Annotated in this window: 57 protein-coding genes, 2 tRNA genes and 3 rRNA genes (2 of these 62 cut by a window edge); 30 read left to right on the top strand and 32 right to left on the bottom strand. The window is 59.4% G+C overall.

The window, feature by feature from the left end:
* The 3 genes in view from cysK to SynPROS71_RS11970 are tightly spaced (at most 5 nt apart) and all read left to right on the top strand, a layout consistent with a single transcriptional unit that may run on beyond the window.
* On the top strand, positions 1-759 hold the 3' portion of the coding sequence (cysK, locus tag SynPROS71_RS11980; protein WP_186595331.1) for a cysteine synthase A. Its footprint begins 210 nt before the window's first position; only the last 759 of its 969 coding nucleotides appear in the window; its start codon lies beyond the left edge, outside the window; the stop codon is at positions 757-759.
* 5 nt (positions 760-764) lie between these two features.
* A complete protein-coding gene (locus SynPROS71_RS11975) occupies positions 765-1,466 on the top strand; it encodes a J domain-containing protein (RefSeq protein WP_186595329.1) in 702 nt (233 codons plus the stop codon).
* Entirely contained in the window at positions 1,466-3,562 is a 2,097-nt protein-coding gene (locus SynPROS71_RS11970) for a phospholipid carrier-dependent glycosyltransferase (protein ID WP_186595328.1), read from the top strand. Before SynPROS71_RS11975 ends, SynPROS71_RS11970 begins: the two co-directional genes overlap by 1 nt.
* Here SynPROS71_RS11970 and SynPROS71_RS11965 read toward each other — a convergent pair.
* Positions 3,541-3,798: an NAD(P)H-quinone oxidoreductase subunit O gene (locus SynPROS71_RS11965; protein WP_186595327.1), complete on the bottom strand. Its 258-nt coding sequence runs from the start codon at positions 3,796-3,798 to the stop codon at positions 3,541-3,543. The two genes, SynPROS71_RS11970 and SynPROS71_RS11965, sit on opposite strands and share 22 nt — an antisense overlap.
* 34 nt (positions 3,799-3,832) lie before the next feature.
* Here SynPROS71_RS11965 and SynPROS71_RS11960 point away from each other — a divergent pair, with 34 nt between their 5' ends.
* A complete protein-coding gene (locus tag SynPROS71_RS11960) occupies positions 3,833-5,110 on the top strand; it encodes a cation:proton antiporter (protein ID WP_370586825.1) in 1,278 nt (425 codons plus the stop codon).
* 32 nt (positions 5,111-5,142) lie between these two features.
* Positions 5,143-6,090 (top strand): TIGR01777 family oxidoreductase, encoded by a 948-nt coding sequence (locus SynPROS71_RS11955; RefSeq protein ID WP_186595326.1) that lies wholly within the window; start codon positions 5,143-5,145, stop codon positions 6,088-6,090.
* On the opposite strand, the gene SynPROS71_RS11950 is transcribed toward SynPROS71_RS11955, so the two are convergent.
* The 4 genes from SynPROS71_RS11950 to SynPROS71_RS11935 all read right to left on the bottom strand — a co-directional run bounded on the left by SynPROS71_RS11950 (position 6,026) and on the right by SynPROS71_RS11935 (position 8,380).
* The gene (locus tag SynPROS71_RS11950) at positions 6,026-6,301 is read right to left on the bottom strand and encodes a hypothetical protein (protein ID WP_186595325.1); all 276 of its coding nucleotides are present in this window, start codon (positions 6,299-6,301) and stop codon (positions 6,026-6,028) included. The genes SynPROS71_RS11955 and SynPROS71_RS11950 overlap by 65 nt on opposite strands.
* The gene (locus SynPROS71_RS11945; RefSeq protein WP_186595324.1) at positions 6,298-7,503 is read right to left on the bottom strand and encodes a lipid-A-disaccharide synthase-related protein; all 1,206 of its coding nucleotides are present in this window, start codon (positions 7,501-7,503) and stop codon (positions 6,298-6,300) included. The genes SynPROS71_RS11950 and SynPROS71_RS11945 overlap by 4 nt, the downstream gene beginning before the upstream one ends.
* A 1-nt stretch (position 7,504) precedes the next feature.
* Positions 7,505-7,924: a hypothetical protein gene (locus SynPROS71_RS11940; RefSeq protein WP_186595323.1), complete on the bottom strand. Its 420-nt coding sequence runs from the start codon at positions 7,922-7,924 to the stop codon at positions 7,505-7,507.
* 63 nt (positions 7,925-7,987) lie between these two features.
* The gene (locus SynPROS71_RS11935; protein ID WP_011934113.1) at positions 7,988-8,380 is read right to left on the bottom strand and encodes an iron-sulfur cluster assembly accessory protein; all 393 of its coding nucleotides are present in this window, start codon (positions 8,378-8,380) and stop codon (positions 7,988-7,990) included.
* Positions 8,381-8,450: 70 nt separating this feature from the next.
* Here SynPROS71_RS11935 and zds point away from each other — a divergent pair, with 70 nt between their 5' ends.
* The 3 genes from zds to SynPROS71_RS11920 are packed head-to-tail and all read left to right on the top strand — an operon-like array spanning position 8,451 to position 10,933.
* On the top strand, positions 8,451-9,917 hold the full coding sequence (gene zds / locus SynPROS71_RS11930) for a 9,9'-di-cis-zeta-carotene desaturase (RefSeq protein WP_186595322.1): 1,467 nt from the start codon (positions 8,451-8,453) through the stop codon (positions 9,915-9,917).
* A gap of 4 nt (positions 9,918-9,921) precedes the next feature.
* On the top strand, positions 9,922-10,371 hold the full coding sequence (locus SynPROS71_RS11925; RefSeq protein WP_186595321.1) for an SRPBCC family protein: 450 nt from the start codon (positions 9,922-9,924) through the stop codon (positions 10,369-10,371).
* A gap of 49 nt (positions 10,372-10,420) precedes the next feature.
* Positions 10,421-10,933 (top strand): hypothetical protein, encoded by a 513-nt coding sequence (locus tag SynPROS71_RS11920; protein WP_186595320.1) that lies wholly within the window; start codon positions 10,421-10,423, stop codon positions 10,931-10,933.
* Here SynPROS71_RS11920 and SynPROS71_RS11915 read toward each other — a convergent pair.
* Genes SynPROS71_RS11915 through SynPROS71_RS11895 form a run of 5 tightly spaced genes read right to left on the bottom strand, consistent with a single transcriptional unit; the run spans position 10,903 to position 15,208 of the window.
* A complete protein-coding gene (locus SynPROS71_RS11915) occupies positions 10,903-11,721 on the bottom strand; it encodes a uroporphyrinogen-III synthase (protein ID WP_186595318.1) in 819 nt (272 codons plus the stop codon). The genes SynPROS71_RS11920 and SynPROS71_RS11915 overlap by 31 nt on opposite strands.
* The gene (locus tag SynPROS71_RS11910) at positions 11,718-12,926 is read right to left on the bottom strand and encodes a glycosyltransferase family 2 protein (RefSeq protein ID WP_186595316.1); all 1,209 of its coding nucleotides are present in this window, start codon (positions 12,924-12,926) and stop codon (positions 11,718-11,720) included. The genes SynPROS71_RS11915 and SynPROS71_RS11910 overlap by 4 nt, the downstream gene beginning before the upstream one ends.
* A 36-nt stretch (positions 12,927-12,962) precedes the next feature.
* Positions 12,963-14,591, bottom strand: a complete 1,629-nt coding sequence (locus SynPROS71_RS11905; RefSeq protein ID WP_186595314.1) for a glycoside hydrolase family 3 N-terminal domain-containing protein — start codon at positions 14,589-14,591, stop codon at positions 12,963-12,965.
* Positions 14,578-15,000, bottom strand: a complete 423-nt coding sequence (gene rbfA, locus SynPROS71_RS11900) for a 30S ribosome-binding factor RbfA (protein WP_186595312.1) — start codon at positions 14,998-15,000, stop codon at positions 14,578-14,580. The genes SynPROS71_RS11905 and rbfA overlap by 14 nt, the downstream gene beginning before the upstream one ends.
* A 1-nt stretch (position 15,001) precedes the next feature.
* On the bottom strand, positions 15,002-15,208 hold the full coding sequence (locus SynPROS71_RS11895; RefSeq protein ID WP_006043059.1) for a DUF751 family protein: 207 nt from the start codon (positions 15,206-15,208) through the stop codon (positions 15,002-15,004).
* A gap of 59 nt (positions 15,209-15,267) precedes the next feature.
* Here SynPROS71_RS11895 and SynPROS71_RS11890 point away from each other — a divergent pair, with 59 nt between their 5' ends.
* Complete coding sequence (locus SynPROS71_RS11890; RefSeq protein WP_186595310.1) at positions 15,268-15,996, top strand: glutathione S-transferase family protein; 729 nt, start codon at positions 15,268-15,270, stop codon at positions 15,994-15,996.
* Here SynPROS71_RS11890 and SynPROS71_RS11885 read toward each other — a convergent pair.
* Positions 15,965-16,654 carry a DUF6816 family protein gene (locus SynPROS71_RS11885; RefSeq protein WP_186598073.1) on the bottom strand — a complete coding sequence of 230 codons (690 nt, stop codon included), beginning with the start codon at positions 16,652-16,654 and terminating at the stop codon, positions 15,965-15,967. The genes SynPROS71_RS11890 and SynPROS71_RS11885 overlap by 32 nt on opposite strands.
* 31 nt (positions 16,655-16,685) lie before the next feature.
* Between SynPROS71_RS11885 and SynPROS71_RS11880 the strand changes: the two genes are divergently transcribed.
* Complete coding sequence (locus SynPROS71_RS11880) at positions 16,686-16,949, top strand: chlororespiratory reduction protein 7 (RefSeq protein WP_186595308.1); 264 nt, start codon at positions 16,686-16,688, stop codon at positions 16,947-16,949.
* A 3-nt stretch (positions 16,950-16,952) separates the two neighbouring features.
* On the opposite strand, the gene SynPROS71_RS11875 is transcribed toward SynPROS71_RS11880, so the two are convergent.
* Entirely contained in the window at positions 16,953-17,528 is a 576-nt protein-coding gene (locus tag SynPROS71_RS11875; RefSeq protein ID WP_186595306.1) for a shikimate kinase, read from the bottom strand.
* A 51-nt stretch (positions 17,529-17,579) separates the two neighbouring features.
* On the opposite strand from SynPROS71_RS11875, the gene SynPROS71_RS11870 reads away from it, so the two are divergent.
* Both SynPROS71_RS11870 and SynPROS71_RS11865 read left to right on the top strand, forming a co-directional pair.
* Positions 17,580-18,500, top strand: a complete 921-nt coding sequence (locus SynPROS71_RS11870) for a 6-carboxytetrahydropterin synthase (RefSeq protein WP_186595304.1) — start codon at positions 17,580-17,582, stop codon at positions 18,498-18,500.
* A 12-nt stretch (positions 18,501-18,512) separates the two neighbouring features.
* A complete protein-coding gene (locus SynPROS71_RS11865; protein WP_186595302.1) occupies positions 18,513-19,199 on the top strand; it encodes a RibD family protein in 687 nt (228 codons plus the stop codon).
* On the opposite strand, the gene SynPROS71_RS11860 is transcribed toward SynPROS71_RS11865, so the two are convergent.
* Entirely contained in the window at positions 19,154-19,597 is a 444-nt protein-coding gene (locus SynPROS71_RS11860) for a hypothetical protein (protein WP_255442165.1), read from the bottom strand. The genes SynPROS71_RS11865 and SynPROS71_RS11860 overlap by 46 nt on opposite strands.
* Before the next feature lie 101 nt (positions 19,598-19,698).
* Here SynPROS71_RS11860 and SynPROS71_RS11855 point away from each other — a divergent pair, with 101 nt between their 5' ends.
* Together SynPROS71_RS11855 and SynPROS71_RS11850 are read left to right on the top strand one after the other, a co-directional pair.
* The gene (locus SynPROS71_RS11855) at positions 19,699-20,880 is read left to right on the top strand and encodes a GNAT family N-acetyltransferase (protein ID WP_186595300.1); all 1,182 of its coding nucleotides are present in this window, start codon (positions 19,699-19,701) and stop codon (positions 20,878-20,880) included.
* Positions 20,881-20,904: 24 nt separating this feature from the next.
* Entirely contained in the window at positions 20,905-21,279 is a 375-nt protein-coding gene (locus SynPROS71_RS11850; RefSeq protein WP_186595298.1) for a DUF4346 domain-containing protein, read from the top strand.
* Between the two features lie 8 nt (positions 21,280-21,287).
* Here SynPROS71_RS11850 and SynPROS71_RS11845 read toward each other — a convergent pair whose 3' ends face one another.
* Positions 21,288-22,862 (bottom strand): B12-binding domain-containing radical SAM protein, encoded by a 1,575-nt coding sequence (locus tag SynPROS71_RS11845; RefSeq protein WP_186595296.1) that lies wholly within the window; start codon positions 22,860-22,862, stop codon positions 21,288-21,290.
* A 48-nt stretch (positions 22,863-22,910) separates the two neighbouring features.
* On the opposite strand from SynPROS71_RS11845, the gene SynPROS71_RS13945 reads away from it, so the two are divergent.
* Positions 22,911-23,111, top strand: a complete 201-nt coding sequence (locus tag SynPROS71_RS13945) for a hypothetical protein (protein WP_255442163.1) — start codon at positions 22,911-22,913, stop codon at positions 23,109-23,111.
* Here the strand turns inward: SynPROS71_RS13945 and SynPROS71_RS11835 are convergent.
* Both SynPROS71_RS11835 and rimO read right to left on the bottom strand, forming a co-directional pair.
* Entirely contained in the window at positions 23,098-24,324 is a 1,227-nt protein-coding gene (locus SynPROS71_RS11835; RefSeq protein ID WP_186595294.1) for an MFS transporter, read from the bottom strand. The two genes, SynPROS71_RS13945 and SynPROS71_RS11835, sit on opposite strands and share 14 nt — an antisense overlap.
* Positions 24,321-25,721: a 30S ribosomal protein S12 methylthiotransferase RimO gene (rimO, locus tag SynPROS71_RS11830; RefSeq protein WP_186595292.1), complete on the bottom strand. Its 1,401-nt coding sequence runs from the start codon at positions 25,719-25,721 to the stop codon at positions 24,321-24,323. Before rimO ends, SynPROS71_RS11835 begins: the two co-directional genes overlap by 4 nt.
* Positions 25,722-25,796: 75 nt before the next feature.
* Between rimO and SynPROS71_RS11825 the strand changes: the two genes are divergently transcribed.
* A complete protein-coding gene (locus SynPROS71_RS11825; protein WP_186595290.1) occupies positions 25,797-26,738 on the top strand; it encodes a vitamin K epoxide reductase family protein in 942 nt (313 codons plus the stop codon).
* Positions 26,739-26,759: 21 nt separating this feature from the next.
* Here SynPROS71_RS11825 and nadB read toward each other — a convergent pair whose 3' ends face one another.
* The 3 genes from nadB to SynPROS71_RS11810 all read right to left on the bottom strand — a co-directional run bounded on the left by nadB (position 26,760) and on the right by SynPROS71_RS11810 (position 29,693).
* Complete coding sequence (nadB, locus tag SynPROS71_RS11820) at positions 26,760-28,430, bottom strand: L-aspartate oxidase (protein WP_186595288.1); 1,671 nt, start codon at positions 28,428-28,430, stop codon at positions 26,760-26,762.
* Between the two features lie 53 nt (positions 28,431-28,483).
* Positions 28,484-28,861, bottom strand: a complete 378-nt coding sequence (psbU, locus tag SynPROS71_RS11815) for a photosystem II complex extrinsic protein PsbU (protein ID WP_186583456.1) — start codon at positions 28,859-28,861, stop codon at positions 28,484-28,486.
* A gap of 112 nt (positions 28,862-28,973) precedes the next feature.
* Positions 28,974-29,693, bottom strand: a complete 720-nt coding sequence (locus SynPROS71_RS11810; protein ID WP_186598070.1) for a DUF3120 domain-containing protein — start codon at positions 29,691-29,693, stop codon at positions 28,974-28,976.
* 147 nt (positions 29,694-29,840) lie between these two features.
* Here SynPROS71_RS11810 and SynPROS71_RS11805 point away from each other — a divergent pair, with 147 nt between their 5' ends.
* From SynPROS71_RS11805 to SynPROS71_RS11755, 11 genes are all read left to right on the top strand, one after another.
* Positions 29,841-30,701, top strand: coding sequence for an undecaprenyl-diphosphate phosphatase (locus SynPROS71_RS11805; protein WP_186595287.1), 861 nt, complete (start codon positions 29,841-29,843; stop codon positions 30,699-30,701).
* 19 nt (positions 30,702-30,720) lie between these two features.
* Positions 30,721-32,118 (top strand): TIGR03279 family radical SAM protein, encoded by a 1,398-nt coding sequence (locus SynPROS71_RS11800; RefSeq protein WP_186595286.1) that lies wholly within the window; start codon positions 30,721-30,723, stop codon positions 32,116-32,118.
* A gap of 24 nt (positions 32,119-32,142) precedes the next feature.
* Entirely contained in the window at positions 32,143-33,864 is a 1,722-nt protein-coding gene (locus SynPROS71_RS11795) for a TolC family protein (protein ID WP_186595285.1), read from the top strand.
* 13 nt (positions 33,865-33,877) lie between these two features.
* Entirely contained in the window at positions 33,878-34,681 is an 804-nt protein-coding gene (locus SynPROS71_RS11790) for an inositol monophosphatase family protein (RefSeq protein ID WP_186595284.1), read from the top strand.
* A gap of 598 nt (positions 34,682-35,279) precedes the next feature.
* Positions 35,280-36,764, top strand: a 16S ribosomal RNA gene (locus SynPROS71_RS11785).
* Positions 36,765-36,948: 184 nt separating this feature from the next.
* Positions 36,949-37,022, top strand: a tRNA-Ile gene (locus tag SynPROS71_RS11780).
* 9 nt (positions 37,023-37,031) lie between these two features.
* Positions 37,032-37,104, top strand: a tRNA-Ala gene (locus SynPROS71_RS11775).
* A gap of 448 nt (positions 37,105-37,552) precedes the next feature.
* Positions 37,553-40,418 (top strand): 23S ribosomal RNA (locus SynPROS71_RS11770).
* 115 nt (positions 40,419-40,533) lie between these two features.
* Positions 40,534-40,650 (top strand): 5S ribosomal RNA (rrf, locus tag SynPROS71_RS11765).
* The 16S, 23S and 5S rRNA genes sit together here with 2 tRNA genes alongside, the layout of an rRNA operon.
* Before the next feature lie 97 nt (positions 40,651-40,747).
* Positions 40,748-41,680, top strand: coding sequence for a YihY/virulence factor BrkB family protein (locus SynPROS71_RS11760; protein WP_186598069.1), 933 nt, complete (start codon positions 40,748-40,750; stop codon positions 41,678-41,680).
* Positions 41,681-41,730: 50 nt separating this feature from the next.
* On the top strand, positions 41,731-42,078 hold the full coding sequence (locus SynPROS71_RS11755; protein ID WP_186595283.1) for a hypothetical protein: 348 nt from the start codon (positions 41,731-41,733) through the stop codon (positions 42,076-42,078).
* A gap of 18 nt (positions 42,079-42,096) precedes the next feature.
* Here the strand turns inward: SynPROS71_RS11755 and SynPROS71_RS11750 are convergent, their stop codons facing one another.
* The 8 genes from SynPROS71_RS11750 to SynPROS71_RS11715 all read right to left on the bottom strand — a co-directional run bounded on the left by SynPROS71_RS11750 (position 42,097) and on the right by SynPROS71_RS11715 (position 47,883).
* Positions 42,097-42,474 carry a DUF2834 domain-containing protein gene (locus tag SynPROS71_RS11750; protein WP_186595282.1) on the bottom strand — a complete coding sequence of 126 codons (378 nt, stop codon included), beginning with the start codon at positions 42,472-42,474 and terminating at the stop codon, positions 42,097-42,099.
* Positions 42,467-42,748 carry an exodeoxyribonuclease VII small subunit gene (gene xseB / locus SynPROS71_RS11745; RefSeq protein WP_186595280.1) on the bottom strand — a complete coding sequence of 94 codons (282 nt, stop codon included), beginning with the start codon at positions 42,746-42,748 and terminating at the stop codon, positions 42,467-42,469. Before xseB ends, SynPROS71_RS11750 begins: the two co-directional genes overlap by 8 nt.
* 47 nt (positions 42,749-42,795) lie before the next feature.
* Positions 42,796-43,944, bottom strand: a complete 1,149-nt coding sequence (gene xseA / locus SynPROS71_RS11740; RefSeq protein ID WP_186595278.1) for an exodeoxyribonuclease VII large subunit — start codon at positions 43,942-43,944, stop codon at positions 42,796-42,798.
* Positions 43,934-44,119 carry a hypothetical protein gene (locus SynPROS71_RS11735; protein WP_186598112.1) on the bottom strand — a complete coding sequence of 62 codons (186 nt, stop codon included), beginning with the start codon at positions 44,117-44,119 and terminating at the stop codon, positions 43,934-43,936. The genes xseA and SynPROS71_RS11735 overlap by 11 nt, the downstream gene beginning before the upstream one ends.
* Positions 44,120-44,213: 94 nt before the next feature.
* On the bottom strand, positions 44,214-44,360 hold the full coding sequence (locus SynPROS71_RS11730) for a high light inducible protein (protein WP_011934079.1): 147 nt from the start codon (positions 44,358-44,360) through the stop codon (positions 44,214-44,216).
* Between the two features lie 68 nt (positions 44,361-44,428).
* Complete coding sequence (gene hrpB, locus SynPROS71_RS11725; protein WP_255442523.1) at positions 44,429-46,951, bottom strand: ATP-dependent helicase HrpB; 2,523 nt, start codon at positions 46,949-46,951, stop codon at positions 44,429-44,431.
* 230 nt (positions 46,952-47,181) lie between these two features.
* Complete coding sequence (locus SynPROS71_RS11720) at positions 47,182-47,565, bottom strand: hypothetical protein (protein ID WP_186585983.1); 384 nt, start codon at positions 47,563-47,565, stop codon at positions 47,182-47,184.
* 57 nt (positions 47,566-47,622) lie between these two features.
* Positions 47,623-47,883 carry a DUF2973 domain-containing protein gene (locus tag SynPROS71_RS11715; RefSeq protein ID WP_186595276.1) on the bottom strand — a complete coding sequence of 87 codons (261 nt, stop codon included), beginning with the start codon at positions 47,881-47,883 and terminating at the stop codon, positions 47,623-47,625.
* Between the two features lie 181 nt (positions 47,884-48,064).
* Here SynPROS71_RS11715 and SynPROS71_RS11710 point away from each other — a divergent pair, with 181 nt between their 5' ends.
* Positions 48,065-49,240: a trypsin-like peptidase domain-containing protein gene (locus SynPROS71_RS11710; RefSeq protein ID WP_186595274.1), complete on the top strand. Its 1,176-nt coding sequence runs from the start codon at positions 48,065-48,067 to the stop codon at positions 49,238-49,240.
* Here the strand turns inward: SynPROS71_RS11710 and SynPROS71_RS11705 are convergent, their stop codons facing one another.
* Both SynPROS71_RS11705 and SynPROS71_RS11700 read right to left on the bottom strand, forming a co-directional pair.
* Positions 49,241-49,420, bottom strand: coding sequence for a hypothetical protein (locus SynPROS71_RS11705; RefSeq protein ID WP_186595272.1), 180 nt, complete (start codon positions 49,418-49,420; stop codon positions 49,241-49,243).
* A 115-nt stretch (positions 49,421-49,535) separates the two neighbouring features.
* The gene (locus tag SynPROS71_RS11700) at positions 49,536-51,287 is read right to left on the bottom strand and encodes an ATP-binding cassette domain-containing protein (protein WP_255442160.1); all 1,752 of its coding nucleotides are present in this window, start codon (positions 51,285-51,287) and stop codon (positions 49,536-49,538) included.
* Positions 51,288-51,333: 46 nt separating this feature from the next.
* Between SynPROS71_RS11700 and SynPROS71_RS11695 the strand changes: the two genes are divergently transcribed.
* A complete protein-coding gene (locus tag SynPROS71_RS11695; protein ID WP_186595270.1) occupies positions 51,334-51,504 on the top strand; it encodes a hypothetical protein in 171 nt (56 codons plus the stop codon).
* On the opposite strand, the gene SynPROS71_RS11690 is transcribed toward SynPROS71_RS11695, so the two are convergent.
* Positions 51,482-51,709 carry a hypothetical protein gene (locus SynPROS71_RS11690; protein ID WP_186595268.1) on the bottom strand — a complete coding sequence of 76 codons (228 nt, stop codon included), beginning with the start codon at positions 51,707-51,709 and terminating at the stop codon, positions 51,482-51,484. The two genes, SynPROS71_RS11695 and SynPROS71_RS11690, sit on opposite strands and share 23 nt — an antisense overlap.
* Before the next feature lie 66 nt (positions 51,710-51,775).
* The gene (locus SynPROS71_RS11685; protein WP_186595266.1) at positions 51,776-52,090 is read right to left on the bottom strand and encodes a hypothetical protein; all 315 of its coding nucleotides are present in this window, start codon (positions 52,088-52,090) and stop codon (positions 51,776-51,778) included.
* 178 nt (positions 52,091-52,268) lie between these two features.
* Between SynPROS71_RS11685 and SynPROS71_RS11680 the strand changes: the two genes are divergently transcribed.
* Positions 52,269-52,589: a hypothetical protein gene (locus SynPROS71_RS11680; protein WP_186595264.1), complete on the top strand. Its 321-nt coding sequence runs from the start codon at positions 52,269-52,271 to the stop codon at positions 52,587-52,589.
* On the opposite strand, the gene SynPROS71_RS11675 is transcribed toward SynPROS71_RS11680, so the two are convergent.
* Positions 52,590-53,657: the 3' portion of an anhydro-N-acetylmuramic acid kinase gene (locus SynPROS71_RS11675; RefSeq protein ID WP_186595262.1), read on the bottom strand. Its footprint extends 96 nt past the window's final position; only the last 1,068 of its 1,164 coding nucleotides appear in the window; its start codon lies off the right edge, out of view; it ends in the stop codon at positions 52,590-52,592.

The raw sequence follows: 53,657 nt of genomic DNA, 5'->3' as shown, positions 1-53,657 counted from the left end.
GTGGAACCCACCAGTGGAAACACCGGAATCGCCTTGGCAATGGTGGCAGCGGCCCGTGGTTATCGGCTGATTCTCACGATGCCCGACACGATGAGTACCGAACGCAGGGCGATGCTCAGGGCCTATGGGGCTGAGCTGCAGCTCACACCAGGTATGGAGGGCATGCAGGGGGCCATTGAGCGGGCGCGGGAGTTGGTGAAGGAGATCCCTGGTGCCTATCTCCTCCAGCAGTTCGATAACCCCGCGAACCCTGCGGTGCACGCAGCATCCACAGCCGAAGAGATCTGGGCTGATACGGAGGGTGTCCTGGATGCTCTGGTGGCCGGGGTGGGGACCGGGGGAACCATCACCGGTTGCGCCCGAGTGCTGAAAGAGCGTCAGCCCAAGCTTTCGGTGGTCGCCGTGGAGCCAGCTGCCAGTCCGGTGTTGGCTGGTGGCGTTGCTGGACCCCATCGTCTGCAGGGAATCGGCGCTGGCTTTATTCCGCCCGTTCTGGAGATGGATCTGATCGATGAGATCATCGCGGTCAGCGACGATGAGGCCATGGATGTCGGTCGGCGTCTTGCTCGGGAAGAGGGGTTGCTTTGCGGGGTGAGTAGTGGTGCCGCGGTGGCCGCTGCGCTGCGACTGGGGCAACGCCCGGTCATGGAGGGATGCCGGATCGTGGTGATCTTGGCCAGTTTTGGAGAGCGCTATCTCTCTACACCGATGTTCAGCACTGCGGCGCCTCTTCCAGCACGCCGGGACGCTCAGCTGTGACTCTGATGCCCAACACGCTCGATCCCTACGCCGTTCTCGAGGTGTGCTCCACGGCGACTCAGGCTGAACTCAAGGCCTCTTACAGGCGCCTGGTGAAGCAGCACCACCCCGATGCCGGTGGGTCAGAGGAACGAATCCTGGCGCTGAATGCCGCCTGGGAACAACTGGGGGATCCCGAGAGTCGCCGCGCCTTCGACACGAGCAGGAGACCTGCGGAGGTGGCCAGAGACGAGGCAAGGGCTCGTGGGGCACGCAATGCTCGCGCCAGTCAGGTGGCACGGCAGGCCAGCGGGCGAGCGAGTCACGCTGACGAAGATCTGGCCACCTGGTTGAGGAAGGTCTACTCCCCGATCGATCGCCTGCTCGGCCAGGTGATCAATCCCTTCGCCGCTGAACTCCGGGCCTTGTCGGCTGATCCCTATGACGATGCCTTGATGGAGGCGTTCTGTACTTATCTCGAACAGAGCCGGAGCCGGCTTAATAAGGTGAAGACCTTGTTTCAATCCATCCCAACCCCGGCTTCGGCGCGTGGATTTGGTCTGAGCGTCTACCACTGTTTCTCGCAGGTGGAGGATGCGGTGACGGAGTTCGAGCGCTACACGATGGGCTACGTGGACAGTTACCTCCACGACGGTCGCGAGATGATTCGCGAAGCCAGGCAGCGTCGCAAGCGTCTCCAAGACGAACGTCGACGCTTGGAGATCTGATGGGAGCGGGAGCGTTTCGGGCGCTGCTGCTGCTGCTCTGGGTACTGTCCACGGCCGCGGATCGGCTGTGGTGGTCGCGCCACGGCGGCTTGCCCGCCTGGGATCAGGCCGACTATCTCAACAGTGCCCTGGATCACGGTCGGGCCCTTGGCCTGCTCCCGGGAGGTGGCTGGCAGGGCTGGCAGGCCCTTCTCGATCTCTCTCCAAAAATTCCGCCTCTCGGTTCTCTGGTGAATGGTGCTGTCATCGCCGTGAGCGGTGATGCCCCGGCTCAAGCTGCCTGGAGCCTCAGCCTTTGGAACGGTTTGTTGCTGTTGGCCACTGCGGGTTGGGCTCTCTCGCTTCGCTCCCCGCAGCGTTTGGCCAGGGAGTTTGCGTTGCTGGTCGCTGCGGCTGTCGCGCTGACGCCAATGCTGCTGGAATTGCGGACGGACTATCTGCTGGAGCTGCCTCTCACTGCTTGCGTGACCCTGGCGCTGTGGCGCTTGGGCTGCTGGTTGGATCCAACGCGGCCGTCATCCTGGTGGCAGGCTTTCGTTGCAGCCCTGGCGGTTTCGGCGGCGTTGCTGGTGAAGCAGAGTGCTTTGCTCGTGTTAATCCCTGCCTGCGCCTGGGTTTTGGTTGTTGCCCTGCGCTCAGGCGTGCGTCGCCAAGCGCAACTGGCGTTGGGGCTGGCTGTGGTGACCCTCAGTCTCCTGCCTTGGCTGCGCCACAACTGGATCACGACCCTGGGGGGCACCAACCGTGCGGTGATCGAGTCGGCGGCTCGGGAGGGTGACCCCGGTGTGCTGACCTTGGCCGGCTGGTTCTGGTACCCCCGTCTGATTCCTGATCAGATCGGCTGGGTGTTGCTGGTGATCGGTCTATCGGGTTTGCTGCTCTTGCTGCAGCAACGACGCTCAGGGCTTGTGGCTCCGCCCCGGGACGGTTCTGATCGCCTCCAGGCTTGGATTTGGCTGGTGGGGATATTGGTGCTGGGCTGGCTGTTCACGAACCTCAGCCCGAACAAAGATTCGCGATACATCGCACCATTGCTGCCACCCCTGCTGTTGCTGCTGAGTCGGGGCTGGTTGCAGTGGGGGCTCTGGCTTCGGCGTCGCTGGCCAGTGCAGGCGCGCTGGTTGCCGGGTTTGGCCCTGGCGGCAGGAGGCCTGGCCGCATCCACCCCTGCCTGGATCCAGCAGTCGGCACGGTTGCAGAACCGTCATCAAGGCCCCTTGGAAGCGATTGTGCTGCGTGCGGGAGGTGGCGTGCCTGGCGCTGAGCCGAGCACCTTGATCGTGGTGCCGAGCACCCCTGACCTGAATCAGCACAACGTCAGCTACTACGGGCGCCGCAATGGAGGCCAGTTGGTGGGGCGTCAGCTCGGCGGCAGCCTCGATCACGTGCAACCGGTGTTGGATCATGCCGAGCTAGTGCTGCTGGCGGAGGGCGATCAGGGATCGGTTCGCAAGGCCGCCCGCCGGCTCGATCGCGCCGTTCGCAAGGCCGGGGTCTTTGACCGTGTAGACACTTTCTCCCGTCCAGGAGGAGGGAGCTATTCCCTGTGGCGTCGGCGTGCTGATGCCCCTGTCTCGCCTGGGTTCGATCAACGCTTCCCCGCGTTGGCATCTGCCCTGGAACGAGGGCCATCTGGGCTGGATTCGATCTTCAGCAGCGTGGCGATCGAACACATGCTCGATGGCCATTTCCTCTACAGGGGCCCTACGCGCGAGGCAGCCTTCGCCCGGCTCAGGGCTGATCCTGAGGATCGTCAGGCCAGGTGGACATTGGCGTTGTTGGCTGTGCTGGCCAACCGCCCGATGGAGGCTTCCAGAGAGTTCGCCGCTTTGGAGCAGGCTCTTCCGGATAACCCCTGGCCCAGTGCGTTTCGTGCTGTGGTGTTGCTGGCCGGGTGGGACCCAGGCAAGGCGGCGTCTGTGGCTGCTGCTGCTAGGGAGCTGCATAGCAACCAGCCGGTTCTGATGGTGCTGGATGCTGCAGGGTCGGCGCTGTCAGGAGCGATCTGGCGGATTCCGGAGGCTTTTCGAAGTCTTCCCGAGGCCATTCGTGTGATCGAGCAATCGCTCGACCCTCAGGAGAACGCCTCGAGCTGATCCATCCGCAGCCATACGTCGGGCACGGGTCTGCGCCAACGCACCTGGCCATAGGTCCCTTTCACCACAAGAAGTTCTCCGGGCCCTTCGAAGATGTAGGCCGGTGGATGCGGGTCACTGGCACCCGCTTCCGTGCTGCCCTCATAAGCCGCTCTGTTCACGCGCACTAGAGCACCTTTTTTTAATGCAGGGGTGGCTTTCGCGGCTGGAGCGGGGCTCGACGGTGTCTCGGCCATCACGGGTCGGTCGTTGTTCGCCAGGCTAGAACCCTTGCACGCATCGCCAGCCCTCCTGTTGGACAACGGCCTTTCGCTTTATCTGGTGGCTTTTGGTGGTCTCCTGCTCGTGTCGGTGCTCCTCGATGACCTGGCGGCGAGGGTGCGGGTGCCGGGAATCCTCATGGTGCTTCTGCTCGGTCTGCTGATCGATAACCAGGTGGAGGTGTCCAACACGCGCGAGCTCACGCTGCTGAGCCTGGACCATGCCCAGCAGATCACCCAGGCGGCGCTCGTGCTGGTGTTGTTTTTTGGCGGGCTGACCACCAATTGGAGTGAGGTGCGGGGGGTGATCAAGCCAGCTGCGCGCCTCGCCACCATCGGGGTGTTGATCACAGCCGCGTTGATCACCGCCGTGGGGATCGGTTTTGATTTGGCCCGAGGAGGCGAAGCCCTTGCGCAGATGGTGCCGCGCAATCTCTTTATCGGAGCGATGGTGGCCAGCACGGACGCGTCGGCGGTGCTGGCACTCCTCAGGCCCCTGCAGGGCCGTCTGCCCCAGCCGCTGATGGATCTGATCGAATGCGAATCGGGGTTCAATGATCCGATGGCTGTGGTGCTGGCCGGTCTTGCTCTTGCGCTTGTCGGTGGAGAAGGGGTCGGTGCTGGCGTACTGGTGACCGATCTGGTGCGCCAGTTTCTGCTTGGAATCCTGATCGGCTTCCTGGGCGGAAGCCTCACCGTGCAGCTTCTCGGCACCCGCATGGGCCTGAACCAGGCCTCGATGCTGCCTGTGGTGAGCTTGGCGCTCCTGATGGTGCTTAGCGGGGGCACCTCTCTGCTGGGAGGCAGCCCGCTGCTGGCGGCCTATGTGGCAGGGCTGGTGCTGGGCAACAGCGACAGCCTGGATCAAGCGGTTCTGGAGGAAGCGCATTCGAGCTACGCCAAGATGGCTGAGCTGCTCCTGTTCCTGTGCATGGGACTGGTCGTTGCCCCTCAGGATGTGGTTTATGCGGCCGGGATGGCCTTCCTGCTGTTTTTGGTGATGCAGCTTGTCCGCCTGGTGATGGTGCACCTCTTGCTTTGGCGAACATCCTTCAGCTCAGCTGAACGGATCTTTGTTTGCTGGGCTGGACTGCGAGGGGCCGTGCCGATCGCTTTGGCCATCAATGCCTGGTCTTCGGGGGTGAGCTGGGGCGTCTTGATGCCTCCTCTGGCTCTGGCGGTGGTGCTTTACGGCCTGTTCGTTCAGGGCTTTGCCCTGGTTCCTCTCGCTCGGCGCATGCAACTCACCCTTCCGGATCCCGGCGCTGATTCTTCTTCGACTGCCTAACCTCGAGCACCGTTTCTCTGCGCTCACCTTCCATGCGTCTCCTGCTGATCGGATGCACAGGCCTGGTTGGGCGTGGGCTGATTCCTCTCTTGCACGAGGCTGGCCATGAACTCACCTTGGTGAGTCGCAGGCCTGCCTCCGCGGTTGGCCTGCCCGACGGCATTGCCTCCCAGCTGCACTGGATTCAGGCCGATCCTGCCGCACCCTCCAGCTGGGCCTCCTCAGCTGCACTGACCCAGGCTCTCGCAGCCTGTGATGGGGTTGTGAATCTGGCCGGTGAGCCGATCGCAGAACAACGCTGGACGCCCCAGCATCTGCGCCTGCTCGAATCCAGCCGGCTAGAGACCACGCGCTCTCTCGTTAAGGCGATGGCTGCGCTCGACACACCCCCGTCCGTTCTTGTGAATGCATCGGCGGTTGGCTATTTCGGCACCAGTGCCAACGCCCAGTTCGAGGAGACCAGTGCTCCCGGTTCCGATTTTCTGGCGGGTCTCTGCCAGCGCTGGGAAGAGGCGGCCGCGGCGAAGCCGAACGCCACCCGGCTGGTTGTGCTGCGCATCGGCATTGTGCTGTCGGCAGACGGCGGGGCGCTCGCGAAGATGCTTCCCGTCTTCCGGACTGGATTCGGTGGACCGATCGGGTCGGGGCAGCAATGGATGAGCTGGATCGAGCGCGGTGATCTCTGCCGCATGATCCAGAGTGCTCTGGAACAGCCCTCCTGGTCGGGAGCGATCAATGCCGTCGCCCCTGAGCCGGTCTCGATGGCCGACTTCGCTTCGGGGCTTGGACGCTGCTTGGGGCGTCCCAGTCTCTTGCCTGTCCCCGGTCCCGTCCTCCAGCTGCTGCTCGGCGATGGCGCTCAGGTGGTGTTGGAAGGCCAGCGGGTGGGCTCCATGCGTTTGAAGGAGCTTGCGTTCAGTTTCCGTTGTCCGTCGCTTGACGCTGCACTCGCCGCTGCCACCAGCTCCAGCAGCCGTTGATCAAGGCTGAGGCGATCAACAAACCGATCGCTGGGGTGAACAGGGGCTCCCAGAGGCGCTGGAACTGACGCATGGGGGCCTCAACCCCCTGGCTACTCCCCAGAATCGCCAAGGCGAACCAGCCGGCACCGCCCAGAACCAGAAAAACGTCAAGCACCAACACACGGTCGAGCCAGCGTTTCCAGAGCGGTTCCTGCAACGGTGGAGTCATGGCGGCTGCTGAACTAAATCGGAAATGGCTTGGGCCATCCTGGCGCCTCCTCCGGCGGGGCCAAGCCGTAACAAAGCCTGTTGTTGACATTGCCGCTGCAGATCCAAATCGAAGCGGCTCTTTTCGAGGAGTTCGATGGCCAGCCTCGCCGAGGCTTCCAGGGTGGCGATGTCCCCAGGTTCCCCCTGGGCACAGAACACCGTGGGTCCGAGCAAGCGTCGCTGGGCTTCGGCGAATCCCGCGGTGAACTGGGGGCCTCGGCCAGCGAGCTGCAAGACAGGGCGTGCCAGTCCCACCGCCTGTTCCGCTGCCGTTCCAGCCATGCACACCAACAGATCCGAGCTGTGCAAAACGGCCGCGAATAGGCCGCGGCGTAGATGGATGCGGCGCGGTCCCCGCTGGAGCTGCATGCCAGAACCGTCGGATGCCTCGGTCAGGTCCCAACCCCAGGGTTGCACCAGGGCGTGCAGGGATGGGTCGTCGAGGGAGGACACGAGCGCCAGATCAACCTCAAGCACTCCTTGCCTGAAGAGCTCGCTGGGCAAGTGCTCGATCATCTGCAGAAGCAGAGAAAGATTTTGCTCAAGCTCCGGCCGGCGGCTTCCTGGGAGTAGGCCGAGCCGTCGCTGAGCGGCAGGCAATCTCCCCGCATCGGCCAGTACCGGATCCATGAAGGGATTGCCGAGAAAGCGCACCTCCCGGGCCAGTTGAGCACTGAGATCATCGGCTGTGCATTGATCCCGGCTGAAGACGGCATGAAAGCGTCGGCTCTGGAGGCAGGTGGCGCAGGGCCATGGCAAACGCAGTCGGCCCTCGTAATGGCTGGAGTAGGCCACGAGATAGGTGGCCACGGGGCGCCGGCACAGCCAGGCCGCCATCACCGGAATCACATCGCCCACCACCACCACCACGTCGTAGCGATGGCCGACACGCAGCAGCCGCACCAATCGGCGCAGCAGATAAACCACCTGCCCTTGGATCAGTTCAGTCATCCGCCCGCGCAGGCTGGTGTAGCCCAGCCCACCGGTACTGAATTCCTGAGTGCCGCCGATCAGGCCAATGCCCGCATCCCGGTAGGGCTGACCCCGCCCCACCAGGGGGAGAGCCTCCACGGTGTGCCCCCTGTTCGCCAGTGCCTTGGCCAGCAGTGATCCTGATAGATCTTCACCGTGACCGTTGCTGAGCAGGAGCAGGCGCCCCATCTCAGAGCTCCAGCCAGGCCTTCACTTTCAGCAGAGCAGGCCACTCCGGGCGACGCTTCAATCCATCATCGATCGACTCGCGCAGATCACCGGCCACGTCGGGTGCCACGGCTAGAACCTGCTGGACCACCTCAATGTGGTCGCGCACACCCTTGGCTTTGGTCTCAAGCATGGCCAGGCAGAGGTTGATGCGCGCCTGCGGGTCTTGAGGGTTCAGCTTGACCGCCATTCGTCCTGATCGCAGGGCGTCGTCCGGCTGTTCACAGAGCAGTTGAAGCCAAGTCAGGCAGGTCCAACCAGCCGATTGTCTTGGTGCTGCGGCGGTGATCGTCTCGAAATCCCCAAGAAGGTCTGCTGCAGGCTCACCGTCCTGATAGCGGGCCATCGCCTGTTGGAAAAGGGAATCCTGGGTGTCGTCCATCGATGATCGACCGATACAGCAATCCGTTCAGATTCCCACAGCAGGCCGAGGGAGCGGCCGGTTTTAAACCGCGAAGGAGCTGCCGCAGCCACAGGTTTGGGTGGCATTGGGATTGGTGAAATTGAAGCCGCCACCGATCAGTGCTGTGCTGAAGTCGAGCTGCATTCCGTAGATGTAAAGCAGGCTTTTCGGATCGCAGATCACGCGGAAGCTCTGGCCGTCAGAGGCCACGTATTCATAGCTTTCGTCATCGCTTTGGGTGTCTGAAGCCGGCACGAAATCCATCGTGTAGCTCATGCCACTGCATCCACCAGAACGCACACCCACTCGCAACACCTGGTTGTCACCCTGTTCGCTGCAGAGCTTGGCCAACTGCTGCATGGCCGGTTCAGTGATGAGGATTCCCTTGCCGTCTTTTGCGGTGTGCGCCGGCGCAGTGCTTGGGGTGGAGGTCATGGAAAACACAGGCTCGTTCCCTCACTCTATGGAGGCTCATACATAGAGTCGCCTGAGTTGTGCAGATCATGTGCGGGTCGCGATCGTCGGTTCCGGTCTCGCCGGCCTCTCCGCTGCTGTGGATCTGGTCGATGCCGGTCATGAGGTGAACCTCTATGAAGCTCGGCCTTTCATGGGCGGCAAGGTGGGCAGCTGGGTGGATGAGGGCGGCAACCACATTGAGATGGGCTTGCACGTGTTCTTTTTCAACTACGCCAATCTCTTTGCACTGATGCGCAAGGTGGGCGCCTTCGAGAATCTGCTGCCGAAGCAGCACACCCATCTGTTTGTGAACAAGGGCGGGGATCTGCGGGAACTGGATTTTCGCTTTCCGATCGGTGCCCCCTTCAACGGCCTCAAGGCGTTCTTCACAACGCCGCAGCTGAGCTGGATCGACAAGCTGCGCAATGCCCTGGCCCTGGGAACCAGCCCGATCGTGCGCGGTTTGGTGGATTACGAGGGGGCGATGCGCACCATCCGAGCGCTCGACTCCGTGAGCTTCCAAGATTGGTTTGTGGGCCATGGCGGTAGCCCCGAAAGCATCCGGCGCATGTGGAATCCCATTGCCTATGCCCTGGGCTTCATCGACTGCGAGGCGATCTCAGCGCGGTGCATGCTCACCATTTTCATGATGTTTGCGGCCAAGACCGAGGCCTCGAAACTCAACTTGCTGAAGGGATCACCCCACCGCTGGCTCACGGGTCCGATCCTTGATTACATCCAGCAGCGCGGCGGCAAGCTGCATCTGCGTCACCGTGTGAAGCAGGTGGAGTACAGCGAGGGTGAATCCCCTGAAATCACAGGCCTGCAGCTGGGAACGCCCGAAGGAGAGATCCGTGTTGAGGCCGACGCTTACCTGGCTGCCTGTGATGTGCCAGGAATTCAGAAGCTGCTGCCGAAGGAGTGGAACCGTTATCCCCAGTTCGAAGCCATCCATCAGCTGGAGGCGGTGCCTGTGGCAACGGTTCAACTTCGTTATGACGGCTGGGTGACCGAACTGGGTGATGCCCAGGAGGCGCAACGCCGGGATGTGGCGCATCCAGCAGGTTTGAACAATCTGCTGTATACCGCCGATGCCGATTTCAGCTGCTTTGCCGACCTGGCCCTGGCCAGCCCCGAGGATTACCGCAAGGAAGGTGAAGGCTCTCTGCTTCAGTGCGTGCTCACACCGGGTGATCCCTGGATTCCCAAGTCAGTCGACGAAATCGTTGCCCATACCGACCGTCAGGTGCGCGAGTTGTTCCCCTCGGCCCGCAATCTCAAGCTCACCTGGAGCAATGTGGTGAAACTGGCTCAGTCGCTTTACCGCGAAGCTCCTGGCATGGAGCCTTACAGGCCTGAACAGAGCACCCCGGTGAACAACTTCTTCCTAGCCGGGAGCTACACCCGTCAGGACTACATCGATTCCATGGAGGGAGCCACGATGAGCGGACATCTCGCCGCTGCCGCCATCCTGAGGAAGCCGGCCCGGCTGGCCACAAACACTGCAGTCGCCTGAACCCATGGGACGCTGGCTTGAACATTCTGTGACCACCGAGGTCAACGCTCCCGTGGACCGGGTGTGGGCTGTCTGGAGCGATCTCGAGGCCATGCCCAAATGGATGCGTTGGATCGAATCTGTGAAAACCCTTGATGATCCCGAACTCACCGACTGGACGCTTGCCGCTCAGGGGTTTCGTTTTCACTGGAAGGCACGCATCACCCAGCGCGTCGAAGCGCAGCAACTGCACTGGGAATCCGTCGGTGGCCTGCCGACGAAAGGTGCTGTTCGTTTCTACGTTGAGCAGCCGGGACGTACCGCGGTGAAGCTCACGGTCACCTACGAGCTTCCCGGGGTCTTGGCACCACTGATGGAACCCAGCATTCTGGGTGGGATTGTTACCAAGGAGCTTCAGGCAAACCTTGATCGTTTCCGAGATCTGGTTGAGCGCGAACAGGCATCCGGGGGCTGAACCTCGTCCCCGAAGAGGCTCTGGTCGTGCTGTTGTGCGAGGGGTGAGCTTGGCAGGACTGCTTTGGATCCTGATCAGCGCTTGCGGCAGTGACTCAACTCAGAACGCTGCTCCTGGGTTAAAGCCGCCTGTGGCTAAGGACGTTGCCTCGAAACCCTCCAAGGACCGTCCTGATCGGCTGGCACCGCCCACCTCCTTTGTGCCCTTGCCCAGTCTCGAGCAGGTGCTGAGCGCCGTGCCTGATGGCCGCCCAGATCCCTTCGCTCCCGTGGTTGTTGCTGGCTCCCCTGCAGCCACTGATCCCAGGGCATCCGATGCTGATCAACCGCCGAGCCTTGGGCTTCAGGTTCAAGGGGTGCTGGCGGTTGGTGGTCAGCGTCGCGCCCTGGTGACCACATCAGAAGGCTCAGGACCGGTCTGTGTCGGCGAAAGAGGTCGTTGCCCTGGCGAGTCGAGCGGCTTATTGCCAGTGGGATGGGTGGTTCAGGCCATCGACTTGCGCCGGGGTTGCCTCACCGTTTCGGTGGCCGGTCAAAGCGAATCTCCGTTCTGCATTGCCTGAACACAAGCCATCACCAGACCTTCGAGATCATGGGGATGAGCTTCCTGGTCCACACGGCCCAGCAGCTTGCGGCAACGATCACTTGTTTGCGGACCGATCGACACCACGGCAGCCCGTTTGAGCTTGGCCGTCGCCTCCTCCTCCCCCATGCTCTGTGCCAGCAGGTGTGTGGTGTGCAGCACCGTTTTGCCGCTGGTGAAACAGATGGCATCCACTGTCCCGGCTCGCAACGCATCCAGCGTTGCTGCTGGGATCGCCTTCGGACAGCGGGACTCATAAGCCGGCACCTCCACAACCCGCGCGCCGGCTTCACCGAAAGCTTCTGCCAGCACCGTGCGCCCACCGCTCTGAACGCGTGGCAGCAGGATGCGCAGCCCCCAGCCAGACACCGGGAAGTGTTCAATCAGGCTGTCGGCGACAAACTCGGGGGGCACAAAATCCGCTTCCGAGCCCAGCTCTTCCAGCCGCCTGGCGGTCTTGCGTCCCACCGCTGCAATTTTGAGGCTGCTCGGTCGATGGGACAGGGTCTTCCCCTGCTGTTGCAGCCGCTCTTCAACGGCATTCGCGCCGTTCGCACTGGAGATGATCAGCCAGTGGAATGTGTCCCATTCAGCGAGAGCATCGTCGAGGGCACCCCAGTGATCCGGAGGGCCGATCTCCAGAGCCGGTAAATCGAGAACCTTGGCACCGAGCGCTTCGAGCAGTCGGCGGCCTTCACTTTGCTGCTCCATTGCCCGGGTCATCACCACCGTGCGTCCCTGCAGGGCAGGGGCCTGGCGTTCCGTCATTGCCCACTCCCCTCCAGCTTCACAATCCCGCTCACCTGGGCTTGAAGCGCTCCGGCCTCTTCGGCACGGTTCTGTTGATGGAGCTTGTCGATCGCTGCGCGGAAGCTGGCGCGCGCACCGTCGATATCACCACCCATCAGACGCGCGACGGCAAAGTTCTGGTGGCTTTCCGCGTGATCGGGATTGAGCTCGAGCGAACGCTCATAGGCGCGCAGGGATGCGGCAAGGTCGCCCCGTCGTCGTTCCATCAGGCCGAGGTTGTACCAGGCCAGCGCTACTTCAGGGGCACGCTGGCAGGCTGTGGTGGTGAGCTGAATCGCCTCATCCAGCTGATTGGCCTGCATCAGCAATGCGGCCAGGTTCAGCCGGGCGCCGAGGCTCAAACGCACATCCAAGGCCAGCTCCAGCGCCTGTCTGTAGTAGCTCTCGGCAGCGTCAGCGTCCTCAGGTGCCAAGGCGATCCCCAGATTGAGCAGCAACTCGTAGCGCTCAGCCGTTCTTCCTGCTCCATCTGGCAGCTGCTCGAGCCCTTTGCGCAGGAGATTCACGCCTCGCTCATGGTTGCCACTGCTTACCTCCAGTGCCCCGAGCTTGGTGCATGCATAGGGATCATTCGGCTGATCCTCCAGCCACTGCTCCATCGAACGTCGCAGTCGCTCGGCCTTGTCGCTCTGGTTCAGGAGTTCAGGGCGGTAGCCGTCGTGCAGCAGCGCGGGTTCAGCGCAGTTCGCCACCCGCCAGTGCGATTCCTGCTGCAGGATTTCGCTCACGCTGTCGTCAATCATCGAGTGATAAGGCCGACTCCAGCGGATTCGGGGATCCCGTCGGAACAGTCGGCTCACATTGGAATAAGGGGCCATGGCAGCACCCAGTTCATGGCGAAGCAGATTGATCACCAGAACATCGGGTTGCGCCATCAGGGCTCGGATCGCCGGGATGGCCTCTGCGCGCAGGCGTTCATCGGCATCCAGCACCAGCACCCAGTCCCCCTTCACGTGCTCGAGTGCCGCGTTTCTCGCTGGTGCGAAGTCCCCGGGCCAGTCCATCCGTTCCACCCGGGCGCCAGCAGCTTCAGCCAGCGCGACTGTGTTGTCCGTTGAGCCGGTGTCGATCAGAACCATCTCGTCGACGAAGCCTTTCACCGAGTTCAGGCAGGCATCGATGCGCTTGGCTTCGTCGCGGACGATCATCGAGAGGCTGAGCATGACGTCGTCCCGCACTGGCGCCGAGATTAGAGCCGTTCAGTCAGTGAATTCGGTCTCCAGCTCCAGCGTGTGCTCGTCCCCCAGCAACTGGCTCATCAGCCTCTGCTGGGCATCAGCCATCTGCCCGGGGCTGTAGGCGGCAGGGATTGTGTCGGGAAGAAGCGCTCGCAGGCTTTCCCATCGGTAGGGGCAGCCATACACAGCCATCCCCGCCAGGCGGTTCAGCCTCAGAAGCTGGCGGATGGCTGCCGGCCATGGGTCATCACGATCGCGGCCTGCGCGGAATGGATTGCCGCGCAGAAACAGCTGCAACAAGACCGGTCCATCACCGAGCCGATCCAGAGCCAAAGGATTGTCACCCTGAGGAGGTTCATGCCAGGGGCTGATTCCGAGGTCATGGCAGATGATCGGCCTGAATCCGCGGCTGTTAGGCCAGCTGATGGCTGGAGCATCAGGGCGCAAGCAAGGGCAGGCGAGTACCCCATCCACGCGGATCAGGGTCACACCACCACCAGCGGGTGGATGCACCGGAGTCATTCCCTGTTGTTCGAGGGTTTCGCTCACCAACTCGAGGGCGAGCTGGCGCTCGTTTGAGGTTTCTCCTGCATCAAGCGGTGAAGCACCTTCGTTTCTGGATTGGGCCCCGCTGCAGCGTTGCAGGGCGTCACGACGTCTCTGTAGAGATTGCTCGAGGCGCAGGGAGGGAATGCGTCCGCTGTCGAGGGCTGCACAGACAGCGTCAATGGCCTTGTCGGCATCGGCGGGCATCAGGATCAAATCCGCCCCGGCTTCGAAAGCCTGCACTGCAGCCTCCCCGGGACCTACCAGACCTGTGATCGCCTCCATCACTAGGGCATCGGTGACGATGAGTCCCTGGAAATCAAGAGAATCTCTGAGCAGGTCGGTCAGCACCCTGGGGGAGAGGGTCGCGGGCCGCTCGGCATCAAGGGATGGAATCACCAAATGCGCGGTCATCACGCTGTCTACCCCTGCAGCGATAAGCCGGCGGAACGGCCTCAGTTCAATTTGCTCGAGCCGCTCCCGCGAATGCCTCAGCACCGGCAGCTCCAAATGGGAATCCTGGGCTGTGTCGCCGTGTCCAGGGAAATGTTTGGCGCAACCAAGAACGCCTCCGGCCTGAAGGCCGCGCTGGAATGCTTCAGCCAGCGCACCGGCGGCCTCAGGAACCTGGCCCCAAGCCCTCACGTTGATCACCGGATTGGCCGGGTTGCTGTTGACATCGCAGACCGGTGCCAACACCCAGTTGAGTCCGCATCGGCGGGCCTGGTCAGCGGTGCAGCGCCCGTAGCGTTCGGCAAGGTCCATCGCCTTTGCCGGGTCGTTTGACTGCAGACGGCCTAAGGCCATCGGCGGGACCAGCCAGGTAGCGCCTTCAAAGCGCTGACCAACCCCCTCCTCCACGTCGGCGCAGAGCAGCAGATCGTCATGATCTGCCCAGGCGCGCAGCGTTCGGCAGCGCTGCTGCAGTTCTGTGGCTGTGCCTCCCAGGAGAATCACGCCGCCAACGCCATTCGCCAGCAAGCGTTGAAGCTCCCCGTTGCTCAGTTCCCAGCGGGGGTATCGCCGTTGCTGATCGCCGGCATGACCGCTGGCCCTCACCACTAGCAGCTGGGACACCGCCCGCCGCTGCTCAGCTGCGTTCATCGTCGTGGCTGTCCTGAGCATCGTCACTGCTTGCAGGGATCTCCCCCCGCTCCTGGCGTTCACGCTCGAGGTTCCCGAGCAGTCCCAGAACGGAGGCTCCCTTCTCAAGGCCACGGTCGAGATGAAAGACCACTTCCGGTGCACGCCGCATCTGTAGACGACGACCGAGCTCCCCGCGCAGGAAGCTACTGGCTGCCTGCAGACCATCCATCACCTGGGCTTTGCCTTCAGGATCGGCCAGCACACTCACGAAGATTTTGCAGTGCTGCAGATCCCCGCTCACTTCCACCCCGGTAATGCTGATCAGCCCCTGATGCACCCGTTCATCACGGATGCCATGAATCAGCAGTTCACTCGTCTCCTTGCGGATCAGAGCTGCAACACGTTCGACCCGTCGTCCAGGAGCCATCTCAGCTCATTGGTGCTGAAGACACCATGGCACGCAATACCAATCCGAGGCTGATAAAGCCACTGATCAAGGCTCCGATCAGTGCCACTGCGGTCACGGGATTGCTGCGGCGGCGCGCCAGCGGCTCCGCAACGGAATTCAGCACGCCGAGGCTGAACGCGATCAGGTAACGCGGATAGCGGGTCACATTGACGAAGAACTCGCGCATGGCGATGGCGTTGATCCGTTTCTCATGGCTACTCTGCCGTTCCCTGCCCCGGTCTGGACATGCTGGAGCTCCATCAGTTCCGCCACTCCGCCTTCTGCTTGAAGGTGCGGATGACGCTCCACGCCAAAGACCTGAGTTTCCGTGAGGTGGAGGTCACTCCGGGACTTGGTCAACTGTCTGTTTTCCGAATGTCGGGCCAGCGACAGGTTCCGGTTCTGGTTGACGGTGATCAGGTGTTTGCTGATTCCAGTGCCATTTGCCGGTATCTCGAAACGCTGCAACCTGAGCCGGCCCTGCTTCCTTCCGATCCGCTCCAGAGGGCTCAGGTGGAGTTGATCGAAGACTGGGCGGACACCACCTTGGCCGCGTCAGCCCGGGCAGCGCTCCTGCAGGCTGCAGCCGACGACTCCCAACTCAGGCTGGCTCTCCTGCCCGATGATCTGCCGGCGCCCCTGCGACAGGTCATGTCCGGGGTCCCAGGTGGGTGGTTGAGCTCCCTGGAGGATCTGCTCGGCCAAGAGCAGAGGGCGTCCATGCTTGCCAGCCTCACGGCCTTAGCCGAAGGCCTCGATCAGAATGGGCACCTGGTTGGCGACACGCTCACCCTGGCGGATCTTGCTGTTGCTGCTCAGCTTTCCATGCTGCGTTTTCCTGCCTCTTCCGGAGACTCTTTGGCGGGCCGCGGCGTTCCTGGTCTCAGCGATCATCCCCGCTTGCAGAGCCTGTTTCATTGGCGCGATCAGCTCGAGGCGCAGCTCATCCAGCGGGATCCTGCGGTAACCGAGTGAGAACTAGCCGAAATCGGCTGCTCCGCCCTGCGAGGGTTTGATCCGTCTGCAACCCAGGAGCCCCGTAACTCACCTGGCGCTGATCAGTACAGATTCCTGCCTCGCACTGTTCATAGCGCGTCAACGTTTCGATTCTGCTCAGTCGGGGTGCCCCCGGGCCATGCACGATCTGGAGCACGAGCTCGTCACTCAAGAATCGTTCCCTGCCGCTTTCTGTTGACACGACACCCTGACGGCGGCCGATCACGCTGGTTTCCAGCAGAACATCGTCGCTGAGCCTCGCCAGTTGACGGTTGACACGCTCTGGATCCTGCTCGACCGACAGCAGCGCATCCCCCAGCAGCGCTTTGCCGATGGCTGTGGCGTTGAAGGGTCGGTCGCCGACCAGCTCCCCCGCCTGATTGCGTTTGAAGCGTGCCCTGTGAAGCAGCGTGGATTCGTTCTTTAGACGGGAACCATCAGGGTCGAGCGTGTCGCTTTGCACCTGCCAGTCCCCCTCGAACCAGTCGGGATAAATCAGATCTTGACGGGCACGCGGCCGGGGGAGAGGTGCTGGCAGCGACCACTCGGGCCATTCCATCGCGCGTTGCTCCAGCAGGGATGCCTGGGCTGGTTCTGCAGCGTCCGCACCCATCACCACCAGCAGCTGCAGCAGCATGCTGAACAGCACACTTAAGAGCCACCGCTTCATGTCAGACCCCCTGATCCGATCGCTTGATCACTACGTGGTGCTTGTTCCCGGTGAATCTGAACAGCTTCTATCAGCCGCCGCCACCTTGTCATGGCTGGTTGATCGACTGATGGCGCTCGATCCATGGCCGGAGGATCTGCGTGGATGCGACGGTGCAACCGAAGCCGCAGAGCGCCTGCTCGACACCGCCTGTGAACTGGAGATCTCAGCAGGGGTTTGCGTGCAGTGGTATGCCGTCCGTCTGGAACCGCCTCGGAGCTGATGGTCAATCGGGTCGCTGTTTCGGTGGGTCTTGGATCAGCGTTGGCAGCAATTTCAGAATCCCGTCTGCCACCTCATCCGGTGGCTCAGCATCGATGACCACGGTGAGATCGGCTTCTGCGTACATCGGCCGACGTGCCGTCAAGAGCCTGTTCAAGACCATGGCAGGCTCCTGTTCCTGCAGAAGGGGGCGAGGGGTGTCGTCCTGCTCCAGTCGCCTCAAGAGCTCTTGGTGCTTGACGTCCAGCCAGATCACGATCCCCTGGTGCATCGCCCCCCAGTTTTCAGGGCGGGTCACCGCGCCGCCGCCAGTGGCCACAACGAGGGAGTGGCGCTGACTAATCGCGTTGAGCACCTGGGTCTCCAGGCTTCGGAAACCGCTTTCACCATCGCGCGTGAAGATGTCTGGAATGGTGCAGCCAGCGGCCTGCTCAATCACGGCATCGGCATCCACAAAGCCGTACTGCAAGCGTTGGGCGAGGGGCCGACCAGTGCTGGTTTTGCCGCTCCCCATCATCCCGACGAGATACAGGTTGCGGCCGCCGAGCCGCTGTCTGAGGGATAGGACGGGATCCAGCATGGCTCCGAATTGCCGTTAGCTCATTAGGATGCCTCCCGGCCGGACCTTCACATGACTGAAACGAAGTCGATCGCCCGGCACGGCCAGGGCCGCGGATGTGTGATCACCCGCCGAGCCTGTTTCAGCGCCAGTCATCGCTACTGGTTGCCGGAACTCTCTGCTGATGACAACGCGGCGCGATTTGGTGCCTGTGCGCTGGCTCCCGGTCATGGGCACAACTACGAGCTCATCGTGTCGATGGCTGGTGACCTTGATGCCGATGGCATGGTGCTCAATCTCTCCGAGGTGAAGCACGCCATTCGCAAAGAGGTCACCGATCAGCTCAATTTCCGATTCCTGAACGACGCCTGGTCGGATTTTGATGTGTCAAGACCAGAAGGTTGCCTGCCCACCACCGAAGCGCTTGTACAGCGCATCTGGCAGCGTCTTGCACCGCATTTGCCGATCACGGCACTGCGCCTTTATGAACAACCGGGCCTCTGGGCCGACTACCTCGGACATCCCATGGACGCCTTCCTCACCATCCGCACCCACTTCGCTGCAGCCCACCGTCTTGCAAGACCGGAGCTGAGCCAGGAAGAGAACGAGCGCATCTACGGCAAATGTGCCCGTCCCCACGGTCATGGCCACAACTACCTGGTGGATGTGACGGTGCGCGGAGCCATCGACCCACGCACCGGCATGGTCTGCGATCTCTCCGCGCTTCAGCGCCTTGTGGATGATCTGGTGGTCGAGCCCTTCGATCACACCTTCCTCAACAAGGATGTGCCCTTCTTCGCTGAGTGCGTGCCCACTGCGGAAAATATCGCTCTGCATATCTCCGACCGTCTTTCCGGGCCAGTCGGGGCCATCGGTGCCCAACTCCACAAGGTGCGCCTTCAGGAAAGTCCCAACAATGCGGCTGAGGTCTACGCCGAGATACCTCAGCTGGAAATGACCCCAGCCATGTTGGAAGCCGCGGCCCCGGTCTGATCGCGTCTTTGGATGACCCATCAGACAACAGTCAGGCTGGTGCTGGCCGTCAGCCTGGATGGACGTTTGGCCTATCCCCAGGGAGGCGCTTCCCATCTTGGTGGCCCCGGTGATCGCAGGGCTTTGGAGGAAGCCTTGGCCTGGTCGGACGCGGCGTTGATCGGAGCTGGAACCCTGCGGGCGCATCGTTCCAGTTGTCTGATTCATGCTCACGATTTATTGGAGCAGCGCCAAACCGCATGTCGTTCTCCACAGCCCGACCTTTTTGTGGTGAGTCGCCAAGCGGACTTCCCTCAGGATTGGCCGTTGTTTCAGCAGCCCTTTGCCCGTTATCTGCTGACCCCGGAGGGTGGCGGTGCCGAAGGATTCCTCGATGGCCATCCTCTTGCTGCATCGTGGGCCGAGACCCTGACCAGCTTGGCTGCCCGTGGTTGGTCGAGATTTGTGCTCTTGGGAGGGGCTGGACTTTGCACATCGATGCTGGCCGATGATGCCGTTGACGAGCTGCAACTCACGCTCTGCCCCCGAGTTCTTGGGGGCCCTTTTTGCTGGGTTCCGCCCCTAGCCCCCGGACTCCCTGAAGACCTGGCCGCGGCTGATGCCTGGTCGCTGGAGCACAGCAAGCCTCTCGGCGGCGGTGAGCTGCTGGTGCGTTACCGGCGTAACCGGAGCATTAAGTCTTCGAGAGGAAGGTCCTGAAGGCCTGTGGCCGGCAAGCCCAGAAGAGAGGCCAAGCAGCGTTTGATCACGACTTGGGTGTCGTCACCCACTCGACCGCCGATCAGTTCACTGAAGATGCCGAGTTCCCTCCCACTGCGCGAAGCTTCGCGGATTAAGCATTCGCTGGCTGGCAGCGCCAGGTCGCGACAGGGTTGCATCACTGTGTCGTCGATGTCGGATAACAACTCACCCAGAGGCAGGGAGCTCGGGTCGATGCTGCCGATGGCCCGCTTGACGAGCTGCTGGCATTCCCCGGCAAGCTGCTGCTCCACCTTGGGCCGCATCAACTGCAGCAAGGGCTTCAGCAGTCCGGCCCTGGCTTCGATTGCCATGGTGCTGATGCCAACAGCCCAGGAGGCGATCAGCAGGACCTGCAAGGGCCTGTTCCAGATCAAGGGTCGAGAACATTGAAACTTGATTTTCGCCTCTTTGATTCCTCCTGGTTAGGGTTCGATCTCGGCATCTGAATTGGCCTGGGATGGCGTCGCTCTCGGCCCGCTGGCATCGAAGCATCAGCGAAATCCCTGAAGAGCAGTGGGACCAGCTGCTGGGCGAAACGATCTGCCCCTTCTATCGCTGGACCTGGCTGCTGGCGTTGGAACGGTCCGGCAGCGTGGCCCCTGATCAGGGTTGGCAGCCTCTGCATCTGTCGTTGTGGCGGGACGACGACCAGCTGGTTGCCGTGGCCCCTCTGTATCTCAAGGGTCACAGCTATGGCGAATTTGTGTTTGATCAGTCGTTCGCGCGCTTGGCCGGTGATTTGGGTCTGCGTTATTACCCGAAACTGATCGGGATGAGCCCAGTCAGCCCCGTGCAGGGTTACCGCTTCCATGTGGCCGCCAGCGAAGACGCCCAGGAGATCACCACGCTGATGCTTGGCCTGATCGATGACTTCGCTGCACGACACGGCATTCTCAGCTGCAATTTTCTTTATGTGGATCCCTCCTGGCAGCCACTGGCGCAAGCAGCCGGTTGTGCCAGCTGGCTGAATCAGCAAAGTTTGTGGTCCTCAGACAGTCAGCAAACGTTCAACGACTATCTGGCTGGTTTTAACGCCAATCAGCGTCGCAACATCAAACGGGAACGCAAGGCCGTGCGTGATGCGGGCCTCACCGTGACACCAGTCACAGGGGACGCACTTACCCCCGCTTTGGTTTCCAGGATGCACGATTTCTACGAGCAACATTGCGCCCGTTGGGGGCCATGGGGCAGCAAGTACCTGGATGCCACCTTTTTTGATCGGCTTTGTGCCCCCTCACTGGCTGAGCATGTTGTTTTGTTCAATGCCCACCGTGGAGATGTGGAGGATCCCATTGCCATGTCGCTATGCGTCAGGGATTCCCAGCACCTCTGGGGGCGCTACTGGGGGAGTGATGAGGAGATTGATTGTCTGCATTTCGAGGTTTGCTACTACGCCCCGATTGAGTGGGCTTTGCAGCAGGGGTTGGTGAGTTTTGATCCAGGAGCTGGTGGCAGTCACAAGCGCCGCAGGGGTTTCGTGGCCACGGCCCGAACCAGTCTTCATCGCTGGTACGACCCTCAGATGGATGCTCTGATTCGCGCCTGGCTTCCTCGGGCCAATGCGTTGATGCAGGAGGAGATCGAGGCCATCAATGCGGACTTGCCGTTCCGCGCCCAGCCTCCAGACCTCGGGCGTTGACCAGCTCATTCGTAGGGTGACGAGATGACAGATGGCACCCCTTCCCTCGATGACCAGCTCTCCCAGCGCTTCATTGCCCTGGATCCAAGCGGCTACTTTCTAATCCGGGTCGATGCCGATGCAGGGCAGCTGGTTGCCGAGCACTTCCCGAACGACGTTGATTCCAAAGGCCGCGCCATCGATCCCGAGACCGGAGAGGTGCTCAGCTGCCGTGGCGGCAACCAACGCACACCAGCCGTTTGTTACCGAGGCCGAACAGCCAAAGAGTTGGGAATTGCGCTCACCGAAGGAGAGGGCCCTCATCCGGTCAGCCGACTTGATCATGCCCTCTATCTCGGGCGGGAACTGCAGAAAGCTGAGGCCTGCCTCGTGCAAGGAAGGCCTTACGTTCAGGATTGAGCCTTGATTCAGACGGGTTGAAGTTCCTTGGATTCGCTTGGTTCTTCTGGTGGAAGTGATTCCAGCTGTTCCCTGATTTCACTTTGAACAATCGAGCGGTACTCAAGGAAGTGCTCGTTATGCGCCAGAACCACCAGGAACTGCTCCAGCAGTGCTGGATTCTGCGTGGCCATGCCAAACATGTAACGCCAGAAGCGTCCGCGGGTGCTTCTCTTGAGGCCCTGACGCCAGATCACGATCGACAGGGCTTTGAGATCGGTCAAGCTCGGTAGCTGGGTCGATCCCTTCCAGCGTGGAGCGCCCATCTTCAAGTAATAGGAATACACCCGATCCATGTAGGCATTGGGCTCATACAGAGCGCAGAAAGCCTCCACGTACTCATTGGCGATGTCTCGGATCGGTCTGGTGGGTTTGAAATTCAAAAGGTTGGTCTGATTAACGCCTTTTGCGGCGTCCTTGTCTTGAATCAGGCGACCTTCCTTCTCGAGGCGATACCAAAGAGCTGTATTGGGGAGAGCCTGCAGCATGCCCATCATCGCCGCGGGGATTCCTGTCCGCGTGACGAATTCCACGATGCGACGCCCGGCACCTTCTTTTTCACCATCGAAACCGATGATGAATCCAGCCATAACACGGATGCCATTGGCGGTGATGCGATCCACAGCCGCGTCCAGTGGATTGCGCGTGTTTTGAATCTTTCGAGAGGTTTCGAGGCTGGCTTCATCGGGCGTTTCAATGCCGAGGAACACACTTTCGAAACGAGCTTCATGCATCATGCGCATCATCTCGTCGTCATCGGCAAGATCCACTGAAGCCTCTGTGGCGAAGCTGAAGGGATAACCACGCTCTTCCTGCCAGCGTTTGATCTCCGGAAGCAGCAACTTGGCATTGCGCTTGTTGCCAATGAAGTTGTCATCCACAAGGAAGATCGATCGTCTCCAGCCGAGGTCGTAGAGGCTCTGAAGCTCGGCCACCAGCTGGTCTGGCGTTTTGGTGCGGGGCTTACGGCCGTAGAGAACGATGATGTCGCAAAATTCGCAGTTGAAGGGACAGCCCCGGGAAAACTGCACGCTCATGGAGTCATAAGCGTCGAGTTCGAGCAAGTCGAAGCGGGGGATTGGGGTGGATGTCACATCAGGCTTTTCTCCTTCTGAGCTGAACCGCCCGCTGCTGTCTCCCCTTTGGATGGCCTCGATAAACATCGGGAGGGTAATTTCACCTTCATCCAGAACCTTGAAATCAGCATCCGCGATTTCGGGGGCGTCAGGTGTTGAGCTGGCGTAGGGACCACCGACGGCGACTGGAAGACCGCGACGCTTGGCTTCTTCGATCTGTACCTGCATGTCGTCCTTCTGGACGATCATTCCGGAGATCACGACCAATTCAGCCCAGTTCCACTCGGCTTCTGTGACCTCGCGAACATTGCGGTCAACCAGCTTCATCTCCCACTCCTGGGGGAGCAGAGCTGCCACGGTGACAAGTCCGAGGGGTGGGAGCAGAACCTTGCGGTTCACCAGTTCAAGGATCTTTTCGTAGCTCCAGAACGTCTTCGGGAACAGGGGATAGATGAACAGGGTGCGCATAATCCGAAGTCGCGTTTGTTGAGCTCTGGTGCTGACGGTCGACCCTGCTTGCAGACCCGTCCGGTTCCTTTTGATTTCGATGCACGCAAGCTTAGGCGGGATCTGTCGTCTGGAGACCCGATTTCTGATCTAATGGATCAGCATTTTGTGATTGCAATGGGAGTTGTCATCTATCTGGGTCTGGTCGGTGCTGGTCTCGTGACCGCTGCTGGTATCAGCGTCGTGTTGCGTGGGATCAAACTGATCTGATCTCCGTGAGCACGATGCTGCCGCGGCGGCGAATTTCCAGCAACGCCAGCACAACCCCGATCCCGCCAGTAATGGCAAATGTGGTGGGAAGCCCAACGCTGATGCTCAGCTGCGCGGCAATCAGGCCGCTGATTCCTCCCCCGCCAAGGAAGGCGATCTGACTGAGGCCGGCCATCCGGCCCCGCAAGATCTGACTGGATCCCACCTGGGTGATGAGATTGCTGCTGCTGAGTAATCCCGCGGTGCCAGCACCGATTAAGAGGGTCATTAAGAGGATGAAAGGCACAGTTCCCCCTCGTGCCATGCCCAGTTGAGCTACGGCGGTGACCAGGCCAAATCCCGCCAGCGTGAGCGATGGGCGCCTGCAGAAGCGGTGACTGTTGCGCTGGAGGATCAGCCCTCCGGCAATGCTTCCCAAGGCCAGGACACTGGTGAACAGCCCCAGATCCATCGGGTCTGTTCCCAACTCCTGGGCGGCGATCAACGGGGCCAGGCCTGGGTGGAAAAAGCCCACAACACACATCAATCCCGTAAACACAACCACATGGCGCAAGGTTGAGCCGCAGTCTCTCCAGGCCACTGCAAGCGACGATTCCTCGGCCGATGTGCTGCGCTGCTCCTGCTCAAGCCTCGGATGCAGAAGCCAGATCACGCTGGCGATCGGCAGAAGATAGGTGGCTGCATCGAGGGTTAACGCCGTGGCTGGGCCCGTGAGTGTGACCAGCCAGCCACCAATCGGGGGACCCACCAATTTGCCCACGTTGAAAACCACGGAGAAACTGGTCAGAAAAGGAGCGAGCTGGGTGTTGTCATCAACCAGAAGAGCGCAATATTTGTTTCGAGCTGTGAGTTCGTAGGCCCCTGCGATTCCCACCAGGAGAGTGCTGGCCAGCAACATCAGCACCTGGGGCAGTCCATCCAGCCAAGGAATGGCGACTGCTCCGATCAGGCCAGCCCCCAGCAACGCCCATTGCGCCTGGATCAACACCGTTTCACAGCCGATGCGATCGGTGCGCACACCTGCCGGCCCGCTGACCAGAAGCGTTGGCAGTGAGAGTGCTGCAAAGTGCAGTGCTAGCACCATGGGCGCTGCCGTTTCATCCATGAGGATCCACCCCTTCGCTGTCAATCCGGCGAAGGATCCGGCGGTGCTGACGCCGGAGGCGATCAGGAAGATGATGCGTTGGCGTTCGTGCAGTCCCCGACTGCTCACAGGGCAGACCGCGCCGAGGCGACCATCGACGCAGCTCCCACGATCTCTGCGCGGAGGTCGTAGATGTCAGATCCAGTGATTTGGACTGGGATCATGGTCCCTGGAGCAGCCTGCAGTCCGTCGGCCCTGGGTTCGATATGAACCTCCCCATCCACCTCTGGTGCGAAGCGGGCACAGCGTCCGATCATGGCGCCGGTTGCAGGGTTGTGCTGTTCGACTAGAGCATCGACCGTGCGGCCGACCCAGCGAGCGTTGGCCGCCGCAGAGATGGGTTGCTGAAGCGTCATGAGGCGATCTTTCCTGGCTAAAGCGATGTCGGCGTCGACGGGATTGGGCAAATCGGCTGCAGTCGTTCCCTGCTCCGGAGAAAAGGTGAACACCCCGACGTGATCGAACCGCTGCCGCTCCAGAAAACTCGCCAAATGCTCGAACTGCTCCTGAGTTTCCCCTGGAAAGCCCACGATCAAGGTGGTGCGCAGCACCGCATCGGGTAACTGGCTTCTGATCTGATCAAGCAGGCGCTCGTTCACATCGGCTTGCCAGGGGCGATTCATGGCGCGCAGCACGTCCGGATGGCTGTGTTGCAGTGGCAAGTCCAAGTAGGGCAGCACATTGGGCACGTCCCTGTACGCACTGATGACCTCGTTCGTCAGGCCTGTTGGGTAGGCGTAGTGAACTCGGATCCAGGGAATCTCCACGTCCCCGAGGGCGTGCAGCAGATCTGCCAATCGGGGGCGCCCATAAAGATCCAGGCCGTAATTGGTTGTGATCTGGCTGATCAGGATCAGTTCTTTCACGCCTTCTGCGGCCAGCTGATGCGCTTCGGCCACGATCGATTCGATTGGTCTTGAGCGCTGATTCCCCCGGAGGTGGGGAATGATGCAGAAGGCGCAGCGGTAGTCGCAGCCCTCGGCAACTTTCAGGTAGGCCACGGCCTCGCCAGTGGTGCGATGGCGCGGTAGTCGCTCATCGGCCACGAATGTCGGCGTGCTGCTGACGCGGTTCACGCGTTCGCCAGCTTCCACCCTTTCCAGCACCTCCACGATGTGCTGGTAGTCGCCAGTTCCCACAATGGCCTTTGCTTCGGGGAGGGACTCCAGAAGCTCTTCCTGAAAGTGCTGGGCCAGGCATCCGGCGATGATCAATTCCTTCCCTTGTTCTGCCAGTCCGACCAGTGTCCGTACGGATTCCTCCCTGGCGTCTTGGATGAAGCTGCAGGTGTTCACAACCACCACGCTCGCGTCGGATTCATCGCTGCTCACGCCGTAGCCCGCTTCACTCAGAAGACCGAGCATGTGTTCGGTATCGACTCGGTTCTTCTCGCAGCCCAAATGGGCAAACGCCACGGTTGGTCTGGTGTTGGCCCCGTCTCGGCCAGAACTTCGGTCCGGGGACATGGCATGGCGAATTAATCAATCACCATAAATCCCGTTCCCACTCCTGCCACAATTCATCCATCTTCTGCAGCTCGCATGGCCGCCAGCAGACTCACCAGCCGCCGTCGTCAGGACCAAGGCTCCAAATGGGTACGGATCGCCATGGCCGTTCTGGCCACCGTGGGGGTGATTGACACAGGTTCGATCACCCTGAAGCGTTGGGGCCTGCTGGGGAACCTCACATGCCCGATGGGGGCAGACGGTTGCGACAAGGTGCTCAACAGTCCTTGGGGAACTCTCTTTCAGGGCGATGGTTTCAGTGTCCCGCTCTCGTTTGCGGGTTTTCTGGCTTACGTGGCCGTTTTGATCATGGCCCTGGTTCCTCTGCTCCCAGGACTGTCAGAAAACCGCGGTGATCTCGCCCGACGCACCTGGTGGGGACTCTTCACCGTGTCCCTGGGCATGGCGGTCTTCAGCCTCGTGCTGGTTGGCTTGATGGTGTTCAAGATTCAGGCGTTCTGTTTCTTCTGCGCGCTGTCAGCAACTCTTGCCATCCTTCTTTTGATTTTCGCCGTGGCTGGCGGGGGGTGGGACGACCCATCCAAGTTGTTCTTTCGTGGATTTTTACTGGCTCTTGTCGTGTTGCTGGGAAGTCTGATCTGGGCCTCCGTTCTCGATCCGGAGCGTCCGGATGCCGCTGTGACGGGTGCCGGTGCTCCTCCTGTGGTGACCACCGAAAGCACGCCGAGCAAGGTGGCTTTGGCAGACCATCTCACCGCTACCGGTGCCGTGATGTACAGCGCTTACTGGTGCCCCCATTGCCATGAGCAAAAGGAGGCGTTTGGGAAAGAAGCAGCGCAGAAGCTCAAGGTGATTGAGTGCGCCGCGGATGGCCAAAATAATCAGCGTGCACTCTGTGAGAGCAAGAAAATCGAGGGTTTCCCCACCTGGGAGATCAACGGCAAGCTTGATTCCGGCGTCAAGCCTTTGAAAGTGCTTGCCCGTTTGTCTGGCTTCAAGGGAGACAGCAACTTTTAGTGGTTAAGCGGCCTATCCGGCTCAATCGGTGACTGGCCGGGTGTGGATGAGGGCGCCCTTGACCTGGCGACTGTGGCAACGCCACTGCGGAAGCGGTGTTGGGGCATCACTTCGGAAGTGGCCTCCCCGGCTTTCGGTACGGAAGAGGCAAGCCTCCAGCAGCAGTCGGCTTGCCTGCTGGCGGTGGTGAAGGTCGAGGAGAAGGTTGATGTTGCTGCGGCAGGTTTCCTCCAGTTGGAAGCATCGATCTTTGTCCTGGTTTCGCATCGCCTCAAGCAGCGGGCTGCATTGCAGCGCGTCGTTGTCTTTGAGCAGCTCTCGCAAGGTCTGCTGCATCCCGCTCACGCGTCGATCGACTCCGGCCATGTCCCAGCAAGCTGATCGGAGCGCGTTGATCGATCGGTTGAGGGATTCAGCAGCAGGCCCAGGCGAGGACATCGGGAAAGGTTCCGGACCTTTACAAGAAATGATTGGTCTGCTCCGGTCGTTCAGCGCGATGTTCCTGAGTCGTCCAGCAAATACAAGACACTCCATTAATGAGTTGCTGGCCAGCCTGTTGGCACCATGCACCCCGGTGCACGCCACCTCCCCAACGGCGAAAAGGCCGGGAATGGTTGTAGCGGCCTGTAGGTCCGTGGCCACTCCTCCCATCCAGTAGTGCGCGGCAGGTGCCACCGGGATCGGATTGTGCAAAGGATGGAGTCCGTACTCCCGGCAGCGCTCAAGAATCGTCGGAAAGCGTCGTTCGGCCTGCTCTGCTGAAATTGGTGAGAGATCCAGCCCCAGACTGCTCAATCCCTGGTCGCGCATGCATCGCAGCAGGGCTCGGCTCACCTGATCGCGTGGGGCAAGATCACGTTGGGGAAGCATTGCCACAGGACTTCGTCCTGAGGGATCCACCAAGACGGCGCCTTCGCCACGAACGGCTTCTGAGATCAGGAAGCAGGGCGCGTCAGCGAGTTTGAGCGCCGTGGGATGGAACTGAACAAATTCGAGATCGTCAACTGCAGCACCGGCTTGCCACGAGAGCACAACGCCTTCACCACAGGCCTGAGGTGGATTCGTGGTGTTGGTGTAGAGATGGCCTCCTCCTCCAGTGGCCAGCACGACCGCTCGGGCTGGAACCCAGTGAAGCCAAGGGCCATCAAGAATCTGAACGCCGCAGCAGCGTTGGTTATCGACCCAAAGTTGAGTGACCCGGACACCGCGGCGATGCACCAGGCCGGGTCTGGCTTCGACGCGCTCTCGAAGAACATCCACCAAAGCCCTGCCGGTGCGGTCCTGCACGTGCAACACACGATGCTGGCTATGGGCTGCTTCAAGGGTGGTCGCAAGGGACCCATCGCGATTGCGGTCGAATGCCATGCCGAGGGCAAGCAACCGTTCAACGCAGTGGGGTGCCTGGTCCACCAGGAGACGGACGGCATCGCCATCACAAAGACCGGCTCCAGCCTTCAGGGTGTCGTCCCCATGAAGGAACTGAGAATCTCCAGGACCCGTCACCGCGGCGATGCCCCCTTGCGCCCAGCGGCTTGACGAGCGCTTACCAGCATTCCTGTTGAGAAGCAGGACGTTCAGCTCAGGAGGGAGCTCCAGGCAGGTCATCAGACCTGCAGCGCCTGCTCCAACAACCACAACATCCCAGGGGCCGTTATGGATCGGATCCTGAGATGTTGATCGCTCTCTGCTCATTGGAGCTTGTCGTAAACCACCGGTGGATCCGGCGGTTCAACCATGACGCATTCTTAGCGGTACTGCCCGTCGTTAATCCTGTCGAAGCCCTCGTTCAGGGCAATCGAGGGTGCGGTCACAGTGAAATTGTCGCGATATTTCTCAAACAGTTCCTTCTGGCGATCGGTGAGATCAAGAGAAAGCACATCATCCACACTCTCGTAAGGACCGCCCAGCACGATTTTGCCTGCCAGGGTTGGATACATCCCGGGGAATTGCTGGAAGCGCCGCACGGATGAGTTGTTCAGATCAACCTTGTCGCCACGTTCGGCGATCTTGTCGTCAGCCACATTGCGGATGTCAGCGGCCTGAACGTCAGAGGGCATGGCCAGAGTCATCAGCAAGCCAGCCATGACCACGAGACCTGTCAGCCAGGACAGCAGACGCTTCATGAAATTCTCCGTCTGAGAATCGGAACGGGATATGCCGGCGGAACCGACCAGCAAACCTTACAAGTGCTCTCCCCAGGCATCGCATAAAACCGCAGGGTTTTTGCAGTTCGTTTCAGATGAGCCCGCTCAGGCCTGGTGCCAGCAAAGAAACCCCCAAGAAAACCCCATCAATCACCAAGGTGGTGAACAGCACCGAGGTAGCCACTGCCCATGCGGAAGAACCGTCTCCAAATTGATCAGCTCTGGAACGGCATTCAGCCACCAGTCTGGTAATCAAGGCCGCCGCAAGGATTACGACCAGGAGAGACTTTGGTGTTAAGACCTGAGAGGCTGCCTGCCTTAGCAGACCGGGTGCTTGGTCGGCCGTGGCCGTCACCACATCAGGCCAGAGGGTCATTACCCCGGAGATGGCCATCGAGAGATCAGTGAAGGCAGTTCCAATCAAGGACGCCAGGTAAAAGGCACACGCGCAACGCCAGCGGGTGTTCAGTCCTGCCACCGCCAGAGGAAGCGCGAACGCCTCCACCGGCAAATGCAGAACTGGGTGCGCAGGCAACCATCCCCAAAACAAACTTCCCGCCATCCAACTGCCACTGAATCCCAAGATGAGGGCTCCGAGATCGCGCTGTTGGCTCCGCTCAGCGTTAAGGCTCAACAGGATTCCCACGACAGCAAGACTGAGCCCGAACAGACAGGAACTGAACGGTTGTTGACGAACCCATGGCGCTTGCACGAACACAGGCATCACCACAAGAGCAGATGCCCAAAAGGGCAGGGACGCCAAAACTGCAGTGGTTGGGAGCCTCTGCTTGCCCAGGGCCGGGTTTTGCATCAGCCCACTGGACAAGGCGTCACCTCCGCAATGTGAAGAAAGAATCGAAACCTTAGAAGATTCGAGCGTGAGCCACGGCCGCACGCTCAATGTTCAGCAGCACTGGCATCCAAAGCCCGTTGGGCATAGCGTCCGTCAACCCAACCATTGGAATCTGCGGTGTCGGAGCCCGGTCTTCTTGAAGCCATCTGGAGAGATTTCGTTCTCGGCGTAGTGCAGGGCCTCACTGAGTTCCTGCCCATCAGCAGCACAGCCCATCTCAAAATTGTGCCGGTGCTCGCCGGTTGGGGGGATCCAGGCGTCTCGGTGACCGCTGTGATCCAACTGGGCAGCATCGTTGCGGTAATCGCCTACTTCAGGGCGGATTTGGCCGGTGTTCTGCGCGGGATCAGTGGTGCTGTTCTGAGGGGGCAGTGGCGGGAGCCGGAGGCGCGACTGGGAATCGCCATGGCGATCGGCACCCTGCCCATCCTGTTTGCCGGACTTGCCATCAAGCTGTATTGGCCTGGTTACGAAACCTCGCCGCTGCGCAGCGTGCCCGCAATCGCCGGTGTGTCCATCCTGATGGCCCTGCTTCTTGCCCTCGCCGAACGCATGGGACCGCGCTCCAAGCAGCTCAATCAGGTGCAGGGCCGGGATGGGTTGGTTGTGGGATTGGCCCAGGTTCTGGCCCTGATTCCCGGTGTCTCTCGCTCCGGCAGCACACTCACCGCGTCGCTGTTTGACAGTTGGAAACGGCCCGACGCAGCTCGGTTTTCTTTTCTTCTGGGCATTCCGGCTATCACCATTGCGGGATTGGTTGAGCTCAAGGATGCGTTCACTGAGCCCAGTGCGGGGGGGGTGCTGCCCCTGATGGTTGGCATCGTTTCCGCAGCAGTGGTTTCATGGTTGGCCATCGATTGGTTGCTCAAGTTCCTGCAGCGACACAGCACCTGGGTGTTTGTGATCTATCGATTGCTTTTCGGAGTTCTTCTGCTGGCCTGGTGGGCTGGCCCTGGCTCAAACTGAAATCAGTTGAATCCATTTCGTGTGGAATGAACCCTCTGCGGGTGTGGCCGTTGCTGCTCTCGATCCCTCCAGTGCTGGGCGTCAGCCCCAGCCTGCGGTTGTGGCATCAGTGGAACCTGGTTCGATCGGTGAGGAGCTCGGCTTCGAACCCGGCGATCAGCTGCTCAGCATCAATGGTGTTCGCCCACGAGATCTGATTGATTACCGCTATCTGACCGTTGAAGAGGATCTCATCCTTGAGGTACGAGACAGCGCTGGGGCGCTCCATCGCGTTGAACTCGAAAAGGATGCGGATGATGGCCTCGGGCTTGCGTTCACCGAGGCGCTGTTTGATGGCTTGCGGCAATGCACTAACCGCTGTCCGTTCTGTTTCATCGATCAGCAGCCGCCTGGGCATCGCGACAGCCTTTATCTGAAAGACGACGATTACAGGCTCAGTTTTTTATACGGCTCCTACCTGACGCTGACCAATCTCAGCGAAAGCGACTGGACTCGCATCGAAGAGCAACGCCTCACCCCCCTCTTCGTGTCGGTGCATGCGACAGAACCAGGCCTGCGCTCCCGACTGCTCGACAACCCCCGGGCGGGTGATCTGCTTCAACAGCTCGACTGGTTCGCGCACCGGGGATTGCAGATTCATGCGCAGGTGGTGGTCTGCCCAGGGCTTAACGATGGCGAGGCTTTGATCCGCACACTTTCCGACCTGGCGCGATTTGGGACTGGGGAATGGCCCGCCGTTCTCTCCGCCGCGGTTGTTCCTGTGGGGTTGACGCGCTTCCGGCCTGCTGAGGATGGTTTGCGGGCTGTCACGCCGGCAGATGCACGCACAGTGATTGAGGCTGTGGAATTGCTTCAAGCCCGATTCCAGCAACAGATCGGTAGTCGGTTCGCCTGGCTGTCTGATGAGTGGTATCTGATGGCTGGTCAGCCCTTGCCTCCGAGGAGTAACTACGAAGATCTCCCTCAACAGGAAAATGGTGTCGGCACGATTCGGGCCTTTCTTGAAGCCCTCGACCAGGCCACAGAGACGCTTCCCGAAAGGATCGACTCGCCTCTTCACAGCAGTTGGGTGGTGGGCCGTCTGGTGGATCGGGCTTTGGCCCCGGTGCAAGCACGCTTGAATCAGGTAAATGGCGTCTCGCTCACCTTGCATGGATTGCCAAGCCCTTACTGGGGCCAGGATCAGGTGGTGACAGGTCTCTTAACCGGAGAAGACCTGTTGAAAGGACTCGCGGATCAACCGTTGGGGGATCAGCTGCTTCTCCCCTCTGTGATGCTCCGCCAGGGCCAGCCTGTGTTCCTGGATGACATGACCCTGGATCAGTTGCAAGACCAACTGCCGGTGCCGATTCGGATCGTGCATGGAGCAGCTGACATCGTGGCTGCTGTTCTCGGTCAGCAGCCCAAAACCCCCTAAGCTCCGCCCAGCCCCGGATTTGTTGTGCGTCGGACTGTTGCAGGTCTTCTGTTAATTGCAGGAGTATTGCCCTCTGTTACCCATGCACCGGTCAGGGCAGAGGAGGTTTCGGGTGTTGAGGCTTCGTCGGCAGCCGATGGTTCGGCGCTGATCGACCAGTCGACGCTCCCCACCGCGACCGAGATCAAGGGTTCAAGGCCGAAAGCAGATCCCTCGGTTCTCCCCCCTGCCGCAACCACACTTCCTGAGAATCAAGAATCCCTTAAAGCACCCCCGAGCCTTGCTCTGCCTGACAAGCCTGAGCAAGTAAGAATCCGTGAGCTACGACCACTCACGCTTGCCGAGGTGGAACGTCTGGTTGAGGTCAACAATCCCAGCCTCAAAGCAGTGGCGAGCCAGGTTCAACAAGCCAAATCAAGCCTGCGTGCAGCGCTCTCGGCCTGGTATCCCACGCTCAATCTCAATGCCAACGGTCTGCCCCAGTACCTCGCTGGCGAGCAACAAACCTTCGACCCCACCCGATCTCAGACTGTGAACCCTTTGACGGGGCTTGAGCAATCTGAAGGTCGAGTCACGAATACAGAGATTGTGTCTGCCAACTTTGGAGCCCAGTTGAACTGGAATTTGATTGACCCGGCCAGGGTTCCCCAGATCGCGGCTGCAAGAGATACCTATGAGCGCGCCCGAGACACCTATTTGATCTCGTTGCGTGAGCTTCGACTGCAGGCGGCGACGTCTTATTTCCAGCTTCAGCGTCAAGATGAACAGGTTCGGATCGGTCAACAATCCGTGCGAGCTTCACTGGTGAGTCTTCGCGATGCGCGAGCTCGCTACCAGGCGGGTGTGGCCACCAAGCTCGAGGTTTTAGAAGCCGAAACTCAGCTCGCCCGTGACCAACAGCTGCTCACCAATGCTCTCGGCGACCAGGTGAATGCACGTCGATCCTTGGCCTCGCTCATGGATCTTCCTCAGGACATCACTCCCACATCCGCTGCACCTGCGCGTGTGCTTGGACTGTGGGAACCATCGCTTCAGGAAAGCATCATCGCGGCCTACACCTTCCGGGAAGAGCTCGATCGAGTGCTTCTCGACATTTCGATTAACAACAGCAACGCCAATGCTGCGCTGGCGGCTGTTCAGCCTGTGCTGAGCATCTTCAACAATTTCACGTCCCAGCGTTTCCAGGGTGAAACCAACACGCAGCCTCCAGTGAGCACCGAGGTGTATGGATGGAGCTTCGATAATTCGGTGGGCTTGTCGGCCACCTGGAACATTTTCGATGGGGGGCGGGCCCGCGCGCAGTACCGCCGCAACAAGCAAGCTGCCGAGGAGAGCCAGTACAACTTTGCCTCCGAGCGCGACAGCATCCGCAGGGAAGTGGAACAAAGTTTTTACGACCTGAGAGATGCGCAGCAAAACATCCGCACAACAACGCGTGAAGTGCTTTCAGCCACTGAGTCTTTGCGTTTGGCCAGGTTGCGTTTCCAAGCGGGGGTGACAACCCAGCGCGAGGTGGTCGATAACCAACGCGATCTCACCAGTGCTGAGGTGCGTTATGCCGATGCAGTTCTGAGCTACAACGCCAGCCTGGCTGAGCTGAGGCGTCGCACGGGTTTGGATCAAGTGAAAGTTTGCCCGCCCCTCAATCTGCCTGGCAAGAAACCTGAGGTGGATCGCATGGAGTCTGTTCCCATTGAACCGGCTCCCAATACGCCAGCCTGTGAGGCGTCTCAGCTCGGCGCTTGAGCCTTTTCGGACGGTGACTTCAGCTCCCCTCTCTCCGGCGCAGCTGCTGGCTGTCCATCAACTTCTTGATGGCGTTGCCGAGAGACAACGGCACGATTTTGGTCACATCGTTTCCGATGTGAAGCCAGACGGGAGTCTGATCACCGCTTGTGATCGTTGGAGTGATGAGACCCTGGTCCAGGGGTTTGCTCAGATTTGCTCAGGCGAGAGCACGCTGAGTGAGGAAGGGGAGAAGCATTGTCCGGCCACGTCTGCGTTCTGGGTGGTGGATCCACTGGACGGCACAACGAACTTTGCGGCCGGCATTCCCTATTGGGCAATTTCTGTTGCGCGTTTTGTGGATGGTCGGCCGATGGAAGCGTTTCTGGACATTCCTTCTTTAAAGCAGCGCATCGTGGCGATCCGGGGCCATGGTGCCTGGCGCAATGGCAAACGACTGACTGCTGAAACCCGTCTGGCGGCAGGAAGTGCCTGCGTTTCGCTCTGCAGCCGAGCGATTCGGGTGTTGCAGCGCCGCCATCAAGAGCCGTTTCCAGGAAAGATCCGTTTGCTCGGGGTTGCAAGCCTCAATCTTGTGAGTGTGGCGATGGGCCAGACCGTGGCGGCCCTGGAGGCCACCCCAAAGATCTGGGATCTCGCTGCGGCCTGGTTGGTGCTGTCTGAGCTTGGTTGCCCTGTGCTCTGGTTGCGTGAAGATCCAACCGCTCTTGTTCCAGGTCGCGATCTCTCTGATGTGGGTTTCCCTGTGCTCGCGGCCACTTCCGAGGACCAGCTGAAGCGGCTCAAGCCTTGGGGCGAGTCTCTGTTGTTGCCCTGATCTTTGAAGGGGTTGCGCTTGGGGGTGTGTGTGGTGTTATGGTTATGGACTGCGCGGGAGGCAGAAGCCCGAAGCGCAGCTTCTGAACAAGGAGAGCGAGAGCTTGATGTGTTCAGGAGTGCTTACAAGCCAAGAGGGAGCGATCCCACGGTGTTGTAAGTTTCTCAAGCGGTCGCGAGACCGCACCGCCAACCGCTCCTGAGAGGGAGTGCGACGGCAGAACCTGGACAACTGAAAAGTTTAGGAACTGACGCTTTCATCGCGTTTGTTGCTGATGAATCAACTGCGAAGTTGAGGAGTGAGTGATGAATGAAAGAGCGATGAAGGTGTGAGGTCCCGTCAACAAAAATTCGTTGCAAAGAAGCATTGCGCTTACAACTTGAGGGTTTTCACGAGCTCTTGTGTTGTCGGTGTGCGCAGTGTGGAGCAACAACCGGATCTGAGATCCTGGAAAGTCATAGATAGAGAAATCTAGATGTGCACTCTTAAGAACACTTCTGTGTCAGCGGAAGGAGGCCTCAACTATTGCCAGAATGTCTGAGTAATGGGTGACGCAAATCAAATTGAGACGGTGAAAGTCGTTAAGAGGATTTGATCTACAACGGAGAGTTTGATCCTGGCTCAGGATGAACGCTGGCGGCGTGCTTAACACATGCAAGTCGAACGAACCTTCGGGTTAGTGGCGGACGGGTGAGTAACGCGTGGGAATCTGCCCTCAGGAGGGGGATAACGGCTGGAAACGGCCGCTAATACCCCATATGCCGAGAGGTGAAATGAATTTCGCCTGAGGATGAGCCCGCGTCTGATTAGCTAGTTGGTGAGGTAAGAGCTCACCAAGGCATCGATCAGTAGCTGGTCTGAGAGGATGATCAGCCACACTGGGACTGAGACACGGCCCAGACTCCTACGGGAGGCAGCAGTGGGGAATTTTCCGCAATGGGCGAAAGCCTGACGGAGCAACGCCGCGTGAGGGATGAAGGCCTCTGGGCTGTAAACCTCTTTTCTCAAGGAAGAAGATCTGACGGTACTTGAGGAATAAGCCACGGCTAATTCCGTGCCAGCAGCCGCGGTAATACGGGAGTGGCAAGCGTTATCCGGAATTATTGGGCGTAAAGCGTCCGCAGGCGGCCCTTCAAGTCTGCTGTTAAAACGTGGAGCTTAACTCCATCATGGCAGTGGAAACTGTTGGGCTTGAGTGTGGTAGGGGCAGAGGGAATTCCCGGTGTAGCGGTGAAATGCGTAGATATCGGGAAGAACACCAGTGGCGAAGGCGCTCTGCTGGGCCATAACTGACGCTCATGGACGAAAGCCAGGGGAGCGAAAGGGATTAGATACCCCTGTAGTCCTGGCCGTAAACGATGAACACTAGGTGTCGGGGGAATCGACCCCCTCGGTGTCGTAGCCAACGCGTTAAGTGTTCCGCCTGGGGAGTACGCACGCAAGTGTGAAACTCAAAGGAATTGACGGGGGCCCGCACAAGCGGTGGAGTATGTGGTTTAATTCGATGCAACGCGAAGAACCTTACCAGGGTTTGACATCCTGCGAACCTCTTGGAAACGAGAGGGTGCCTTCGGGAACGCAGTGACAGGTGGTGCATGGCTGTCGTCAGCTCGTGTCGTGAGATGTTGGGTTAAGTCCCGCAACGAGCGCAACCCACGTCTTTAGTTGCCAGCATTTAGTTGGGCACTCTAGAGAGACCGCCGGTGATAAACCGGAGGAAGGTGTGGATGACGTCAAGTCATCATGCCCCTTACATCCTGGGCTACACACGTACTACAATGCTACGGACAAAGAGCAGCAAGTTCGCGAGGACAAGCAAATCTCATAAACCGTGGCTCAGTTCAGATCGTAGGCTGCAACTCGCCTACGTGAAGGAGGAATCGCTAGTAATCGCAGGTCAGCATACTGCGGTGAATACGTTCCCGGGCCTTGTACACACCGCCCGTCACACCATGGAAGTTGGCCACGCCCGAAGCCGTTACTCCAACCCTTGTGGAGGAGGACGTCGAAGGTGGGGCTGATGACTGGGGTGAAGTCGTAACAAGGTAGCCGTACCGGAAGGTGCGGCTGGATCACCTCCTAACAGGGAGACAAACAACGATTTTGATGTCTGAGTATTTTATTCTTAGGCCGAAATCCTGTCACCTTAGGTCGATCGGTACCTCAGCTTTGAAGCCATCAAATTTGCAGCGATGCAGATGAGGATGGTGGAGATTTTTAGTTCCTAAACTTTGTCTAGGTCACACCCCTGAAGGGATGAGACTCCTGGGCCATTAGCTCAGGTGGTTAGAGCGCACCCCTGATAAGGGTGAGGTCCCTGGTTCAAGTCCAGGATGGCCCATTCGGTGTTGGGGGTTTAGCTCAGTTGGTAGAGCGCCTGCTTTGCAAGCAGGATGTCAGGAGTTCGAGTCTCCTAACCTCCACTGACCAAACTGTATCCCCATCTCCAAAAGGATATTGGAGTATGAGTTCGACTGGAGTGTGATTTTAGACGTGTCCGCTGGATGACCCCAGCTTCCTGTCATTCCAAATGAAAGCAAAAAAGGTTTTGCTGAATGTATTTGGTTGATAAGATGCTGGGCTCAAGTCAAATGATCAAGCAATTGATGATTTGATTTGAAGTTCTAGCAGAACCTTGACAACTGCATAGGTGAGTCTGGAAAGAATAAAGCATCTCATGGATGATGCGATGACTCTAAATAATGATCCGAAAGGATGATTAAGAGGAGTGATTGCGAATTCTATAGAGCAAGAGCCGAGACTCCATCACGTTCTTTTGATTGTGTCGAGCAATCAAGAGTTTGATTCTTGATTCAGCAATGAATCAGGGAGAATCTGTTTCAACGACAGCAAGCGTGTTGGAGATTATATGGTCAAGCTACAAAGGGCTCACGGCGGATACCTTGGCACACAGAGGCGATGAAGGACGTGGTTACCTGCGATAAGTCTCGGGGAGCTGGAAACACGCTTTGATCCGGGAATTTCCGAATGGGGCAACCCCTAGAACGGCCAGCTGAATCCATAGGCTGGCGCGAGCCAACCCAGCGAACTGAAACATCTTAGTAGCTGGAGGAAAGGAAAGTAAAAACGACTCCCTAAGTAGCGGCGAGCGAACGGGGAAGAGCCTAAACCGACAGTTTCGACTGTCGGGGTTGTGGGACAGCAATGTGGATCAGGAATGTTAGTGGAAGTGTTTGAAAGACACGCCACAGAGGGTGAAAGCCCCGTACACGAAAACTGAACTGACCTAGCTGTATCCCGAGTAGCACGGAGCACGTGAAATTCCGTGTGAATCAGCGAGGACCACCTCGTAAGGCTAAGTACTCCTGTGTGACCGATAGCGAAACAGTACCGCGAGGGAAAGGTGAAAAGAACCCCGGGAGGGGAGTGAAATAGAACATGAAACCGTGAGCTTACAAGCAATGGGAGCCCTACTCATAGGGTGACCGTGTGCCTGTTGAAGAATGAGCCGGCGACTTATAGGCACTGGCGGGTTAAACCGGAAATGGTGGAGCCATAGCGAAAGCGAGTCTGAATAGGGCGTTTGTCAGTGTTTATAGACCCGAACCCGGGTGATCTAACCATGGCCAGGATGAAGCTTGGGTGATACCAAGTGGAGGTCCGAACCGACTGATGTTGAAAAATCAGCGGATGAGCTGTGGTTAGGGGTGAAATGCCAATCGAACCCGGAGCTAGCTGGTTCTCCCCGAAATACGTTGAGGCGTAGCGTCTCGTGCTCCAGCAGGGGGGTAAAGCCACCATTTCGGTGCGGGCTGCGAGAGCGGTACCAAATCGAGATGAACTCTGAATACCCTGTGTGTAGCGAGGCAGTCAGACTGTGGGGGATAAGCTCCATGGTCGAGAGGGAAACAGCCCAGACCGCCAGCTAAGGTCCCCAAATCAACACTAAGTGATAAAGGAGGTGGGATTGCCCAGACAACCAGGAGGTTTGCCTAGAAGCAGCCATCCTCAAAGGAGTGCGTAATAGCTCACTGGTCGAGCGATCCTGCGCCGAAAATGAACGGGGCTAAGTGTTGTACCGAAGCTGCGGATTTATGGTAGGGGAGCGTTCTATGTGGGGCGAAGCGTTAGCGTGAGCGGGCGTGGACTGCATAGAAGTGAGAATGTCGGCTTGAGTAGCGAAAACATGGGTGAGAATCCCATGCACCGAAACCCTAAGGGTTCCTCCGGCAGGCTCGTCCGCGGAGGGTTAGTCTGGACCTAAGGCGAGGCCGAAAGGCGTAGTCGATGGATAACAGGTCAACATTCCTGTACCGGTTATGTTTTGGGAAGAGGGACGGAGAAGGCTAGCCAAGCCAGATGTTGGTTACTGGTTCAAGCGTTCGAGGCGTTGAGGAGCGGAGAAAACGTTCCGAGCTGAGGCGTGAGTACGAGCTGCTACGGCAGCGAAGTTGGTGATGTCATGCTTCCAAGAAAAGCTCTATACCCGTTAAGGCATAACTGCCAGTACCCGAAACCGACACAGGTGGGGTGGTAGAGAATACCGAGGTGCGCGAGGTAACTCTCTCTAAGGAACTCGGCAAAATGGCCCCGTAACTTCGGGAGAAGGGGTGCCACCGCAAGGTGGTCGCAGTGAAGAGGCCCTGGCGACTGTTTACCAAAAACACAGGTCTCCGCTAAGTCGCAAGACGATGTATGGGGGCTGACGCCTGCCCAGTGCCGGAAGGTTAAGGAAGCCGGTCAGCGTAAGCGAAGCTGGCGACTGAAGCCCCGGTGAACGGCGGCCGTAACTATAACGGTCCTAAGGTAGCGAAATTCCTTGTCGGGTAAGTTCCGACCCGCACGAAAGGCGTAACGATCAGGGCGCTGTCTCGGAGAGAGGCTCGGCGAAATAGAATTGTCTGTGAAGATGCGGACTACATACACCCGGACAGAAAGACCCTATGAAGCTTTACTGTAGCTTGGTATTGTGCCCGGGCTCTGAATGCGCAGGATAGGTGGGAGACGTTGAACCAGTGCTTGCGGGTGCTGGTGAGTCAATGGTGAGATACCACTCTTTCAGAGCTAGGGTTCTAACGTTCACCCGTTATCCGGGGAGCGGACAGTATCAGGTGGGCAGTTTGACTGGGGCGGTCGCCTCCTAAAAGGTAACGGAGGCGCGCAAAGGTTTCCTCAGGCTGGTTGGAAATCAGCCGACGAGTGCAAAAGCAGAAGGAAGCTTGACTGTGAGACCTACAAGTCGAACAGGGACGAAAGTCGGCTTTAGTGATCCGACGGTTCTGAGTGGAAGGGCCGTCGCTCAACGGATAAAAGTTACTCTAGGGATAACAGGCTGATCTCCCCCAAGAGTTCACATCGACGGGGAGGTTTGGCACCTCGATGTCGGCTCATCGCAACCTGGGGCTGAAGTCGGTCCCAAGGGTTGGGCTGTTCGCCCATTAAAGCGGTACGCGAGCTGGGTTCAGAACGTCGTGAGACAGTTCGGTCCATATCCGGTGTATGCGTAGGAATATTGAGAGGATTTCTCCCTAGTACGAGAGGACCGGGAGGAACGCACCTCTGGTGTACCAGTTATCGTGCCAACGGTAAACGCTGGGTAGCCATGTGCGGAGTGGATAACCGCTGAAAGCATCTAAGTGGGAAGCCCACCTCAAGATGAGTATTCCCATGGGGTAACCCAGTAAGGTCACGGGAAGAACACCCGTTGATAGGCTCTACGTCGAAGTCCAGTAATGGATGCAGCGGAGGAGTACTAATAGACCGAGGGCTTGACCATTAATTTGGCTCTTGTCTGAGGCAAGTTTTATTCAGACAGACACATGATCTAAAGCGAGAGCTTTAGGTGATGACCTATGCAGTTCTCAGGGTTCACCCCTTGGGAATGAAACTATCCTGGTGTCCATGGCGCTGTGGAACCACTCCGATCCATCTCGAACTCGGTTGTGAAACGCAGCAGCGGCGACGATATTTGGGGGGTAGCCCCCTGAGAAAATAGCTCGATGCCAGGTAAAACATTCCAAACGAAGAAAGCCACCCCGAGGGGTGGCTTTTTTTGTGCCTTCTTTCATGCGCGCTAGTTTGGAGGTACGGTGCAATCTTGATCTGATGGCCAAACGGCTACTTCTGCGCCGAATCGTGCGTTCTCTCTGGTTGGCTTATCAACGTTGGGCGGGAACAGACTGTGTGGATCTCAGTGCTGCTTTTGCGTATTACACACTGCAGTCGATTTTCCCGATCCTTCTGATTTCCTTGTCCCTTGCTTCATTTTTGTTGGGAAGGCAGGATAATCTCGATCAAGAAATTATTAGTTATGCCAGTGGCGTTTTGCCGCCTCCTGCTGTTGCAATTGTGCGACAGACGTTGATTCAGCTGGTGCAGCAGGGCTTTGGTGCCGGACTTCTTGGTGCTGCAGTTCTGCTTGTGACTGCAGGGAATGTCTATTTGACGCTTCAGAGGGGTGCGGATCGCATTTGGAGAGATGCTCTTCGGCCGTTGCCGGACTCAATCCCTCTGGGAGCTCAAGCTTTTCAGTTTGTGCGCGTGCGTATCGAAGCCTTTTTTATTGTGATTCTGATTGGTCTTTTGATTGTTGCGGATCAGATTGGTGCCAATTTGCGGATGATTCCCGCTGGTGCCCTCGAAGACTTGCAGCAATCTCTTCCTTGGTTGGCTGATTTTCTTGATGGTTTTCCACTGATCCAGGTTGGGCGCGTGTTGTTTTCTTTTGCGGGATTTTCTGCCATGGCACTGCTGTTGCAGGCTCTCTTGCCAAGTCGTCGTGTGCCTTTCATTCCTTTGATCCCTGGGTCGCTGCTGATTGGGTTTTTGTTGACGGTTTTAAATCTTGCCGTGAGTCGAAGTGTTCTTTCACTTGGAGCCCGCTTTCAGGCTTATGGAGTCATTGGTGGCGTTTTGGTGCTTACGTTATGGGTGTATATGGTTGGCGTTGTGATTTATTTTGGTCAGTGTTGGAGTGTTGAACTCGCTTTGCTGAGGCAGAAGCAGTGTGGAGATCCGCTCGCTTCTCGCATCCATTGATCAGTGAATCAAGTCATCATGAATTCTGTTCGTTTCGTGTGAGGTTGTGAATGGGTCGTGTTCCTCCTCTCGTCTGGCTATTAGCCCTGCTTCTGTTGCTGCCTACGACAGTCGGACGCGCTTTGGTTGGGGTTTTTGGCGGAGCAGTCCTTCTGCTGCTGAGCCTCTCTCTGGTTTTGGGGGGCCTTGGTTGGTTGGGCTGGAAGCGGATGCAAAGCCAATTCAAGGTTTGCGGTGCTTGTGGTACCAACAACCTTGGTTCGGCGACGGCCTGCGTTGCCTGTGGCGCGTCTCTGGAGATTGGTTCCCAATCCTCGGCGAATCATTCATTCGATGCCGACGCCACACCAGCTAGTTCGGCAACGATCGACATCACTGCTGAGGATGTGGATTCCTAAAGATCCAACTTTGTCCGATCACACAGAAGATTGTTCAGGAGAAGCCGCAGACCCTTCTGCTGCCAGTTCGTTCAGACGTCGCTCGCGTAGGTAAAGGAATAGGGGGCCTCCGCAAGCAAAGGAAATGGTGACACAAGCAAGAAGTGTGAGCCGCCAGCCCTTCACGTCCAGGCGGCGTCCTTCGAGGACAATCCAGATTGAGAATGCGCTCGCTGCAATTAAGAGATCACGGCTGAGTGAACGTGAAGCGGCAGTGAGATTGGCGTCACTGATAAAGCCTGCGATGTCAAAACCAGTTGCTGTGCTGGATTGCATGAACTCAAGATTGGCTTGCCATGGAAGGACGGCGCCGAGCACTGCCAGCGTTAGATAGATCCAGGGCAACGTTCTAGACACGAGGTGGACAATCCTTTGATTCGCGTTCCAGCGTATCGGGATTGAGTAAGGCAACGCTCTGTTCCACCTCTTTCAGCAGTTCTTCGCATCGGCTCAGATAGATCTCGGCCCGCTGATGACTTCCTTGCAGTTCAGCCAATGGAATTGAATCATCCTGAAGTTTCGTCAGCAGCAGATCCAGTGCTTGGAGAGACTCCTCGTAGCTCAGAGATGCGGCATCCTCTTTCCACTGGCTTTGTTCATCGTCTTGTGATTGCTTCGATTTGCGTGGCATCGGAATGGTTGGCTGAGGTTGTTTCGTTGGTTTCTGCTTGAGAAGCCTCAGGAATTGCTCCTGATGGCCACTGTGCTGACATCGATCTCTCCGTCGCTGAGGTGAATGACCAGTGGCTGAGACGGACTGGCATCAGCGACGGTTTGAAGCAGGCGTCCGTCGCTGCGGGTCACGGTGGCGAAACCACGGGCCAGCCATCGTTGGGGAGACAGGGCCTGCAGCAGCTGTCGGCGTTGTTCCAAGCGTTCACGTTTCCTCGCCGCGACTGCCGCAGGACAGGATTGAATCAGGACGTCTCGTCTTTGGATCAAACGTTCTTCCTCTCTGCGCAGTCTCCAGATTTGCGACTGCAGCAGTTGCCTTCGGCATTGGCTGAGGAACTGCAATGCCGCGGTTCGGGTGGGCAGAAGGCTCACAATGGCTGCAGTCGGCGTTGCCGCTCGAAAATCGGCGACAAGATCGGCGACGGTGAGGTCGTCTTCATGGCCCAGGCCTGTGACTACAGGGACGGGGAAGTGCGCCAACGTTCGGCAGAGGACTTCATCGTCGAAGACCATCAGGTCCTCTCGGCTTCCTCCCCCTCGCGCCAAGACGACTGCATTCACCCGCAATCTCTCCACTTGCTGAGCCAAGCGCTCCAGCACAGAGCAGATCTTCGGTGCAACATCTCCTTGTACGGGGATTGGGATCACGAGGAGCTCGGTCAAAGGCCAGCGTTCCTTCGCTGTGCGCAACATGTCGGCGAGAGCTGAGCTCGGAACGCTTGTGAGCAGGGCGATCCGCTGGGGTGCAAGTGGAAGGGACCTCTGTCTTGCAGGATCAATCAGTCCTTCCTTGCTGAGAAGCGCTTTCACCGCCTCGAAGCGCCGCTCGATCGTGCTCCTGCTTGGACGCAAGTCGATCGCCTGAACGGCAAGGCTGGCCCGAGCGGCCCAGAAGTTCAGTTTTCCCACCACCGTGACGCCTTCGCCTTCAGCGGGGACGAAGTTCAGTTGCTGCAGCCTTGAAGCCCAGCAAACAACAGTGATGCTTGCGTCCCCGTCGCTGAGCGTCAGCCAGAGATGTCCTTTCTTGATTTGCGGACGCAGGGCACTGCCGTGCACTAGGAACCTGGGAGCAAAACCTCGTTCGAGAAGGGCTCCGACGGAAACGTTTAACTCCTGCACGGAGTAGCTGGGAATGCTGTCAGCGTTCAAGACGGCGGTAAGCGAACCACCAATACAGGCAGAGGGCACTGGCCAGAACACTGACGATCTGGCCCCAGGGTTGGGTCAGTTGCGTGAGCGCAATGGCAAGAATCACCAGTGCACTGCTGAGCAACCTCGCTCCATCGCGTCGGTTCTTGGCAAAAAATGGAAGCAATCGACTCATCAAGCGGCCTTCACTCTCTCGCAGAGCGGATGTCATAAAAAAGCCCACCGGAAGTCCAGTGGGCTTGAAGAGAAAATGCAGTTGGACGCTGAAATCAGCCGAGGCCGATCTGGGTCAGGATGCCCTGGCCGGTGAGCAGCTCGGTGCCAAGGCCGATCACGAAACCGAGCATGGCCAGACGGCCGTTCCAGGTCTCAGCGAAGTTGACGAAGCCGAAGCGGGGTTGTGCGGAGTCAGACATGGTGGAAGGTCCCTAACGAGACCAATGTAACAAAGAGTTGACTTTTATTGACTGTCGCTACGGCGACATCAGGAGGTCTTTTTGGTTTTGCGCGTTGCAACAGCATCCTCTGGGGAATCAGGCCATGGATGTTTGGGGTATCGACCGCGCATCTCCTTGCGAACGTCGTGATAGCTCCCTTCCCAGAATCCCCGCAGGTCACTCGTGCGCTGCAGGGGGCGGCCCGCAGGTGAGAGCAGTTCCAGGGTGATGGGAAGGTCTCCATTCAGCAGGCGAGGACTGTCTGTGCAGCCGAACATCTCCTGAAGCTTCACGGCGAGAAGGACCCCATCCTCTTCGTAGGTCAGTGCCGCATCGCGCCCGCTGGGGATGCGAATGGTCGTGGGCAGTAGCGCGTCAAGTTTGCGTCGAAAGCTCCACGCAATGTCTCCCCAGAGGGCCTCAAGCAGGCTCGCTTCACCCAGCTCCCCCCAGCTGCGGCATTCCAGGCTTGCTCCCTTGAGCCAATGCTCTGGATGCTGTTGGAGGTAGGACTTCTCGCGGCATGGCCAAGGTGTGCCGATGCGCTGGTGGACCAGCTGAAGCCGTCGGCGAAGCTGTTCGCTGTGTTGACTCCAGGGCAAAAGCGCTAATCCCTCATGCCTGAGCCGTTCGAGTAAAACAACGCTGATGGCCTCGGTTGAAGGGTTGGGCCAAGGCTGACGCTTCAGCTCAAGAGCGCCGAGGGACAAAATCCGTTCTGCGCGGATTTTCTGTTGACGGTCGTCCCACTCGACGTCTTCCCGCCATTGCCCTTCGGCTTCCGCGAGACTTTCAAGCCAGCTCTTGGGCATGGCGATGGCCAAGCGGATCCGTGCGTCACGACCACTGAGATCGAGCTGAGCCACGGCGAGCGCTTCGGCATGGCTCAACGGATCGTCGTCTTGAAGGGTGGCTCCTCGTCCTTGCCTCAGAAGAAACTTGCCTGGGCGTTGGTCGCGGGCACGAGCCAGCCATTCGGGGAAAGCTTTGGCCACCAGGAGTCCAGCCATCCAGTCCCAGGCCTCGTGCGGGGGGACGCCGCGGGGAATGTCCGTGAGCCTGTCCAGCTCCCGTTGCCATTGCTTGCTCTGCTGAAGGATGGCGGCAAGAGCTGTTGTTCCACCCTGCCGCTTTGATTGCCGGAGCGTCTGCAGCCCGCGCAGGAGATCGCACCCTTCAGAGCGAAGGCCAGGAGGGTTCCGCTCGCTCAGCAGGGCCGCGAGATCGCAGCCAAGCTGCTCGATCCCCCAGCGACGGGCTTCAACCATCATCAGCCCCAGCCTGGGATGAGCGCCGAACGTCGCCACATGGCGACCCTTCTTGGTGATCTGTCCTTCTGGATCAATCAGGCCGAGCTGCTGCAGCTGCTGACGCCCTTCAAGAAAGAGGGCTTGCGGAGGCGGTTCAAGCCATGCCAAGTCCTCCCCTAATCCGGCTCCCCAGCGAGCGAGATCGAGCAGGGTTGGCTGTGGATCAGCCCGTTGGAGTTCGGGTAGATCCTGCAGAGGGCGTCGCTGCTGTTCGGCAGGAGACCACAGGCGGACGCAGCGTCCAGGCGCCTGTCGACCTGCACGCCCCCGTCGTTGATCAGCGCTGGCTTGACTGGCAGGAACCGTCTCCAGTCCCTCCATCCCCGTGCCCGGATCAAACCGCGTGTGACGGCTCATGCCGGCGTCGATGACGAGTCGAACGCCGTCGAGGGTGAGTGAGCTTTCAGCAATGGATGTGGCGAGCACCACACGGCCATCCCATTCGCGATTGCAGGGGCGAAGGGCGTAAGCCTGCTGATTGAGAGACAGCTGGCCGTGAAGGGGAACGCTCTCCCAGCCCTCCAGCCGGTTCGAGGCCTTGATCCGCCGGATGCAGCGGTCGATTTCCTTGAGACCCGGCAGGAACACCAGCACAACCGGGGGATGGGTGCTGGTTCGCCGTTCGTTCTCGAGAAAGGGCAGCTCTGCCTCGAGCGCGCGGAGCACATGCTGATCCAGGGACTCCTGGTTGCGTGGTGGACAGTGGAGGGTGTCGACGGGAAAGGCCCGTCCCTCGCTGCGCAGGGTCCTGGCCCCATCCAGCTGTCGACTGAGGTCGCCGAGCTGCAGCGTCGCCGACATCAGCAGAACCCTCAAATCCGGTCTGAGCAGGCCCCTCGCCTCGCGCAGCAGTGCCAGGGCCACGTCGCTGTCCCGACGACGCTCATGAAACTCATCGAAGATCACACAGGTCACCCCGGAGAGGTCGGGGTGTGCCTGAAGCCTGCGCAGAAATAAGCCATCGGTGATGGCTTCAATGCGGGTCTTGGAGGAACGCCTTTGTTCGTTGCGTACCGAGTAACCAACGCGTTCGCCGAGGGGTTCGCCGAGTGAGTCCGCAAGACGAGCTGCTGCTGCCCTCGCTGCAAGTCGTCTGGGCTCAATGAGGAGGACCTTGCCCTCCATGGATTCGCCATCGGCAAGCTCGCCGATCAGCGCCAGGGGGACGCGGGTGGTTTTCCCAGCCCCTGGAGGAGCCTGCAGGATCACGGTGGCCCCTGGTATCAGCAGGGACTTCAGCTCCGGCAGCAGGGGATCAATGGGGAAGGGACCCGTCAGGGGCTTCTCCCGTTAGCTGAATAGCTCGAGAACTCCCAGTAGGAGAAGGCTGCTGAGCGCTCCCATGGCAGCGAGAAGGCGCACAAGAGGCGCGATACGAAAACGGAGTGTGGCCATGAAGAAAACCTTAAAGGCCGAAGTGACTCTGTTCTAGTTCGACTCCTCTATTTGCACCAGCTCCGCTTTGCAGGGCTTCACAGATCTGCCAATGATCAGCGCACGTGCCTGGCGCCATCCACAGGGTGATACTCCTCGCCCGTGAGCTCCTCATAAACGATCGCTGGAAGCCCCGTTTCAAACATGGTCTGGAGGGCTTCCTTCAGATAAGGGTTCCAGCCACCGGTGCTCACCTGCCCATGCCGCACCGTCCAGTCCCATGTCCCCTGAAGGTCTCTTGGGATGCGTCCTTCGCGATCTCTGCGGGCTACGAGGTCGAGAGACTCAACCAGGCCAACCTGCACGGGATCTTTGCCGTAGGCCGGTGTCAGGCTCAGTTCCAGGCGAACGGGATCCTCTTTGAGAAGGCGAAGCCGGAAACGCGGCGGCAACTTCACGGATTTGATCACTGCAGCAACGATCCGTGTTCTTTGGTCCACCAGGAAGTTCCCCCCTACGAGTCCGAAACGAGCCGTCTTGCAGCTCATCCATCCAACTTATTCACCAGCGCGATCGGCAGGTTCTCCTTCGTCGTCGTCGCTGAAACGAACCGTCAGAAGATTTTCCTCGGTCAGGCGGCCTTCGCCATCAAGCAGCTCGGGGTGGATGGTCACCTTTCCAGTTCGATCATTGCGACTTGGAGGCGCATTCAGCGGCCGTCCTGCCGCACTGAAACCCCGACCCATCACCTTGAACGCCTGCCAGAGCAGGGCCAGGAAGATCAGCCCATAAATCAGTGGAAAAAGACTACTCAGCATGGCGGAAGCCTGAACGGCAATCGGGGGCGGCCCTCCCTACGCATCATCGCTGCAGACAGCAGAAAGCGGCATCATTCCAATCCCGCCGGTCGCATCCGGTCATGAAACGGTCGGGCTTCCCTCTGTCCTGTCCCGGGATTGCTCCCTACGGTCAAATGCAAGATTCAACGCCTCCCCACCCATGGCCGTGGCTGTTCCCTCCGCGCATCGGATTTCGACGCGACGCGTCCCCAATAGGCGTGGCCTGATTTCTCTAATGGTGACGGCGTCACTGTTTGGCCCCTTGGTAGGTCCATGGGCGTCCAGGCCTGCGAAAGCCGTCCCAGCGCCTTCATCGGTGCTGTCTTCTCAATCATTTGTTGCCGGAGCAGTGGCTCGCAGCGGTCCTGCCGTTGTCACACTCGAGACCCAGCGCACGGTGAGGACATCAACAGGCAATGGCCTGCCCCAGGGCCTGCTGATGGATCCCTTCTTTCAACGGTTTTTCGGTCTGCAGCCTCAGCCTTCCCCCCGCTCTCGTGTTGAGCGGGGCCAGGGAAGTGGTGTGATCTTTGATGCTCAGGGCCTCGTGCTCACCAATGCACACGTCGTGGAAAACACCGACCAGGTGATGGTGGGTCTGCCAGATGGTCGTCGTGTGTCTGGTCAGGTGGTAGGGCAGGATTCCGTGACGGACCTGGCTGTGGTGAAGCTGGAGGGCGGAAGCAGCTGGCCAACGGCGCCGCTCGGCAATTCCGATCAGCTCCGTGTTGGAGATTGGGCGATTGCTGTTGGCAATCCTTTCGGGCTGGAGAACACGGTCACCTTGGGGATTGTGAGCAATCTCAATCGCAATGTGTCCCAGCTGGGAATTCAGGGCAAACGCCTGGATCTGATCCAAACGGATGCAGCTATCAATCCAGGAAATTCAGGCGGCCCCCTTCTCAATGCCAGCGGAGAGGTCGTGGGCATCAACACGCTTGTGCGATCAGGACCGGGCGCTGGCCTGGGATTTGCGATCCCGATCAATCGTGCCAAGACCATCGCCATGCAGCTCGTCGAGCAGGGGCGTGCCAGCCATCCGATGGTCGGAATTGGTCTTTCCTCAATCCCAGCATCCACTCCCGGTGGCAGAACGCCTCCCGGGGCCGTTGTTCGCTCAGTCGTTTCAGGTGGTCCTGCCGCTCGGGGTGGGCTGCAGGTCAATGATGTGATCGTGGCTGTTGCAGGTGTTGCCGTGAAGAGCCCTGCGGAGGTGGTCACAGCGATTGACCGTAGTGGGGTGGGGCGACCTCTGGAGCTCCGGGTCGAGCGTCAGGGCCGTTCTGTTCCCATCACGGTGACGCCTGTGGATATGCGCGCCTTGAAGATGCGCTGATCAATCTTCATCAGCATCCCGCAGCTGCTCAACACAGCGCGTAATGCATTCGCCGTCGTCGAGATTGCACGTGGTGATGCATTCGAAATAGGTCTCCACCGCATCCCAGGTCTGTTCATGGTCCGCTCCATTGGCCCGGCTCTGGGGGAGGCCAGCGGGCTGGGTTCCTAGGTGTGTCATCAGCGGCCGGGATCAGTGATGTCAGCTTATGCACACGTTTTGAGTGGGTAAAGGGAAATGAGTCTTCCTTCCTAGCTGTTCATGAAGTTTCGTCTTGTCGTGTCGAATTGATGCGTTATGCAGCTTTTTTGCGACGGCTATCGCGCTCTTTTTGCTTGTCGCGTTTGGCTTGGCGTTTGGCCTCCTGCTCCGCCTTTTGCAACGCTTCGTCAGCAGCTCGGCGCTCTTCTGTTTTCTTTTCGAGGTAATAGTTGTAATCCCCCCGGTACAGCACAAGCTCTCCATCACGGAGTTCCACGATCCGGTTTGCGACCCGGGAAATGAAATAGCGGTCATGGGACACGAGTAGGGCCGCCCCTTCGTAAGCACAAAGTGCGTCCTCCAGCATTTGCTTGGCCGGAATATCGAGGTGGTTGGTCGGCTCATCGAGAACCAGCAGATTGCAGGGGCTCAGGAGCATCAGAGCCAGGGCCAGGCGTGCTTTCTCGCCGCCGCTGAGCTGTCCCACTTCTTTGAAGACGCTGTCGTTGCTGAAGCAAAAGCTTCCGAGAAGAGAGCGCACCTGGGTCTGTGTCCAGTCCGGTACGGCTTCGAACATGGTGTCGATCACCGTTTTGCTGAGATCCAGTGCCTCCGCCTGGTTTTGTTCGAAATAGCTCGCCACGATGTTGTGTTCGCCAAGGGTGGCGGACCCTTCGTCCGGCGTTTCCAGCCCCATCACCAGGCGCAACAGAGTGGATTTGCCCGCACCGTTCGGCCCAACGAAGGCAATCCGGTCCCCTCGCTCCACTTCAAGTTCAGCGCCGAGGAAAAGGATTTTGTCTCCGTAGCTGTGGGTGAGGTTGTCGATCAGAGCCACCTGTGCTCCAGACCGAGGTGCCGGGGGAAAGCGGAAGCTCGGGCCTGCGACTGATTCGATCGGTGCTTCCACGCGATCCACCTTCTCGAGCTGTTTTTCCCGGCTTTTTGCTTGGGTACTGCGGGTGGCACTGGCGCGGAATCGGTCGATGTAGGCCTGCTGGGCAGCGATGTCCTTCTGCTGGCGCTCAAAAGCAGCTTGGGTGGCTTCCTGCTCAAGCGCTTTCTGCTCGAGGTGCGCTGTGTAGTTCCCCAGGTATGCGCGGGAGATTCCCCGCTCGGTGGACACGATCTGATTGCAGACCTGGTCAAGAAAGGCTCGATCGTGACTGATCACCACCAAGGCCGCGGTCTGCGTCTTGAGGTAATCCTCCAGCCATTGGATCGTTTCCACATCCAAGTGATTGGTCGGCTCGTCGAGAAGCAGCAGATCCGGATCCTGGAGAAGGATCTTGCCGAGGGCGATACGCATTTGCCAGCCCCCGGAATAGTCCTTCACCAGCCGTTCTGCAGCTTCAGCTGTGAAGCCGATGGTGGGAAGCAGTTTGTCGATGCGAGCATCCAGCTCATAGCCGTGCAGGGATTCAAATCGGGTCTGGAGGGCCCCGAGGCGGTGAATGAGCTGGTCGAGATGCTCTGGGTCGGAGGCAGCCTGCTCAGATGCCATGGCCAGCTCCACCTGCTTTTGTTCACTCAGCACCTTCGCTGCTTCGCCAAACGCCTGGAACAGCTCTTCGCGAACCGTTCGCTCGGGGTCCACGTCGAACTCCTGCTGAAGAAAAGCAATTCGTGGTTCTCCCTGACGAACGACTTGGCCGCTACTGGGCTCCTCCAGGCCAGCGATCAGTTTCATCTGAGTGGATTTCCCCGCGCCATTCACGCCCACAAGGCCAATGCGGTCGCCGCTTTTCACCTCCCAGGTCACATCCCGGAGCACCTCCCCCGTCGGATAGATCTTGCTGACGCGCTCAAGTCGCAGCACAGGGGCGAAGGCAGATGCCCTCATCATCCCGTGCCGGGGTGAGGGCAGACTGGGGATTGACGAGGCGGCGGTGATGCGGAGGCTGGAGCAGGTGGCAGCTCTTGTTGTCGCTGCAGGGTTGGCTCTGGTGAGTTATTGGCTGTTCTTTAGCTGGGCAGGCGGCGGCGGCACTCGTGAGCGTCGTGTGGATCCCTCGCCTGCACCTCAGGTCTCCTTGCCGGTTAAAGCCCCCCTCTCGCTTTGACCAGCCACTGCTTGCTCAGGTCATCATCAAGATTGCTGATGTGAGCTTTTACCTCGTCCGCGGTCACCGGAAGCTTCAGCTGTTCGCCGATCGCGCAGATGGCGTCGATGGCTCCAGCAGGGTTCTGTAGTGCCTGCCGGAAGAGTGAACGGGTGAGATCAGGGTCACCTTCGATTCGTTCGTAGAGCGCGGCTGCGTTGCCCATGGCACATCCATGTCTCACCGCAGAGTATTCACACCCCATGGATCAGCCAAAAACCGCAGGCCCGGTTTAAGCGGCTTGGTCGAGATCCGCCTCCTTAAGCCCTGCGGCTGACGCGTCCTCCATGCTGCGCGCATCCATGCAGAGAACTTTGCGCAACTGGGCGTAATTGGCGGCCTGGGATGCACGTCCTTCTTGAACGGCGCCGTATTCAGCGCGTTGAAGAACATGGTGCAAATGGGTCAGCAAGTAGGTGCTGATGACTGCAGAGACCAGGACATCACTGTTTTCAGCGGCACGACGGGTCCGGCGTGCCCCGCCTGTCCGCCTGGTACGAGGCGTCGGCTGGCGGGTGCTGGTGGCCTGGCTGGTGGAACGGGGCATGGCAGTCCTGGCTGAACGTCGAGAGGGGAGGGCGGATGAATGAGCCGTTGAAATGAACCTTTGAAATGAACCGTTGAATGAATCGCGCGTCAGGGGTCGGATCGATGACATCAGCATAGTGCTGGATACTATCCTTGCGCATCTCTGTACACTTTTAAGTAGCTCTGCCTTTGCGGTCGTGGCAACCCGCCAAACGTCATCCAGCGGGAAGCCGAAGTCGCCACGCATTCAGGTGGTGCTTCCGGAGGATCTCTGCCTGCGCCTAACGGCCCTTGCCGAGCAGGAATCCCGCACCGTGAGCAACATGGCCAAGGTGTTGATTCAGCAGGGGGTTCAGCGTTTGGAGCAGGGGGAAGCGGCCTCTGCCCCCACTGCTGCTGCGCCTCTTCAATCCCCAACCGATCGCCTGCGCTCAGCACTTGAGGCTCAGCAGCCGAGACGGCTGCGAGGGGCGCCTCGCAGGGTTCGGTTGTATCGCCCCAATGGTCCTGGCGTCTGATCAGGCAGGGTCGGCCCGAAGCCCGAGAACAGTCGCCTTCGATGCACCAGTAATCGCAGGAGCATTGCCGGGGTGGCCGCAGTGGTGCCACCAGGCCAGAAGCGCAAAGACGAGTGCTTCGCGGAACTGGGTCGGCAGATTCAATTCACTGCTCGGGCGAATGTGTACCCCAAGGCACCGCTGCCTCAGCTGACGCATCAAGGTTCGATTCCGGCAGCCCCCGCCCGCAACCAGTAGCTCCACGGGTAAAGGCTGGCCTGTTGATGCCAGCCGCCGCAGATCCTGTGCCACCACAGCGGCGCTGAAGGCGGTGAGGGTGGCTAGCTGGTCTGCGGGTGCATGGGTTTCCAGCTGTTGGAGTCGCCGGTTGAGATCGTCCTGCCCGAAGACTTCCCGTCCCGTGGATTTCGGCGGGGAGCTCAGGAAATATGGCTCCTGAAGCCATCGCTCGAGCTTTTCCTCGGAAATGGTCCCGCGGCCCGCCAGTGCTCCATCCAGGTCGAATGTGTCTTTCCCTTTGCTGAGACGAGTGATAGCCAGGTCCATCAAGGTATTGGCCGGACCGCAATCCCAGCCCAGCACGGGGTGATGGCGATCTGGCCCGGTGTTTGGTGGGATCAGCGTGATGTTGGCGATGCCACCCAGATTCAGAAGCCCTCGCCAGCCATCGATGCGACCTATCAGAGCGGCATCCGCCATGGGCACCAAGGGTGCGCCTTGTCCTCCAAGGGCAAGATCGGCGGCTCGGAAGTCATGAATCACCGGTTGACCGCTCAGGTGCGCCAGGAGTGGAGCCTGAAGCATCTGCCAACTGGCGCCTCTGCGGCCGGACCCTTTCGACTGCTTGCTTGAAGGAGCAGGGGGGCGGTGCCAGATCGTCTGGCCGTGGCAGCCCAGTAAGGATGCTGAGCGCTCAGGATCGCAGAGGTGGGCGGCTGCCGCCTGCATCTCAGTCACGGCCTCGGACATCTCCAAGAGATCGCAGGCGCTGGTGGGTTCACCCTGGGCCATGCGAATCAGTCGCTCTCTCAGTGCTGAGGGGTAGGGCACCGATGCGGTGTTCAGCAG

The sequence above is a fragment of the Synechococcus sp. PROS-7-1 genome (assembly GCF_014279795.1).
In the GTDB taxonomy this organism is placed as follows: domain Bacteria; phylum Cyanobacteriota; class Cyanobacteriia; order PCC-6307; family Cyanobiaceae; genus Synechococcus_C.
This window is presented reverse-complemented; position numbering and strand designations above follow the sequence as displayed.

What these genes read in the sequence shown, in the direction of transcription:
- SynPROS71_RS11850 (WP_186595298.1), top strand. Translation starts at nt 20,905, where the DNA reads ATGACAGATGGCACCCCTTCCCTCGATGACCAGCTCTCCCAGCGCTTC.
- SynPROS71_RS11880 (WP_186595308.1), top strand. Translation starts at nt 16,686, where the DNA reads ATGTCAGACCCCCTGATCCGATCGCTTGATCACTACGTGGTGCTTGTT.
- nadB (WP_186595288.1), bottom strand. Translation starts at nt 28,430, where the DNA reads ATGAGCAGAGAGCGATCAACATCTCAGGATCCGATCCATAACGGCCCC.
- SynPROS71_RS11710 (WP_186595274.1), top strand. Translation starts at nt 48,065, where the DNA reads ATGGCCGTGGCTGTTCCCTCCGCGCATCGGATTTCGACGCGACGCGTC.
- SynPROS71_RS11690 (WP_186595268.1), bottom strand. Translation starts at nt 51,709, where the DNA reads ATGGGCAACGCAGCCGCGCTCTACGAACGAATCGAAGGTGACCCTGAT.
- SynPROS71_RS11685 (WP_186595266.1), bottom strand. Translation starts at nt 52,090, where the DNA reads ATGCCCCGTTCCACCAGCCAGGCCACCAGCACCCGCCAGCCGACGCCT.
- SynPROS71_RS11870 (WP_186595304.1), top strand. Translation starts at nt 17,580, where the DNA reads ATGACTGAAACGAAGTCGATCGCCCGGCACGGCCAGGGCCGCGGATGT.
- SynPROS71_RS11810 (WP_186598070.1), bottom strand. Translation starts at nt 29,693, where the DNA reads ATGCAAAACCCGGCCCTGGGCAAGCAGAGGCTCCCAACCACTGCAGTT.
- SynPROS71_RS11885 (WP_186598073.1), bottom strand. Translation starts at nt 16,654, where the DNA reads ATGCTGCTGCAGCTGCTGGTGGTGATGGGTGCGGACGCTGCAGAACCA.
- SynPROS71_RS11940 (WP_186595323.1), bottom strand. Translation starts at nt 7,924, where the DNA reads ATGGACGACACCCAGGATTCCCTTTTCCAACAGGCGATGGCCCGCTAT.
- SynPROS71_RS11730 (WP_011934079.1), bottom strand. Translation starts at nt 44,360, where the DNA reads ATGTCTGACTCCGCACAACCCCGCTTCGGCTTCGTCAACTTCGCTGAG.
- SynPROS71_RS11935 (WP_011934113.1), bottom strand. Translation starts at nt 8,380, where the DNA reads ATGACCTCCACCCCAAGCACTGCGCCGGCGCACACCGCAAAAGACGGC.
- SynPROS71_RS11970 (WP_186595328.1), top strand. Translation starts at nt 1,466, where the DNA reads ATGGGAGCGGGAGCGTTTCGGGCGCTGCTGCTGCTGCTCTGGGTACTG.
- SynPROS71_RS11825 (WP_186595290.1), top strand. Translation starts at nt 25,797, where the DNA reads ATGGCCGCCAGCAGACTCACCAGCCGCCGTCGTCAGGACCAAGGCTCC.
- SynPROS71_RS11895 (WP_006043059.1), bottom strand. Translation starts at nt 15,208, where the DNA reads ATGCGCGAGTTCTTCGTCAATGTGACCCGCTATCCGCGTTACCTGATC.
- SynPROS71_RS11865 (WP_186595302.1), top strand. Translation starts at nt 18,513, where the DNA reads ATGACCCATCAGACAACAGTCAGGCTGGTGCTGGCCGTCAGCCTGGAT.
- rbfA (WP_186595312.1), bottom strand. Translation starts at nt 15,000, where the DNA reads ATGGCTCCTGGACGACGGGTCGAACGTGTTGCAGCTCTGATCCGCAAG.
- SynPROS71_RS11910 (WP_186595316.1), bottom strand. Translation starts at nt 12,926, where the DNA reads ATGCTCAGCCTCTCGATGATCGTCCGCGACGAAGCCAAGCGCATCGAT.
- SynPROS71_RS11915 (WP_186595318.1), bottom strand. Translation starts at nt 11,721, where the DNA reads ATGACGGAACGCCAGGCCCCTGCCCTGCAGGGACGCACGGTGGTGATG.
- SynPROS71_RS11890 (WP_186595310.1), top strand. Translation starts at nt 15,268, where the DNA reads ATGCTGGAGCTCCATCAGTTCCGCCACTCCGCCTTCTGCTTGAAGGTG.
- SynPROS71_RS11875 (WP_186595306.1), bottom strand. Translation starts at nt 17,528, where the DNA reads ATGCTGGATCCCGTCCTATCCCTCAGACAGCGGCTCGGCGGCCGCAAC.
- SynPROS71_RS11925 (WP_186595321.1), top strand. Translation starts at nt 9,922, where the DNA reads ATGGGACGCTGGCTTGAACATTCTGTGACCACCGAGGTCAACGCTCCC.
- rimO (WP_186595292.1), bottom strand. Translation starts at nt 25,721, where the DNA reads ATGTCCCCGGACCGAAGTTCTGGCCGAGACGGGGCCAACACCAGACCA.
- SynPROS71_RS11695 (WP_186595270.1), top strand. Translation starts at nt 51,334, where the DNA reads ATGCGGAGGCTGGAGCAGGTGGCAGCTCTTGTTGTCGCTGCAGGGTTG.
- SynPROS71_RS11855 (WP_186595300.1), top strand. Translation starts at nt 19,699, where the DNA reads ATGGCGTCGCTCTCGGCCCGCTGGCATCGAAGCATCAGCGAAATCCCT.
- SynPROS71_RS11700 (WP_255442160.1), bottom strand. Translation starts at nt 51,287, where the DNA reads ATGATGAGGGCATCTGCCTTCGCCCCTGTGCTGCGACTTGAGCGCGTC.
- xseB (WP_186595280.1), bottom strand. Translation starts at nt 42,748, where the DNA reads ATGCCACGCAAATCGAAGCAATCACAAGACGATGAACAAAGCCAGTGG.
- SynPROS71_RS11735 (WP_186598112.1), bottom strand. Translation starts at nt 44,119, where the DNA reads ATGAGTCGATTGCTTCCATTTTTTGCCAAGAACCGACGCGATGGAGCG.
- SynPROS71_RS11705 (WP_186595272.1), bottom strand. Translation starts at nt 49,420, where the DNA reads ATGACACACCTAGGAACCCAGCCCGCTGGCCTCCCCCAGAGCCGGGCC.
- SynPROS71_RS11715 (WP_186595276.1), bottom strand. Translation starts at nt 47,883, where the DNA reads ATGCTGAGTAGTCTTTTTCCACTGATTTATGGGCTGATCTTCCTGGCC.
- psbU (WP_186583456.1), bottom strand. Translation starts at nt 28,861, where the DNA reads ATGAAGCGTCTGCTGTCCTGGCTGACAGGTCTCGTGGTCATGGCTGGC.
- SynPROS71_RS11760 (WP_186598069.1), top strand. Translation starts at nt 40,748, where the DNA reads ATGGCCAAACGGCTACTTCTGCGCCGAATCGTGCGTTCTCTCTGGTTG.
- SynPROS71_RS11755 (WP_186595283.1), top strand. Translation starts at nt 41,731, where the DNA reads ATGGGTCGTGTTCCTCCTCTCGTCTGGCTATTAGCCCTGCTTCTGTTG.
- SynPROS71_RS11965 (WP_186595327.1), bottom strand. Translation starts at nt 3,798, where the DNA reads ATGGCCGAGACACCGTCGAGCCCCGCTCCAGCCGCGAAAGCCACCCCT.
- SynPROS71_RS11845 (WP_186595296.1), bottom strand. Translation starts at nt 22,862, where the DNA reads ATGCGCACCCTGTTCATCTATCCCCTGTTCCCGAAGACGTTCTGGAGC.
- SynPROS71_RS11905 (WP_186595314.1), bottom strand. Translation starts at nt 14,591, where the DNA reads ATGAACGCAGCTGAGCAGCGGCGGGCGGTGTCCCAGCTGCTAGTGGTG.
- SynPROS71_RS11950 (WP_186595325.1), bottom strand. Translation starts at nt 6,301, where the DNA reads ATGACTCCACCGTTGCAGGAACCGCTCTGGAAACGCTGGCTCGACCGT.
- SynPROS71_RS11975 (WP_186595329.1), top strand. Translation starts at nt 765, where the DNA reads ATGCCCAACACGCTCGATCCCTACGCCGTTCTCGAGGTGTGCTCCACG.
- SynPROS71_RS11945 (WP_186595324.1), bottom strand. Translation starts at nt 7,503, where the DNA reads ATGGGGCGCCTGCTCCTGCTCAGCAACGGTCACGGTGAAGATCTATCA.
- SynPROS71_RS11955 (WP_186595326.1), top strand. Translation starts at nt 5,143, where the DNA reads ATGCGTCTCCTGCTGATCGGATGCACAGGCCTGGTTGGGCGTGGGCTG.